The sequence below is a fragment of the Candidatus Nitrotoga fabula genome, from assembly GCF_905221025.1.
GTDB lineage: Bacteria > Pseudomonadota > Gammaproteobacteria > Burkholderiales > Gallionellaceae > Nitrotoga > Nitrotoga fabula.
Genome location: NZ_CAJNBL010000009.1, coordinates 1 through 53,879 on the forward strand (window position 1 = coordinate 1; position 53,879 = coordinate 53,879).

Sequence of the window (53,879 nt, forward strand, 5' to 3'; positions counted from 1 at the left end):
CCCTTTTGTGCAGCCGGATGACTTGCTTTCGCCTCTCGTGCAACTGTTCCAGCGTTTGGTATCGCGCGTCTTCTTTTTCCATGCCTGGTTGGAGATGCCGAATACTTAAAAGTTCAATCTTTATAAGGCCGGATCAATAGTGAGACACTATTCAGGCGGTCTTCCGGTTTTACGGACATGCCCTTCAAGTATGTAGAAAAGATCTCCAGTAATATCATTGCGTTCAACGATACAAAATGACCCCATTTTTTCTCCCCATGATTTATAAGTAACCTAATCCCACGCCAGCGCACCACCAGTCTGATATTCCGTCACTCTGGTTTCAAAGAAGTTTTTTTCTTTCTTCAGGCCGATCAACTCTGACATCTATGGAAATGGATATTCAGCACCTGGGAACAGTACCTCGATGCCGATCTGCTGACAGCGCCTGTTGGCCATAAACCGCAGGTATTCCTTATCCAGTAAGACGAACATTTAATTCAGGAAAACACGAATTGATTCCATGGCTCTGGCATGAATTCGTAAAACCATATCCATATGACTTGGAGATGACGAATCGTACCTTTAATGACACCACTTTATCAGTGTGCGGTAACGCACAGACAATATATAACCCGATCCTTATCCTGCAACCAGAGTCTGCCGATTTGGATGGTTAAGTAGGCTCAATAAAGGCCTGTAGGCGCAAAGGATATCTAGCCTACTCAGGTATATTGATTAATTTTAAATTAAGGGAGTTCATCATGAAAAAGACGGTGATTAATCTCGCGATAGTTTCTTGCTTTACATTAGGGGCATCAATGGTGCACTCTGCAGGGTGGTATATACCAGACTATGATATCCCTGAAACCAGCGATGCCACGGCTGCTCCCCCTGTCGCATCTGGAAAGCCGAATTATTACGCAACCACCCCGCCTGCCGGTAACAACCCTAATAAACGCCAATTGGCCGACATAATGCGTACGGATAGGGACAAAGAAGACAGGTTGTTCGATGCCATTGATATCAATGGCAGTGGCGGGATTACCAATGGCGAGTTTAACGCATACTTCATTAAGCGTTTCAAGGAAATGGATACTAACGGGACGGGTAAAATTGAACGAAAAGAAGCAAATCTCGGAAAACCGGAGAATTTTAGGATGTTCGATGATATTGATACCGACGATGACGGTATGATTTCTGAAAGTGAATCGTTTATCCATTTTGACAAGCTTTTCAAAGAAATGGACTTCGACAATGATCGTATTCTCACACGTGCCGAAATGAAATTCTATACGGCGGATCCGTATCGTAAGCAAGCTCCAGCGAGACCGGAAGCTGACATTCCGTCAAAGAATACGAACGAACCGGGCGGGGATCCAGGTGGCAGCTGATTTATAGCATTCATTTGGCGTATGCCAACTTGAATCGCGATAGGCTCGATAAAAGCCTATAAAAATAAAAACGCAGAGCCTTACTCCCTATTATTTGAACTAGTCTCAATCTGATATGACAATGCACTTGTATAAGTGAGCGTTACCGAGTTTGATATGGGTATCGAATCCATAACAAACTAATAAAAAGGTAACGCTCATGCTCCATACTGGCAACTCAGTTATTAAACATCAAAGCAGGTTAATCCCACGCCAATGCACCACCGGTCTGGTACTCCGTTACCCTAGTCTCGAAGAAATTCTTTTCCTTTTTGAGATCGATCAGTTCTGACATCCATGGAAATGGATTCTCAGCGCCGGGAAACAGGACCTCGATGCCGATCTGCTGGCAGCGGCGATTGGCCACAAAACGTAGGTATTCCTTGAACTGGTTGGCATTCATGCCCAGGATTCCGCGCGGCATGGTGTCCTCGGCATAGCGGTATTCCAGGTCCACGCCTTTCTGGATCAGGCCGCGAATTTCCGCGCGAAAGTCCGCCGTCCACAGGTGCGGGTTTTCCAGCTTGATCTGGTTGATCACGTCCACGCCGAAATTCAGGTGCATGGACTCATCGCGGAGGATGTACTGGTACTGCTCCGCCGCCCCGGTCATTTTGTTCTGCCTGCCCAGCGCGAGGATTTGCGTGAAGCCGACATAGAAGAACAGCCCTTCCATAATGCAGGCAAACACGATCAGGCTGCGCAGCAGCTGCCGGTCCGCCTCTGGCGTTCCGGTCTTGAATTCCGGATTGGTCAGGGTGTCGATGAACGGAATCAGGAATTCGTCCTTGTCACGGATGCTTGCCGCGTCTAAATGGATGCGGTTATCAGCTTATGATTCGCTGTAAAAATGGGTGGGTTCTGGCGTCGTCGCAGGTCAGAGGAAAGCAAAACAAAAAATGTGTCAACCTGAATGATAGTCTATGCGTTAATGATAGTGACATGAGTAATGTCATTGATTCTTATTTACTAACTAAAACTGGAGTTTCCTATGAAAACATTATCCGTACTGATCGCTGCCGTGTTCACCCTGGCTTCTTTTTCTGCCGCGGCTTCCGGCGCTCCTGCGCCTGCAGATAAGGGTAAGGCAGGCACCTCTGCGCCTGTTGACCAGGGCAAGAAGACCCACTAACCCTGTGGTCGTGGAAATGGCATCTTCACCCCTGCCATTTCCATAGTTTGCTGACCGGATCAATTTCCACTCTGAAATTTTCCAAAAATCCGGCTGGCAAAATATAGCTGTAATTCATGTTTACTAATTAAAACTGGAGTTTCCTATGAAAGCATTATCTGTACTGATCGCTGCCATGCTCACCCTGGCTTCTTTTTCTGCCGCGGCTTCCGGCGCCCCGGCTCCCGCAGACAAGGGCAAGGCAGGCACCTCTGCGCCTGTTGACCAGGGCAAGAAGACCCACTAATCCTGCGGTCGTGGAAATGGCAAGTTCACCCCTGCCATTTCCATTTTTCTGGTCAGATCAACCTTCTACCGTAAAAACTGGCCGGGAAATCTGGTCTGTACGCTACCGTTGTAATTCTTGCATTGTAGTTTTTCATTTTCGGCTTGCATGCCGGAAATTTCACCCTGCTCGTTGTTTTCTGCAGTCTATATGCAGGATCGGTTTGCAGAGGGAAAAGCGGCAACCTCTGGATTTTTCGTTCCGATAAACTATAGCCGTTTGAATAGGGCGTGAACAGGGCATGCCTGATGATCTGGATTCCCGGCCTGTGAGGCAAAAATGATAGGGATAGATTCTGCTGGTGTTTTCGTGCCCACCCTGCGCATATCTCCCGTTGCGGTTGTTAAAGTAAACGATTCGGGCGCTCACGCGTTAATGGCAGAGGGCATCTGCACTGTCCTTTTTCGAAATTCAATCCTCACTGAACTGGAGTCCACATGAAAGTCCTGCCGCTACTGGTTGCATCCCTGTTTGCCGTTGCCTCGGCTGTCGTAAGCGCTGAAGGCCCTGCAACCCCTGCAACCCCTGCAACCCCTGCAACCCCTGCAACCCCTGCAACCCCTGCTACTCCTGGCGGGGGAGCTGCTGTGAAAAAATCGAAAAAGGTCAAGAAGGAAAAAAAGGCCAAAAAGGAACACAAAGAGCACAAGCAGCACGAGGAATCTCATAAGCACAAGCAGCACGAGGAGTCTCATAAGGATAAGCAGAAAAAGGAATCGGAAGCCGGGGAGGACGATGCTCCTTCTGCCCCGGTTGCGGCTCCGGCCCAGTAACCCGGGTTATGGGAAATGGCAGGGGCAACCCTGCCGCTTGCCTGGCATTGCCGCTCTTTCTGCCTCGCCTTGCGCAGGCAGTTGCCTCCATGCAGGATGACAGCCGGGAAAAATCGGGCTAGCATCCTGCATTTCTTTTTGGAACCGATATCGGAAGGCATGCAGGCATTGCGAATTCTCCCCGGAACGGGAAACGCGATCCTGCGGATTTCCTGAACATGTATGGCTAAAGGGTATGTGATTGTTGGATTGTCCGGCGGAGTCGATTCTGCTGTTGCCGCGCTATTGCTGAAGCAGCAGGGCTATCAGGTCATGGGCGTGTTCATGAAGAACTGGGAGGATGAGGACAGCGACGAATACTGCTCTTCGCGCCAGGACCTGATCGATGCGGTTTCCATTGCGGATACCCTCGGCATCCCCATAGAGGCGGTGAACTTTTCCAGGGAATACAAGGATCGGGTCTTCAGCTATTTTTTGCGCGAATATTCAGCCGGGCGCACGCCCAATCCAGATATCCTGTGCAACTCTGAAATCAAATTCAAGGCATTTCTGGATTATGCTGTAGGCATGGGAGCGGATTTCATTGCCACCGGCCACTATGCGCAGATCGACAGAGCGGACGGGGTTTGCCAGTTACGCACGGCGGTGGACAGCAGCAAGGATCAGAGCTATTTTTTGTACCGGTTGAACCAGGCACAATTGTCCAGAGCAATTTTTCCGCTTGGCAAGCTGTTAAAATCGCAGGTGCGCGAAATGGCGCGCCAGAGCAATTTGTCCAATTATGCAAAAAAAGACAGCACCGGTATATGCTTCATTGGCGAACGTCCGTTCCGGGAGTTCCTCAACCGCTATTTGCCGGCTCAGCCCGGTCCGATGTGTACTCCGGACGGCAAGGTGGTCGGGAAGCATATGGGCCTTTCGTTTTATACGATCGGCCAGCGTCAGGGTCTGGGCATTGGCGGCCCGGGCGAGCCCTGGTTTGTGGCAGATAAAAGCGTTGCGGATAACCGCCTGATCGTCGTGCAGGGACACGATCATCCGGCCTTGCTGGCATCCAGGCTGGATGCGATGGAGCTGCACTGGATCAGTGGAACCCTGCCGGACAGCACGCGAGCTTACAGTGCCAGAATCCGTTATCGCCAGGCGGCGGCAGCCTGCCGTTTTGGCGAATTGTCGCAGGACCGTGCCAGCTTCGAGTTTAAGGAAGCACAGTGGGCGGTCACTCCGGGACAGTCGGTCGTGGTCTATGATGGCCAGACTTGTCTGGGTGGGGGAATTATCACCGGATAACTCCCCCCGGGCGCGGATTTCGCGCCGCAGCCTGCTGCCGCATGTTCAGCAGGGATTGATTGATATTTTTTGAAGATGATTTCCATGACACCGACCACGCTTACCGCACTTTCTCCACTGGATGGCCGCTATCACAGCCGGGTAACTTCCCTGCGCGCTTATTACAGTGAATTTGGCCTGATTCATCATCGTGTTCTGATTGAAATCGAATGGTTTAAAGCGCTCGGCCGCGAGGAAGCCATTTCCGGGGTCGGGCCGTTTTCCGCGGATACCATCGCCCGTCTGGACCAGCTTGTGGCGCAATTCAGTGAAGCCGATGCAGAGCAGATCAAACATATTGAAAAACGCACCAATCACGATGTGAAGGCAGTCGAATACTGGTTGCGCGAAAAACTGTCCGACATCCCGGAAACGGCGGACAAACTGGAATTTATCCATTTTTCCTGCACTTCCGAGGATATTAATAACCTGAGTCATGCATTGATGCTGCTGAACGGCCGCAATACGGTCATGCTGCCGATGCTGGACAAGCTGGCTGGCTGCCTGCGCGATCTTGCGCATCAGCTTGCAGACATGCCGATGCTGTGCCGTACCCATGGGCAGGCGGCTACGCCAAGCACGCTCGGCAAGGAAATGGCAAATGTGGTGTATCGCCTGCAACGCGCGCGTGATCGCCTGGCCGGCGTGGAAATGCTCGGCAAAATCAATGGCGCGGTGGGTAACTATAATGCCCATCTGGCGACCTATCCAGAAGTGGACTGGGAAGGTTTCGCCCGGCGTTTTGTGAGCGGCCTTGGCATTTCCTTCAACCCCTATACCATTCAGATCGAGCCGCACGATTATATGGCGGAATTATTTGATGCCTACGCGCGCATCAATTCCATCCTGATTGACCTGAACCGGGATATCTGGGGATATATCTCACTCGGATATTTCAAACAGAAAATGGTGGCAGGGGAGGTGGGTTCCTCCACCATGCCGCATAAAATCAATCCGATCGATTTCGAGAATTCCGAGGGCAACCTGGGCCTGGCGAATGCCCTGCTGCGCCACCTTTCGGAAAAACTTCCGGTTTCGCGCTGGCAGCGCGATCTGACGGACTCCACCGTGCTACGCAACATGGGGGTGGCGCTGGGATATACTCTGCTGGCTCACGAATCCTGCCTGAAGGGCTTGAACAAGCTGGAAGCCAACCCGGCATGCATGGCAGAAGATTTAAACCATACCTGGGAAGTGCTGGCGGAACCCATTCAGACCGTAATGCGGCGTTACCATATTGAAAATGCCTATGACAGGCTGAAAGATCTGACGCGTGGCAAAGGGGGAATCAACCGCGAAAGCCTGCATGCCTTCATTCATGCCCTGGAGATCCCGGACACGGAAAAGCAGCGGCTGTATGCATTGACTCCGGCCACCTATACAGGCAAGGCAGCCGAGCTTGCAAGACGTATCTGAATTGCTGGCCGGACGAACTGCTTTCGTTGCCCCGGACTTCCGGCACAGGCAAGACAGGGGGCATTGGTTGGGTACGGGGTTTGGATGCATGGAAAAAAGTTAAATTTAATCTTGGACAATATGATGAACAGACTGATTTTTTGTTTTGCGACATTGCTGGCGATGAGCAGTGGTCTGGCCGGGGCGCATCCGGAAGAGGGGGGTGCGGAAGAGAAATATGCGCATGTGGAAAAATCGCTGCATTCGGCTGCCGAGCAGGGAGATGCAACCGCACAGAACCATCTTGGCGAGAAGTTTCTTCATGGGGATGGCGCTCCCCAGGATTCCCGGGAAGCGGTAAAGTGGTTCCGTCTGGCTGCAGCGCAAGGGAACGCCAGCGCGCAGTATAACCTCGGCTTGTGTTATGGCAACGGTCAGGGCGTGGCACAGGAGGATCAGGAGGCGGTCAAGTGGTTCCGTTCTGCTGCTGAAAAGGGGCATGCAAGGGCGCAGTTCCTGCTGGGCATTGCTTATGCCAACGGGCAGGGAGCCAGCCAGAGCGACGAGGAGGCGATGAAATGGTTCCGCATGGCGGCAGAGCAGGGGGATGTCATTGCGCAATACAATCTGGCCATTCTCTATCTGGAAGGAAAATTGGTCGCGCAGAATTATCCGGAAGCGGCAAAGTGGTTTCAGCAGGCGGCCAGACAGGGGCACGTGCAGGCGCAGTTTAATCTTGGGGTGAGCTATGGCAATGGCCAGGGCGTTGCCAGGAATGATCAGGAGGCGGCAAAGTGGTTTTTGCAGGCAGCGGAACATGGCCATGCAAGAGCGCAGTATTATATGGGGTTGGGCTATGCCGGCGGCAAGGGCGTGGTACGGGATGACCGGGAGGCTGTGAAATGGTTTCGCCTTGCGGCAAAGCAGGGGGATGCAGCAGCCCAGGAAAGTCTTGGCCGGATGTATGATCAGGGCCAGGGGGTAGCACAGGACACGGTGCGGGCGCTGATGTGGCTGGATCTTGCTGTTGCCAACGGGCGCCGGAACGCGCAGGACGACTATGACACCGTGATTCGGCGTGTTACTGCCGCCCAGGTTGCCGAGGCGCAAAGGCTGTCGCAGGAATGCAGGAAGAGCCATTACAGCGATTGCAACTAGCGGACGGATGGAGAGCTATCCGCCGGTTCCGGTCATTAAAACCATTTTGACGGCTGGTGCCGTTTGTGTATAATGTGCGACTCTGTGAAATAGTATTCGAGCGAGGTTGTTATGTACGCAGTAATCAAGACCGGTGGTAAGCAATATCGCGTTGTTGAGGGCCAGACCCTGAAGGTTGAAACCGTAGCCGGGGAAATCGGCCATGCGATCGTTCTGGACAAGGTGCTCATGGTGGGCAATGGCGATACGGTGAGCGTAGGCCAGCCTCTGCTTGCGGGCGCGACTGTCAACGCAACGATTGTTTCAAACGGTCGCGGCGAAAAAATCAGGATATTCAAGATGCGGCGGCGCAAGCATTACCAGAAGCATCAGGGACATCGTCAAAATTTCACCGAGATCCGCATTGACCGAATTTCGGCATAATATCGAGGGAGAAAAAGCATGGCATCAAAAAAAGGCGGCGGGAGTACCAGTAACGGCCGCGACTCACACTCAAAACGGCTTGGCGTGAAAACCTATGGTGGAGAACTCATCAATCCAGGTGGCATTATCGTCCGCCAGCGGGGTACCCAGTTTCATGCCGGAGACAATGTTGGCATGGGCAAGGATCACACCTTGTACGCAAAAATTGCGGGCAAGGTAATGTTTGCTGTCAGGGGCGCGCAAAAACGTAAGACGATTTCCGTGGTTGCGGTTTAAGCACTCCCGGCAAAGCGGAATCAGCCCTATCGCAAGGTAGGGCTTTTTTATTTGCAGGGCCAGCGAATCATGAAATTCATTGACGAATCCAGAATCGAAGTCATTGCAGGGAACGGCGGCAATGGTTCGGCCAGCTTCCGGCGAGAAAAATATATCGAAAAGGGTGGGCCGGATGGCGGGGATGGCGGATGCGGCGGGAGCATCTATGCGCTTGCAGACCGTAATATCAATACCCTGGTGGATTACCGTTTTGCCCGCGTGCACCGCGCGCGGAATGGCGAGCCCGGGCGCGGGGCAGACTGCTATGGCAAGGGTGCGGACGATATCGTGCTGCGCATGCCGGTTGGTACGGTGATCACCGATCTCCATACCGGGGAACGGATTGCCGATCTGGACCATGACGGGCAAAAAATGCTGCTCGCCAGAGGGGGCAAGGGAGGACTGGGGAATCTGCACTTCAAATCCAGCACCAACCGTGCCCCGCGTCAGTGCACGCCGGGTGAGACAGGCGAGCGACGGGAACTGCAGCTGGAGTTAAAAGTGCTTGCCGATGTCGGCTTGCTGGGGATGCCCAATGCAGGCAAATCCACCTTTATCCGTGCCGTATCCGCTGCCCGCCCCAAGGTGGCGGATTATCCTTTTACCACGCTGCATCCGAACCTGGGTGTGGTGCGCGTGTCGGCGGAAAAAAGCTTTGTGATCGCGGATATTCCCGGATTGATTGAAGGCGCAGCGGAGGGTGCGGGCCTGGGGCACCAGTTCTTGCGCCATTTGATGCGTACGCGCCTGTTATTGCATCTGGTGGACATGGCCCCGATGCATGAAGGGGTGGACCCGGTGCGCGAAGCGCGTGCCATTCTGAACGAGCTTGAAAAATACGATCCAGAGTTATATAACAAGCCGCGCTGGCTGGTGCTCAACAAGATGGATCTGGTACAGGGAAAGGGTGAGAAGGTAGCTGCCTTTTTGCGTGAATTCGATGATTATGAGCGTTATTTCGTGATCTCCGCGATCAATGGTGAAGGTTGTAATGAACTGGTCTATGCCATCATGGAACATCTGGAGCAGGCCGTCAGGCGCGAAGAGGCGGCCAAGGCGGATGGAACCCTGAAATCTGAAACTCCAATACAGTAAGAATGCGTGATGAAATCCATTCTGGCCCAGTGTAAACGTATCGTTGTTAAAGTCGGAAGCAGCCTGGTGACCAATCAGGGTGAGGGGCTTGACATTCCGGCCATCCGGAATTGGGCCCGGCAAATTGCCGCGTTGCATAAGGATGGACACAAAGTTGTGCTGGTCTCATCCGGCGCGATTGCAGAAGGCATGCAGAGGTTGGGCTGGAAAAAACGTCCGAGCGCCGTGCATGAATTGCAGGCCGCTGCGGCAGTAGGCCAGATGGGCCTGATACAGGTTTATGAAAGTTGTTTTGGCGAACATGGGCTGCATACGGCGCAAATCCTGCTCACCCATGCCGATCTTGCCGATCGTGAACGTTACCTCAATGCTCGTTCCACCCTTTCCACCCTGCTTCATCTTGGCGTAATTCCGGTCATTAATGAAAATGACACGGTCGTAACCGATGAAATCAAATTTGGCGACAATGATACTCTGGGCGCGCTGGTTGCCAATCTGATCGAGGCGGATGCGCTGATTATCCTTACTGACCAGCAGGGTCTTTACACGGCGGATCCGCGCAAGGATCCGCATGCCACGCTGGTCAGTCTGGCGCAGGCCGGGGATGGGCAGCTGGAAGCCATGGCGGGGGGTGCAGGAAGCCACATCGGCAGGGGCGGCATGCTAACGAAGATTCTTGCTGCAAAGCGGGCTGCGCGCAGTGGAGCGCACACGGTGATTGCGTCCGGACATGAGGTGGATGTGTTACCGCGATTGATGTCCGGTGCCAGCATTGGTACATTGCTGGAAGCACAATGTTTGCCTTTGAAAGCCCGCAAGCAATGGCTGGCCGACCATCTTCAGATCAGCGGCAGAGTAACGGTGGATGCCGGTGCGGCACAAGCGTTACGCAATGAGGGCAAGAGTCTGCTGCCGGTTGGAATAACCAGTGTTTGCGGAGAATTCGAGCGGGGTACGGTGATTGCTGTTCTGGATGAAGACGGGCGGGATATCGCACGTGGCCTGATTAATTACAATGCTGCAGAAACTCGCCGCATTGCCGGTCATTCAAGCAGTGAAATCGAAAACCTGCTGGGCTATGTTGACGAGCCCGAGTTGATACATCGGGACAATCTGATCATATTACAGGCATGATTGCGGCCAGGGAAAGGTTGCAGGGATACGACAGGCAATTCTTCGCCAGTGACCGGATACAGCCTTTTCCGGATTGAGCCTGCTCTTCTTTTTATTTCCAGAAAGGAAATACGGGCGGACATGGTTTGATGTCCGTTCGATCATTTGCGGGGTTGTATTCGGATTGCAGCTGTTTGCTCTATCTCCGCCTGCGTTATACCCAATAGGCAGTCCGGGTCATTACCTTTGCGCTCATCTGCATGGCCAGTCTGACTGGCAGCGACAGTTCTGCCCCGCCCAGTTCTCTCGCGACATCTCCATGTTTTGCTTCATCGGAGATCATCTGGTGGATGACCGCCCGGCTTTTAGTATCTTTTTCGGGTAGTTTTTTCAGATGGCCTTGCAAATGTATGCCGACCTGGCGTTCGGTTTCTGCCATAAATCCGAGGTTCCATTTGTCACCCAGCAGTCCGGAAAATGCGCCGATAGCTAGAGAATGCGTATACCAGAATGGATTGAGGAGACTCAGGTGGCTTCCCAGTTCATGCACGCGCCGCGATGTCCACGCAAGATGCTCGGTTTCTTCGTCCGCTGCCTGCCGCAGTTTCTTCTGTAACCCGGAATCGCGTGCAGTCCACGCCTGGCCCTGGTACAAGGCCTGGGCGCAGATTTCGCCACTGTGATTGATTCGCATCAGTGCGGCCGCAAGTTTTTTCTCGCTTTCGTTCAATGCTGTATCCGGCAGACCGGAATCAGGAAACGGACGAATACTGCGGGCTTCACTGAACAGCGTACGCAGGCCCTTGTCGAAATGCACGATCAGGTTGTCGATATTCAGCATACATTGCTCCCTGGCAGGATAACGGTAAGATTAAGCATATTCCTCGGCCAAGCTGGTAGAAAGAAATTCTGGTACTGGAAAAGACAGGCGCAGCCAGCTCAGGCTGGAATAATCCGCGCACCCCATGAAAATAGTAACAATTGTGGAACAATCTATCAATGGATTCAAAGGCAGCACGGACCCTGTTTTCTGCGGAAATATTTTTGTAACATTTGTTGTAAAAATGCAACAGACGTCTTGTCTGACATTTGATGAGTCTGTCAGAATACGCCCTGACTTCTCATAAGTAGTTAAAATTTGAGAGGTTTTCCGGAAAGCCAATTTTAGTGAATCAAAAAGTAAATTAAGGAGAACTTTGATGATGAATAAAAGCTTAATTGCACTCGCAGTAGCGGGAGTGTTCGCATCTTCGGCTGCCATGGCTGCTGTGGATATTTATGGTCAGGCAAACGTTTCCTACGACGCTGTGGACAACGACGGCGGCAGGGATAGCCATGGTGTAGGCAGCAATGCCTCACGTATCGGCTTCAAGGGTTCGGAAGACCTGGGTGGCGGCCTGTCCGCAATCTGGCAAATCGAAAGTCAGATCGCAATCGGCAATGGCGCTGGCCCATACGATAACCCCGGTTCCCAGACTGGTCTTGGTTTCCGTGATACTTTCGCCGGTCTGAAAAGTGGTGGCTTGGGTTCGGTAAGACTGGGCCGTATGGATACACCATACAAACTGGCTACACGTGGCATGGACATGTTCCACAACACCATTGCGGATAACCGTTCCTTGATGGGTATTGGGCACGACATCCGTACGAACAATACGGTGAATATCACTACTGCTAATTTTTCCGGTTTCAGCGCATCGGCTTCTTACTATGGCGACCAGCAGGGTAACGCACCACAAAGCACAACTGGCTGGTATAACTCTGTAAACAATACCAATGAAGGTTTTTCTGTTGCCGGTATGTTTGACTCTGGTCCGTTCTATGCTACTGCCGCTTATCAAAGCAACAGCAATGGCCCAGCACCAGCGAACTTCTTCAGCAATTCCGATGCATGGAAAGCTGCTATTGGCTACTCCGTGGCTCAGTTTGCGATCAACGGTATTTATGAAAAAATCAGCCAAAAGAATGGCAACGGCGATACTAGATCCTGGCACCTATCCGGAAAGTGGAACCTGACTTCTGCTGATTCCATCAAGGCATCTTATACCGATATCAATAACAATATCTACGACGCTGCCAATTCTGGAGCGAAGCAATATGCTATTGGCTATGATCATAAGATGAGCGTTCGTACCACGCTGTATGCTTTGTGGTCCAAGCTGGATAATGACTCCGCAGCGGGCTATCAGCTTGGCTGGAACAGCAGCGGAACCTCCACAAGCCAGGCTTTGATTGGTAACTCCCCAAGTGTATTCTCACTGGGTATGAAGCACTCCTTCTAAGTCCTGCTCTTCGCAAGAAGATCAGTAGTTAGATGCTAAACGGACACCTCAGGGTGTCCGTTTTTTTTCAAGAGATTGGGGGTGTAGGGTACCGGATAATTTTTTTTTAAAGCATGAATATCTGCTTCAGAACAATCTATCGTTGCCTTCAACCGGACGCAAATTTATGATTTTGTAGATGTTCAGCCTTCTGCACTTCAGGCTGGGCTTGTGGTACGGTAACTGGTGTGTCTGCCATGTAGCAACGGCGCAGCCCCATGTGGGATTACGCTGACGGTGAAGGTTCTACCGGAAGACATGTAATGTACTGCATGCGTGTTTATGTTATAAACCAAACAGTTGGGCTAAAGCGGCGCCCGGATCGGCAGCACGCATGAATGCCTCGCCTACCAGAAATGCATGAACCTGATGGTTGCGCATCAATTGCACATCTTCAGTCCGCAGTATGCCGCTCTCGGTTACCACGATACGTTCCTTCGGAATCTGCGGCAGCAGGTCCAGCGTATTTTGCAGCGTGACTTCAAAAGTACGCAGATTGCGGTTGTTAATGCCGATTAGCGGGGTGGTCAACTGCAATGCGACATCCAGCTCTGCCTGGTTATGCACTTCGACCAGGACACTTAACCCCAGGCTGTGTGCCAAGGCTTCCAGCTCCTTCATCTGTGACAAATTCAATGCAGCTGCTATCAATAGGATGCAGTCCGCTCCCAGTGCGCGTGACTGGTAAATCTGGTACGCATCGATCATGAAATCCTTGCGCAACACCGGCAGGAGGCAGGCTGCCCGCGCTTCCTGCAAATACCGGGCGTTACCCTGAAAATATGGCTCATCCGTCAACACGGAGAGACAGGCGGCACCGTGATGCGCATAGCTGTTGGCTATTTCAGCCGGACGAAAATCTGCCCGGAGTACTCCTTTGCTGGGGCTGGCTTTTTTAATTTCGGCGATCACTGCGGGTCGGCCAGCCTGGATATGGTGGCGTATTGCATCGAAAAAATTTCTTGCAGGAGGGGTTTGTTCCGCCATTGCGCGCATGACTTCCATTGAGTATTTGGCTTTTGCGGCAGAAATTTCCTGTGCTTTGGTAGCTAATATTTTTTGCAGAATATCGGACATGGCAGACCCTAATAGACAAGGTGTGCATTTTAACTGAAGTGCAGTGGTAAAATGTGCTCTATGAAAAAGAAGCGCAGTGCCTTCCGTCATCTGGCAGTATGGCCGGGATTCAGCCGGGTTGTGCGGTTTTTTCAGAGGACGAAGGGTTACACCTGGATGATGAGGGGGTATCAATGGATGACATAAAAACATATATGCAGCAGGTTGGCAAGCAGGCAAGAGCCGCTTCACGCATCATGGCGCAAGCAGCTACGCTTGAGAAAAATCTCGGTCTGGAAAAAATGGCTGCTGCAATCCTAAGCGGGTCTTCCCGATTGATTGCTGCGAATGTCAAGGATATTTCTGTTGCGCACACGAATGGCATGGATGCTGCCTCAATTGATCGCCTTACCCTGACGGACAAGTCCATACGCAGCATGGCAGAAGGGATGTTGCAGATTGCTGCATTGCCTGATCCCATAGGTGAAATCAACGACCTGAAATTTCGTCCTTCGGGTATCCAGGTCGGGAAAATGCGAGTGCCGCTCGGTGTGATTGGCATCATATATGAATCGCGGCCCAATGTGACTGCGGATGCAGCGGGCTTATGCCTGAAATCCGGAAATGCAGCTATTTTGCGCGGAGGATCGGAGGCAATTCATACCAACCAGGCCATTGCGGCCTGTGTGCTGCAAGGCCTGCGTGAATCCGGGTTGCCAGAGAGTGCGGTGCAAGTGATCGACACCACGGACCGAGCCGCGGTCGGTGAACTCATCACCATGCAGGAATATGTGGATGTGATTGTGCCTCGTGGTGGCAAAAGTCTGATTGAGCGTATTTCGCAGGAAGCAAGGGTGCCGGTTATCAAGCACCTGGACGGTATCTGTCATGTATATATTGATGAAGAGGCGGATTTGCAGAAAGCCATTCGTATTGCAGATAACGCGAAGACCCAGCGTTATGGGGTGTGCAATGCGATGGAAACCCTGCTGGTCGCTGCCAGCGTGGCTGAGCAGGTATTGCCATCATTGGCGGATATTTATCGTGACAGGGGGGTGGAACTGCGCGGGGATGAGATGGCGCGTAGGCTGGTTCCACACATGGTTCAGGCGACCGAGGAAGACTGGCGCACCGAATATCTTGCGCCGGTTTTAAGCGTCAGGATTGTAGCTGGACTGGATGAAGCGATTGCTCATATCAACACATATGGCTCCAGCCATACGGACAGTATCGTAACGGAGAATTATTCCAGGGCGATGCGATTTTTACGCGAAGTGGATTCCAGTTCGGTGATGGTGAATGCATCCACGCGTTTTGCCGATGGTTTTGAATATGGGTTGGGGGCCGAGATCGGCATTTCCACTGACAAGATCCACGCGCGAGGACCGGTAGGGCTGGAAGGATTGACCTCGCAGAAATATATCGTGCTGGGGAGTGGGCAGATCAGAACCTAGCAGTATGGTTTTTCTCCAGTGGAAGGGGCATGGCTTTCGGCCTGTCATGATTACGGAAGAATAGGATGAAACAGACTACCGCAGTAAATGTGCCGGATATCGGGGATTTCAGGAATGTGCCGATCATCGAGGTGCTGGTCAAGCCGGGCGATAGCGTAGCGGCAGAGCAGCCACTGGTTACGCTGGAAACCGATAAGGCAACCGTGGAAATTCCTTCCCCGGTGGCCGGACGGGTGAAGGAAATTAAAGCCAGGATGGGTGACAAGGTCAGCCAGGGTGATCCGATTGTAATACTGGAAGCAGAGGTTGCAGAGGAACAGTCGGCTTCATTAGTATCCGACCGGAGCCTAGGGGCAGGCGCGGGCGGGCAGCCCACCCCGGAAAATTTTATTTCTTCCCCTGTAGTTCCTGAAAATGCGATTCCAACTGCCTTGAAAAAAGGTGACTTCCATGCGGAAGTTGTCGTACTGGGAGGAGGGCCTGGCGGCTATACTGCGGCTTTTCGCGCTGCAGATCTGGGCAAGCAGGTCCTACTGGTCGAACGCCATTCCAGATTGGGCGGGGTGTGCCTTAATGTAGGCTGCATTCCTTCCAAAGCGTTGCTGCATGTCGCGAATGTGATCAACGAGGCTGAGGAAGTCTCGTATCAAGGGCTCACTTTTGGCAAGCCGGCAATCGATATCGGTAAGATCCGTAGTTGGAAAGAGGGCATCGTTGCCAAGCTTTCCGGTGGTCTGACTTCCTTATCCAGGCAACGTAGGGTGCAGGTAGTGCATGGCGTTGCGAAATTCAGTTCGCCTAACCTGCTGGCTGTGGAAACGGAGGAGGGGGTAAAAACCATCACGTTTGATCATGCCATTGTTGCAGCGGGTTCGAGCGTAGCGCGTATTCCTGGTTTTCCGTACGATGATCCGCGCCTGATGGATTCAACTGGCGCATTGCAACTGCAAGATATTCCCGGGCGCATGCTGATAATCGGCGGCGGCATCATCGGTCTGGAGATGGCTACGGTTTATGATGCGCTTGGTTCCAGAGTTTCCATGGTCGAGCTGGCGGATGGCCTGATTCCCGGCGCAGATCGCGACCTTGTCCGGGTATTGCACAAGCGCATTGCAAAACGGTACGAAGCTATATATCTGAAGACCCGGGTCGCCAGGATCGAGACAAAGGAAGAGGGGCTGCATGTCGTTTTTGAAGGGGAAAATGCTCCGCAGCCACAGCTGTATGATCGCATTCTGCTTGCTGTAGGGCGCCGCCCGAATGGGCGGGAGATTAATGCGGAAGCAGCGGGGGTGGCGGTTGATGAGCGCGGCTTTATTCCGGTGGATCAACAGCAGCGTACGAATGTGCCGCATATCTATGCAGTTGGCGACATTGTGGGTGATCCGATGCTGGCGCACAAGGCAACGCATGAGGGTAGGGTGGCTGCGGAAGTGATTGCAGGGTATAAGGCCAGTTTTGATGCGCGCGCGATTCCATCGGTGGCGTACACCGATCCGGAAATTTCCTGGATGGGTCTGACGGAGACACAGGCCAATGTGCAGGGGATCGCCTACGAAAAAGCAGTGTTTCCATGGGCGGCGAGCGGTCGTGCGCTGTCGATGGGGCGCGAAGAAGGGTTGACTAAGCTATTGCATGACCCGCAAACCGGATCGATCCTGGGTGCCGGTATTGTGGGCCGTAATGCCGGTGACCTGATTGCCGAAACTGTGCTTGCACTGGAAATGGGGGCAAACATGGAAGACATTGGTCTGACGATTCATCCGCATCCGACGTTGTCTGAAACCGTCGGCTTCGCAGCAGAAATTGCCGAGGGCAGTATTACCGACTTGTATCTGCCGCGAAAAAAATAAGGCGGGACTGATCCTGCTGCGTGGAAGACGGATGTGAATATCCATGGATAGTAAACATTTCCCCGGGCAGGATGATCATGTCCTGTGTTCCCGGGTAAAGAGGGTTGTAAACGAGCCTGGCAGGGGGAATTAGCGCCTGTTGCCGAGGAGCGATCCAAGTACGCCTCGGATGATTTGCCTTCCGACGGATGAGCCTATGGCCCGGGCTGCGCTCTTGGCAAATGCTTCCCCGATTCCTTCACGGTTTCTGGAGGTGCGGCTTCCCAATAGTCCTTCCAGCATTCCTCCCAGCCCTGGCACGTTGCCTGTTCCAGTTTCTGTGGAATCTGCAGTATCAGGCAGGGTGTTTTTTTCCGTTAGAGTGGTTGTACGTTTTTTGATGTTTTCATAGGCCGATTCGCGATCAATGACTTTTTCATAGTGACCGAAAAGCAGGGAATGCTGGATGATGGTGGCTCGTTCAGCCTCATTGATCGGCCCGATTTGAGCCTGTGGTGGCACAATCAGAGCGCGTTCAACCATATTCGGACGTCCCTTCTCGTCCAGGCATGAAACAAGCGCTTCGCCAACGCCAAGTGTGGTAATAGCTGTTTCTTCATCCAGATATGGATTGTCATGCATGGTTTCAGCTGCTGCTTTAACTGCTTTTTGGTCTCGCGGGCTAAAGGCACGTAGTGCGTGCTGCACGCGGTTGCCAAGCTGGCCCAGTACCTTGTCCGGAACATCTGCCGGATTTTGTGTGACGAAATAAATACCTATTCCCTTTGAACGGATCAGGCGCACCACTTGTTCAATCTTGGTGAGCAGCGCATCCGGTGCATCGTCGAACAGCAAATGGGCTTCGTCAAAGAAAAATACCAGTCTGGGTTTGGAAAGATCCCCGGCCTCCGGCAGATTTTCGAATAACTCTGAAAGCAGCCACAGCAGCATGGTCGAATAAACCTTGGGAGCAGAGATCAAATGATCGGCAGCCAGAATATTAATCATTCCAAACCCATTTTCATCGGTCTGCATCAGGTCGGCAATGTCGAGCATCGGTTCCCCAAAAAAACGGTCGCCTCCCTGCGTTTCAATCTGTAGCAGGCCGCGTTGAATCGCTCCGATGCTGGCGGCGGAAATATTGCCGTATTCCGTTTTGAAACCGGCGGCGTTTTCTCCGACGTGTTGCAGCATTGCCCTTAAATCTTTCAAGTCAAGCAAAAGGAGTCCGTTGTCATCTGCGATTTTGAATACCAGTTCCAGAACACCCTGTTGTACCTCGTTCAGATTGAGCATGCGTCCGAGCAGCAATGGACCCATATCGGAAATGGTAGCACGCAGGGGATGGCCAAGTTTTCCGAATACATCCCAGAATGCAACCGGATAGGCGCGATGGGAAAAATTTTCCAGCTGAAGCAGGGTTACTCTTTCGGTAACCTTTGGGTTGTTTCCTCCCGTCTTGCTCAGGCCGGATAGATCCCCCTTGATATCGGAAACAAACACCGGCACTCCGATTCTGCTGAAAGATTCCGCCAGCGATTGCAGGGTGACTGTTTTGCCCGTTCCGGTCGCTCCGGTAATCAGTCCGTGGCGATTGGCCATTTGCGGCAACAGGAAAAGTTCTTGCTTGTCATTTTTAGCGATTAGTAGCGGTTCGCTCATATGGGCTCCAGATAAATTGGATGGTCCTGCACGGGATATGGCAGGTTTCGAAGGTTACAGGATGGCATTTTCCCAGGATGAAAAATAGAAAAAAGATACCGTTAATTGTATTGCACAAATCAATATGGAAAAACGACCTGTGATTACAAATATGTTTTTTACCATTTTGTCATGTTAGACTCGATAGGAAACGGCATTTTCACCAGATCAGATTTTATTGCATTGGATGGTGAATGCTAATCCTTCTTCTTCAGGAGAAACGTCCCAATGTTCAAACGTATGATTCAAGGTATTGCGGTTTGTGTGATCGCCTATTCTGCCGCTCCGGCACTCGCATTTGATTTCGGCGCGATTATCAATAAGGAACTCGGCATTCCGGTAGATCCCGTTTTGCCGGATACCAAGCAAGAGAATACGGGCAAACCTGTGGATAAATTATCCGGTTTCAGTACCGGAGAGCAAGTCGGTAGCTTGAAGCAGGCGCTGATTCAGGGGGCGGAAACGGCTGTCTCCAGCCTCGCCCGGGAGAATGGCTATCTTGGAAATGACAAGGTGCGCATTCCTCTGCCGGAAAACCTGCAAAAAGCAGATGGCTTGTTGCGTACATTTGGCATGGGTGCGTATGCTGACGATTTAACCGCTTCAATAAACCGCGCTGCCGAAAAAGCAGCCCCGGAAGCGAAGGATCTTCTGATCGGTGCCGTGAATAATATGAGCGTGGAAGATGCCAGTAAGATATTGACGGGAGAAAATGATGCGGCTACCAGATATTTTCGCGAGCATACGGAAACTGCGCTGGCTGGAAAATTCAAGCCGGTTATAGCTGCTTCCATGCAGAAAGTGAAACTTGCAGAAACCTATAATCAGTTTGCTGCAAAAGGCGCGATGCTCGGCATGATCAATCCGGGGGATGCCAACCTGGATGATTATATTACCCGTAAGGCGATGGATGGTTTGTATTTGATGATGGCGGAGCAGGAAAAGGCGATTCGTGCCAATCCGCTGGAAGCAACGGGCAACCTGGCAAAGAAAGTGTTCTCGGCGATCAGGTTTTGATTTCCGGTATTGAGTTTCACAGGGTAGGGATGTCCGGCAGAATTCACCGGTTTTCTGAGCATGGCTGAATCCGTCAGTCTGTTATCGTTTTTTATTGGGAGTTTTCTTGCTGCTACTTTGCTGCCCGGGGGGTCGGAAATAGCGCTGATCAGTGTGCTGAAATGGTATCCGGAGTCGTTCTGGACAGCGCTCTTGCTGGGTACTTTAGGAAATACTCTGGGTGGTATGGTTTCGTTCGGCATGGGCTGGGTGCTACCCCAAACGCAGAAACTCAGGCATGTGGAGAAATTACGGCGTTTTGGTTCGCCCGTGCTGCTGCTTGCCTGGGTACCCTTGCTAGGTGATGCAATGTGCCTGGCTGCCGGGTGGCTCAGGCTCAATTTATGGCATGCGGCTTTATTTATGGCAATAGGGAAATTCGCGCGTTACTGGGTTATTGGCATGACAGTCCAGATTTGAATTAGCCAGCCAAGGCAAAATGAGGTATTTCTAATGCCGTATCTGGCTGCCTGGTTTTGTGAGTGTTTTAAATTATCTTTGCTATATTTACAGAACACGTGTATAAGACAGTCTGGTGTTTGATTCAAAGTTTTTGCGATACTGGTTTTCCATGTGCAATCTTCGATTCAAATAGTTTTGCGGGGAAGTTCCCCCGTTTTTAGTTAAGGAAGTAATTCACATGGCAACTGGTACAGTTAAATGGTTTAACGATGCAAAAGGTTTTGGTTTTGTTACTCCAGATGATGGTAGCGAAGATTTATTTGCGCACTTTTCAGCAATCAATATGAACGGTTTTAAGTCACTTCAGGAAGGTCAAAGAGTTACCTTTGACGTGACTCAAGGTCCTAAAGGTAAGCAAGCTTCTAATATCCAGACTCCATAATCGGTTCTGGATGAGAAAAAGCCCGGCATTAAAATGCCGGGCTTTTTTTGTTTCAGGCTGGTTTTCTGACTGTAATCCCGAGTGTAATTGAACTGGGATGGTGCTTTCTTCCTGCGATGGAATCGCCCGCTTAACTGGCAGGAAGAGGCTTTTCCAGCATCTGCAGCCCCCATGCCACGCCAAATCCGTTTACTTCACCAGTCACGATGCCTAGTCCACCTTCGCAACGGCTGGAGGATAAATCAATATGGAGCCAGGGGATGTTATCGACAAAGCGTTTCAGGAACAGGGCGGCCAGTATGTGGTCGGCTTCGCCATCCAGTGTGCATTGTTTGATATCAGCAACTTTCGAGTCCAGTGCCGCTTCATAGTCTTCATCCAGCGGGAAGGAGCATAGCCGCTCTCCGCTGTCCTTGCCTGCCCTGATTGCACGCTGTAATAGTTCATCGCGGTTTCCGAGCACACCGCTGTAGCGCGCACCAAGGGCCATCGCCATGCTTCCGGTCAAAGTGGCAAAATCAATGATCAGGTCCGGCTTGGCGCGCGATGCCAGGGTGAGAGCATCTGCAAGCACCATGCGGCCCTCGGCATCGGTGTGAATAATTTCAATGGTCGTCCCGTTCAGGGCGGTTACGATGTCGTTTTGTTTGTAGGCTTTCGGACTGATGTGGTTTTGTGCGATCGCCAGCCAGCAGTCGATGTTCACCATCATTGCGTTTTTTGAAGCGGCCAGCAGGATGCCAAGTGCAACGGCTGAACCGTTCATATCCTCGTGCATGCCGTGCATGTAGCGCGCTGGCTTCAGGTTGTGTCCGCCAGTATCGAAGCAGATGCCCTTGCCAACCAGTCCTATTGTTTGCCTGGCCTCGGGATGGGTATATCGCAGATGTACGATTGCCGCGTCTTCATCTTCGCTGCCCTGAGCCACAGCCACAAAGGCTCCAGCACCAAGCTTGCGCAGTTTTTTCAGGTCATAGTCGTTCTGTTCCCATCCCTGTTCTTTTGCAAGTTTTTTTATTCTGGCCCGGTATTGGGTAGGCGTCAGCTCGTTAGGAGGAAGGATGGTCAGTTCCCGGCACAGCAGGCTGCCTTCTGCCTGTGCCTTCAGGGATACAAAGGCCAGTTTGTCGTCAAAGCCATAGAGCTCAATGTTCTGGAGTGGTTTTTGATCGCTTTTTTTCTTGTGATCCGGCAAAAGAGAGCCATTTACCCAAGAGGCATACACAGCGAGTTTTGCTGCCTGCCGGCGCTGGTCCGGTTCTCCGAGTACCACGATGGCCAGGTTTTTTGGTTTCTCTTCCAGCAGGAGTTGCAAGGCCTTGCGAACCTGGGTCTGAAGGCTAAAAATTTCTCTGGAAAAATCCAGCATGGCCCATGTAATCAGGCCCCCGCTGGGGGTATTCGCAGAAACGGGTGTGCTGGCAAGTTCATCCGGTTTGAGTCCGCGTCGTGCCAGTACAGCCTTGAGCAGGGTATCCTGCGGCAAGTTCCGGGGTAATTTTTTTTCTTTCGGCAGTAATATCAGCATGTGCTGGCTGACAGGGTCATGGGGGGTAGCTGGCGAGAGGCTGAGTTGTGCTAGCATTAGGGTCTCACTGGGTCATGGTTTGTTCGGCATTATACAAACAGTTGTTATTCATTCTCGCGGAATTTCTATGCGTCAGTATTTGTATTTGTTAAAGCATGTTTTGAATCATGGTGCAAAGAAGAGTGACCGCACCGGAACCGGCACGATCAGCATCTTCGGCTACCAGATGCGATTTGATCTGGGGCAGGGTTTCCCACTGGTCACGACCAAAAAATGTCACCTGAAATCCATTATTCATGAACTGCTCTGGTTTTTACAGGGCGATACCAACATCCGGTATCTTAAGGAACATGGTGTCCGGATCTGGGATGAATGGGCAGATGGAGAAGGCAACCTTGGGCCGGTATATGGCATGCAGTGGCGCTCATGGCCGGCGGGGGACGGGCTTGTCATTGACCAGATTGCGGCGGTGGTGGAGCAGATTAAAGATAACCCGGATTCACGCCGGTTGATTGTTTCGGCCTGGAATGTGGCCGAACTTGATCGGATGGCGCTGGCCCCCTGTCATATTCTGTTTCAGTTTTATGTGTCGGATGGCAGGCTTTCCTGTCAACTGTACCAGCGCAGCGCGGATATATTTCTGGGGGTGCCGTTCAATATCGCATCCTATGCACTGTTAACCCTGATGGTGGCGCAAGTATGTGGCCTGAAACCAGGTGATTTTGTCCATACTTTTGGGGATGCGCATCTGTACAGCAACCATCTGGAGCAGGCGCGGCTGCAACTGGCGCGTGAACCGCGTGCGCTCCCCGTGATGTGTCTTAACCCCGAGGTGAAAGATATTTTTGCTTTCAGGTATGAAGATTTTACGTTGACAGGTTACGATCCGCATCCTGCGATTCAGGCTAAAGTGGCAGTATGATGGGTAAGGAACGGGAGGAGAGGAAGAGTCGCCTCTCAATTATCGTAGCTATGGCCAGGAATCGGGTCATTGGGCTCAATAATGCCCTGCCCTGGCGTATTCCTGCAGACCTCAAGCATTTTAAATCACTTACCATGGGGCATCATATGATCATGGGGCGCAAGACATATGATTCCATCGGTAAGCCGCTGCCCGGACGGACTACTGTGGTCCTGTCGCGCAATCGTGCGTTAAAAATGGATGGGTGTGCCGTGGTGCATTCTTTGGAGGAAGCGTTTAAGGCTTGTGCCGGGGATGATGAAATTTTTATTGTCGGTGGCGCGGAGCTCTATGCATTGGCCATGCCGCTGGCGGACATAATCTACCTTACCGAGATTCAGCAGGACATGGCGGGGGATGCATATTTTCCGGAATTGGATAAAAATTCATGGCTGGAATCAGTGCGGGAGCGGTGCAGTCAGGAGACACCACAGAAACTGGAATTTCATTTTGTGACTTATCGCAGGAAGTAATCGATGAGATCGGAGATTGCCGACCTCATCGATTCCGGCATGATCCGGGAGTCTGGTTTTCCAGGAGCGCGAGCTTGGTTTTGGGGATAAACATGGAAAATATACCGTGACTCACTGGATAGATCGCACACACGTCTGTAATTCGCATTGCCCCAAAATCTGATGGGCTCTTGATCAAGGCGTATTATTTTTGCTCTAGTTGTTTAGTCTCACGCAATCCACATAGTAGCGGGGGCCTTCATTATTTTCGTTGGCCACCAGGCCGTGAATGTCGGTTTCAAATCCAGGAAACATCTGGTTAAAATCGCGTGCAAACTTAAGGTAATCAACGATGGTTTTATTGAATCGTTCGCCTGGGATGAGCAACGGGATGCCGGGTGGATAAGGTGTCAGTAGCACGCTGGTGACGCGTCCTTCCAGTTCGTCGATCGAAACGCGGTCGATTTCACCGTGCGCCATTTTGGCGAAGGCATCGGAAGGTTTCATGGCAGGTTCCATGTTGGAAACGTAAATCTCCGTTGTTAGCCGTGCTACGTCATTGATTTTGTATACGCCGTGAATATGGTCGCAAAGATCGCGCAGACCGATTTTCTCATAGCGTGGATATTGGGTGACAAATCCCGGCAGAACGCGCCATAATGGCTGATTTTTGTCGTAGTCATCCTTGAATTGCTGCAATTCGGTTACCATGGTGTTCCAGCGCCCTTTGGTAATCCCGATCGTAAACATGATGAAAAATGAATAGAGGCCGGTTTTTTCCACCACCACACCGTTTTCTGCAAGGTATTTAGTGACGATGGCAGCAGGGATGCCGGAGTCAGCAAAGTCTCCGTCTACATCCAGCCCGGGGGTGATAATTGTAGCCTTGATTGGATCAAGCATGTTGAATCCAGGGGCCAGATTGCCGAAGCCATGCCAGCGATCGTCAGTGTTCAGCATCCAGTCTTCGCGTGCGGCCATGCCCTCCTCGGAGAGATAGTCGGGCCCCCAGACCTTGAACCACCAGTCCGCCCCCCATTCTTCTCCAACTTTGCGCATGGCGCGACGAAAGTCTAGCGCTTCAGCAATCGATTCTTCAACCAGGGCTGTGCCGCCAGGAGGTTCCATCATGGCGGCAGCAACGTCACATGATGCGATAATGGCATACTGGGGACTGGTAGAAGTATGCATCAGGTAGGCTTCATTAAAACAGTCGCGGTCCAACTTATTTGCCTCGCTATCCTGTACCAGGATCTGTGATGCCTGGCTCAGTCCGGCCAGCATCTTGTGGGTTGACTGTGTAGAAAATACCATGGATTGCTTGCATGGCTGGCGGTTTTGGCCTATTGCGTGCATGTCCCTGTAGAAATCATGGAAAGCGGCGTGCGGGAGCCATGCTTCGTCAAAAAGCAGGGTATCAATTTGCCCGTCCAGCATTTGTTTGAGTGTTTCTACGTTGTATAGCACGCCATCGTAAGTGCTCTGGGTGATCGTCAGGATGCGTGGCTTTTGTTTTTTGTTTTTGATGAAATGATTGGCATCAATCTTGCGCTGGATTGTTTCCATCTTGAATTCGTCCAGTGAAATGGGTCCGATAATACCGAAATGGTTGCGTGTCGGCATCAGGAACACGGGGATGGCACCAGTCATGATGATGGAATGCAGAATGGATTTATGACAATTGCGGTCCACCACTACGATATCGTCCGGTGCGACTGTGGAATGCCATACAATTTTATTGGAAGTGGAAGTTCCATTCGTTACAAAGAAAAGATGATCGCAGTTGAAGATACGTGCTGCATTGCGCTCACTGGCCGCCACAGGCCCAGTATGGTCAAGCAGCTGGCCAAGTTCATCGACGGCATTGCATACATCTGCGCGCAGCATGTTTTCACCAAAAAATTGGTGGAACATCCGGCCTACCGGAGATTTCAGGAAGGCAACGCCCCCGGAGTGGCCGGGACAATGCCAGGAGTAGGAGCCATCCTGGGCGTAGTTGACCAGTGCGCGGAAAAACGGTGGCGCGAGCGAGTCCAGGTATAACCGGGCCTCGCGGATGATGTGGCGCGCTACAAATTCCGGGGTGTCTTCATGCATATGGATGAATCCGTGCAATTCGCGCAGGATGTCATTGGGTATGTGGCGTGATGTACGTGTTTCGCCGTAGAGATAAATTGGAATATCGGCATTTTTGAAGCGTATTTCTTCCACGAAGGCGCGTATGTTTTTTAACGCGATAGTCGTTTCTTCCAGACTGCCGCCGCCAAATTCCTCGTCGTCGATTGACAGCAGAAAGGCAGAAGCTCTGCTTTGCTGTTGAACGAACGACGTTAAATCCCCGTAGCTGGTTATGCCCAGCACTTCCATGCCCTCTTTCTGGATGGCGCTTGCCAATGCCCGTACACTCAGGCCACTGGAATTTTCTGAGCGAAAGTCTTCGTCGATAATGATAATGGGGAAATTAAATTTCATTACAGTGCTCCTTGCTGGAGAATTGTTCGGGGGTAACAGGATGGGGCCGGATCGGATAACGAGAAGCTGGCAACGATGGGTTGGAGTTACGTTAGCAGAAATAAGGGTGTTGGTTATATGCTTTAGAGGTGTTTAAGCCGGGCCAGATTATAATTCCTGCAGTCACAATGGGCTAGTCAGTTTTCGGGTAAATAGGGGTTAATCAAGGACTGGACCAAATCGATGAGCGCCGCGCGGAACTGCTGTTCGTCGCACCCCATGAGCACTGCGTCTTCCAGCGCATCTTGGCATATCTGGCGAATTTCTTCCATATTTTCGTTCAGTACCTTGATCTTTTCCACACATGCGACTACCTCGCCGGATGGGCTACGCCAGATGGTTTGAGGACAGGTTGCCATTGAATGAATGTCCCGGTAAGGTTCGTGAAAAATAACGGATGGAGGTTCTGCCATCCACCCTGCTTTATATTTTATCTACGCGTTGGTGTCAAAGAGACGGGCTTTAAATTCCAGCTGGAATTTATATTTTGGGCAGGGTTACTCCAGTCTGGTTCTGGTATTTTCCACTCCTGTCATGGTAAGAGGTTTCACATACTTCGTCAGATTCCAGGAAAATTACCTGGGCTACGCCTTCATTGGCGTAGATTTTTGCCGGTAATGGTGTGGTATTGGAAAATTCCAGGGTAACATAGCCTTGCCACTCAGGTTCCAGTGGGGTGACGTTGACAATGATGCCACATCGCGCATAGGTGGATTTACCAAGGCAAATCGTCAGAACGTTGCGCGGGATGCGAAAATGTTCCACGGTCCGTGCTAGCGCAAAAGAGTTTGGTGGAATAATGCAGTAGTCGCTCTTCAGCTCGATGAAAGAGTTGGCGTCAAAATTCTTCGGATCGACGATCGTGCTGTTGATATTGGTGAAAAGTTTGAATTCGTCCGAGCAGCGGATGTCATATCCGTAGCTTGATGTGCCATAGGATACGATACGCTGCCCCCCCATTTCTTTCACCTGCCCAGGTTCGAAAGGTTCGATCATGCCATGCCGTTCGGCCATGTGACGTATCCACTTGTCTGATTTAATACTCATGTCTATTTTTTTCAGGTGAGGAGGGGGCAGTTTAGGAATAAGAACGTGTGATCGTGCGGTGCATTTTTTTGGTCATGTATTTTGTATCACGATCTTGGGGAATGCCGAGCTGTAGTCCTGGGCCATTTCAGCAATTTTTACCGCGAGGCGACGTGCAATCTGCTTGTACACTCTGGCAGCTGCGTTGTCCGGGTCGGCCACTACAGTTGGGTTGCCGGAATCCGCCTGCTCGCGGATATGGATATCCAGAGGCAAGGAACCCAGAAGTTCTATATTATAGTCATGGCACATTTTTTCAGCGCCACCGCTGCCAAAGATATGTTCTTCGTGGCCGCATTTTGAACAGATGTGCGTGCTCATGTTTTCTATAATGCCCAGAGTTTTGATGTTCACTTTGTCGAACATTTTCAGCCCCTTGCGTGCATCCATCAGTGCGATGTCCTGTGGCGTGGTTACGATGACCGCGCCGGTGACCGGGACTTTTTGCGATAAGGTAAGCTGAATGTCTCCGGTGCCGGGTGGCATATCCACGACCAGGTAATCCAGTTCGTTCCAGCGAGTCTGATGGAGCAGCTGATCCAGTGCCTGGGTAACCATCGGGCCGCGCCATACCATGGGTACATCCTCGCCCTGGATCATGAAGCCAATGGACATGACTTGCAGCCCGTGTCCCAGCATGGGTTCAACCGATTTTCCGTCGCGTGAAACCGGTTGTCCTTTGATGCCCATCATGGCGGGCTGAGAGGGGCCATAAATATCTGCATCCAGAATTCCGACCCGCGCACCTTCTGCTGCCAGTGCCAGCGCCAGGTTCACGGCGGTAGTGGATTTCCCCACGCCCCCCTTGCCGCTTGCCACGGCAATAATGTTTTTTACTCCGTCCACCAGCTTGATCCCTCGCTGAACGGCATGGGGCACTACCTTGCTGCTTACATGCACGGAAATGGATTCGGCATCGGGCAATGCACTGCGCAAATGGCTTTCAACCATCGTGCGAATTTCATTCCATACACTTTTTGCAGGATAGCCAAGCTGGATGTCAAGCGACAGGTGATTGCCGCTGATCTGGATATTTTTTGCCGACTTGCTGGAAAAAAAGTCCTTTTTTGTATTAGGGTCAGTTAATTTCTCCAGTGCGGCCTGTACATCTGAATCGGTAAAGCTCATGTGCTATTCCTGCAATCGAATCCTTGGGGCGAACATTCTACCCAAGATTCCACGCCACGCCTATAGTGCAATTTTGCTACAATTACATTAATTTACACTGGGTTTTACATTCATGTCGCGCACGATATTGGTTACCTCCGCATTGCCTTATGCCAATGGCAGTATTCATCTGGGTCACCTGGTTGAATATATTCAGACAGATATATGGGTACGTTTTCAGAAAATGCAAGGCAATACCTGTTTCTATATTTGTGCTGATGATACGCATGGTACGCCCGTCATGCTTCGCGCAGAAACGGAAGGCATCACTCCTGAACAACTGATTGATCGCGTATGGCATGAGCACAAATCTGCTTTCGAAGGCTTTCATGTTGAGTTTGACCACTATGGCAGCACCAACAGCGACGAAACCAGAGGGTTTGCAGAGGAGATTTACCGCAGGCTGAAAGCTGCAAGCCTGATTGAAGTGCGTTCTGTCGAGCAGTTTTATGACCCCGTCAAGAAGATGTTCCTGCCTGACCGCTTTATCAAGGGTGAATGCCCCAGGTGCCATGCCAAAGATCAATATGGCGACAATTGCGAAGTCTGCGGTTCTACATATTCGCCTACCGAATTGATCAACCCCTACTCTTCTGTATCGGGTGCGCAACCGGAGCAACGCAGTTCGGAGCATTATTTTTTTAAATTGTCTGATGCGCGTTGCCATGATTTTCTGAACAGCTGGACGCAGGGCAGGTTGGATAAGCAGAAAGTTGCACCGCTGCAGGCAGAAGCAGCCAACAAGATGCGCGAATGGTTTGCTGCTGGCCTGTCCGACTGGGATATCTCTCGTGATGCGCCGTATTTTGGCTTTGAAATTCCGGATGCTCCTGGTAAGTATTTTTATGTCTGGCTGGATGCCCCGGTTGGCTACATGGGGAGCTTCAGGAGACTGTGTGCGGATAAAGGGATCAATTTTAATGAATACTGGCGTGCAGATTCCAATGTCGAGCTATATCATTTCATTGGCAAGGACATCCTCTATTTTCACGCATTGTTCTGGCCTGCGATGCTTGAGTTTTCGGATTTTCGCACCCCAACGCAGATATTTGCGCACGGTTTCCTTACGGTTAACGGAGAAAAAATGAGCAAGTCGCGCGGGACTTTTATTACCGCCGATAGCTACCTCCGTCAGGGGCTGAATCCGGAATACCTTCGGTATTATTATGCCGCAAAACTGAATGGAACCATGGAAGACATCGACCTGAATCTGGAAGATTTTGCAGTCAAGGTGAACAGTGATCTGATCGGTAAGTTCATCAACCTGGCCTCGCGTGCGGCGGGTTTTATTGCCAAGCGTTTTGGCGGAAAACTTGCAAAAAAAGGTATTAGGTCAGAGTGCGCCGAATTAACAATGTTTATGCTAAAAACTCAGAATTTAGAGGATATTGGTTTTTTATGGGAGGGTGAATCCATTCATACCCAAAACATTGCCAAACTATATGAGCAGCGTAATTACGCCCATGCGTTGCGTCAAATCATGTATCTGGCCGATATTGTGAACAAATACGTCGATTGCTATAAACCATGGGAGCTGGCCAAGGAGGAAGAAAACCATGACAGATTGCATGAAGTCTGTACGGTTATTCTGAATGCATTCAAGAGGCTGACGGTTTACCTGAAGCCAGTACTGCCAAAGCTGGCTCAGGATGTTGAAATTTTTTTCAATATTCAACAGCTTGTATGGAGTGATGCGGATGAGATGTTGCCTGATCACCATGCAATTAATCCTTATTCACACCTGATGGCCCGTATTGAGCCAGAAATGATTAAAGCCATGATTGCTGCCAATCAGCAAAGCCTAAAGCCCCTGCCTGAATCGCACTCTCCTGCGCGGCATGCAGAAGCACAGCTGCATGATTCTGTGCAGCAGAAAGCTGCCGGAGGGGAGGTATCTTCGGTGATCTCGATAGAGGATTTCAGCAAAGTAGACTTGCGTGTGGCGAAAATTGTCAAGGCAGAGCATGTTGAAGGGGCGGAGAAGTTGTTAAAGCTGACGCTGGATATCGGTGAAGAAAGGTCGCGCACGGTATTTGCCGGAATCAAGTCGGTGTACGATCCTGAAAAACTGCAGGGAAGAATGACAGTCATGGTCGCCAATCTTGCGCCGCGCAAGATGAAATTTGGTTTGTCGGAAGGGATGGTTCTGGCAGCTTCCGGTGAGGCTCCTGGCCTGTTCATTCTCAGTCCGGACGACGGCGCTCAGCCCGGTATGCGAATCAAGTAGACATGACATGATGCGTATCCGGGTAGATATGCCTAAGGTTCCTTAAAGTATCTCGCTCATCCGGTTTTCTTTTACCATTGGCCTTTTCTAGTGGCCTGGATTGAAATTGCCTGCTGATTGCAGGATTGTCAATGTCCGGGGCGAATTCTGCAGGCTTTTCAAATCAGGTTGCCTTGTGGTCAGGGCAGTGGTGGGAAATGACCCGGCTGGGTAGCAGGCGATGCTGTGGGTAAAAGTAGAGTGTTATTGGACAGATGCGTTATGGGTAGATTATTTGAACGTTCTGCTCGCCCAGCAGTTTTTTTAATTGGGCCAGTAAGTCGTTGTGCAGGGTCACATTCCAGTTTTCTCCCAGCTTGAGTTGTGTGCTCGCGTAGGTGTTGCAGTAGTGCATGATCGTCATGCATTTGCCATCACGGTAAGGCGTGAGGAGTTCCTTTAGTTGGGATACGCTGATCTGCATATCGGATGAAATGTTTAGCTCCAGGCATTTCGCGAAAGCAGCGCGTGCTGAGGATAGGTCGAAGAGTTCCTCGCAGTTTACGCGCATGTTGTTGGAATATTCATCAAAACTGGCTTTCCCGCGTACCACCAGCAGCTCATCTTCTTTTATCCATGGGCGGCTGGCTTCGTATAGCTCATTGAATACCGTTGTTTCCAGCTGCCCGCTACCGTCATCCAGCGTGACTATTGCCATTCGCCCGCGCCGTGTTTGCTGTATCTTTATGGCAGATATGATACCCGCCAGGATAACCTGCATTCCACTACGTCGGTTATTGCCGTTTTGTGGCAGCATCTGAGGGGAGAGATCGTTCAGGCGAGTTTTGACAAAGAATTGCAGTTCGTTTGCATATTCCTGGAAGGGATGGCCGCTCAGATAAAAACCCAGGCTGGATTTTTCATGTTTTAATTGCTCGCGCAGTGTCCAGCGCGGGACGGTTTTCATCTCTGCCGGCATGGCACATCCTTCGTCTGCGCCGAACAGGTTGTTCTGATGGATGGATCGTGCCTGCTGTTCTGCGGCATTCATTGCGGTATCCAGTGATGCCAGCAACTGGTGACGATGGGCCGAGATTGAGTCAAATGCTCCGCTACGGATCAGTGCCTCAGTGGCACGCCGATTTACTATGCGTTTGTCTACCCGGCGGCAAAAATCAAAAAGATCACGGAATGGCCCCCCGGTTTTGCGAGCGTTCGTGATATTGTCTATAGCAGTCTTTCCTGTACCCTTGACCGCTTCCAGCCCGTATGCGATGGTTTTTTCGTTGATTGGCGTAAACCGGCTGGCAGATAAATTAATGTCGGGCGGTAAGATGTCAATTCCCTGCGCCAGGGTATCCAGGAAGAAGACATGTACTTTGTCGGTATTGTCCATGTCCGATGACAGTGTGGCGGCCATGAAAGCTGCCGGGTAGTGCGCCTTAAGATAGGCAGTCTGGTAGGACAGCAGTGCATAAGCTGCAGAGTGTGATTTATTGAAACCGTAGCCTGCGAATTTTTCCATCAGGTCGAACAGTTGCGCTGCCAGTCGCTCGCAGATGCCGCGCGCCACAGCCCCGTTCACAAAGGTGTCGCGCTGGAGTGCCATTTCTTCAGCGTTTTTCTTCCCCATTGCTCTGCGCAGCAGGTCCGCCGCTCCCAGAGAGTACCCGCCGATAATCTGCGCGATCTGCATGACCTGTTCCTGATAAACGATTACTCCATATGTGGGTTTGAGCGAGATTTCCAGATCCGGATGGAAATAATCTGCTTTGGCTCTCCCATGTTTGCGGTTGATGAAATCTTCCACCATGCCCGATTCGAGCGGGCCTGGGCGATATAATGCGACTAGCGCTACGATATCTTCAAAAGTGTCAGGCTGTAGCTTGACAATCAGCTTTTTCATGCCTGGGGATTCAAGCTGAAAAATCGCGGTAGTATTGGCTGCTTTGAGCAGATCGTAGGTTGGTTTGTCCTCTAGTGGCAGGTTGTCGATGGAGAATCTGGAGTTTCCAGGCATACCGTTTATATATTTCACTGCCCAGTCAAGAATGGTGAGCGTGCGCAGTCCCAGGAAATCAAATTTCACCAAGCCCACTTTTTCGACATCATCCTTATCAAACTGGCTGATGCCCTTGTCGCTACCTTCGGCATAATAAAGCGGGCAAAAATCGGTCAGTTTTCCCGGTGCAATCAGCACTCCACCTGCGTGCATGCCTACATTGCGTGTCAGGTCCTCCAGCCGCTCCCCAAGTTCGAGCAATTCTTCCACGCCTTCTTCGCTGTCGATGATTGTGTTGAACTCGGGTTCCTGTTCTCGCGCTTTTTTCAGTGATACCGGCTTTACTCCCTCCAGTGGGACAAGTTTGGAAAGGCGGTCGCACAGACCGTAGGGAAGATCCAGCACCCGCCCGACGTCACGAATCACCGCCTTAGATGCCATGGTGCCAAAAGTGGCTATTTGTGAAACGCTTGCTTCACCGTATTTTTGTTTCACGTAATCGATGACCCGCTCGCGCCCATCCTGGCAGAAATCTATGTCAAAATCGGGCATGGATACCCGCTCTGGATTCAGGAATCGTTCAAACAGCAGAGCATAGCGAAGCGGATCCAGGTCTGTAATGCCCAGGCTGTAAGCCACGAGTGAACCTGCTCCCGAGCCACGGCCGGGGCCGACCGGTACGTCATTACGCTTTGCCCAGCGGATAAAGTCAGCAACAATCAGAAAATAGCCGGAGAACCCCATTTTTATAATGGTTTCAATTTCGAATGCCAGGCGTACGGAATACTCCTCCGATTTAGCTGTGCGGGTGTCCAGGTCAGGGTATAACTGCAGCATGCGCTGTTGCAAGCCTTGCTCGGATTCAGTACGCAGAAAATCGTCCAGACTTTGACCGTTCGGGGTGGGGAAATCCGGCAGGTGAGACTTGCCCAGCTTCAGGGTAAGATTGCAACGCTTGGCAATTTCCACGCTGTTCTGTATTGCCTCGGGAAAATCAGCGAACAATGTGGTCATTTCGGCTTGGGTCTTGAAATATTGCTGCGGGGTAAATCTGGATATGCGTCGTTTGTCGTTCAGTACATATCCTTCGGCGATGCAGACCCGCGTTTCGTGCGCCTTATGCTCATCCTTGCCCAGAAATTGGACCGGATGAGTGGCGACCACGGGTAACGCCAGTTTTGCTGCGAGTCTGGCTGTTTCCTGTACATGCAGTTCTTCTTGCGTTATGCCGATACGCTGTATTTCCAGATAAAACCGGTCAGGGAAAAGTTCTGCCCATTCCAGGGCCAGCTGATGTGCCATTCCCTGATTGCCGTTCAATAGTGCTGTTCCAACGTCACCAAGGTGTGCACCTGATAATGCAATGAGCCCTTCCGTGCCTTCATACAACCATTTCTTGTGGATTTCCACGCGTCCACTATTGAGTCTTAAGAGATAGGCTCGAGTCACCAGATCACATAATCGCAGGTAGCCGGTATTGGATTGGCACAGCAATAGCAGACGGAACGGCTTTTCCGGCTCGGCCGGGTTGTGGATGGATACGTCGCAGCCTACGACGGGCTTGATTCCATGGGTGCGTGCTGCCTGGAAAAACTTGATCTGACCGAACAGGTTATTGAGATCGGTGAGTGCCAGCGCGGGCATGGCATCCTGTCGTGCCATAGCAATTGCATCGGGGATGCGGACTATGCCATCGGTTATGGAATATTCGCTGTGCAGGCGCAGATGGATGAAAAGGGGTTGTTGGGGCATGACAATGAATAATGACTACACCCTGAATTTTACCATCAGTTACCCGGCGGAAAAGTCGAATGATGGGTGTCTCTGGATAGGGTGATACGGTCTAAAAAACCTTGAACTAAGCCTTAATGTTTTAAGGGAAAGTTTGCGAACTGCAATGCCGGGTAGGTTCACCGCTGTTTTGGCATGAGTGTGCGACTGGCTGTCAGGATTCGGCGCGGATGCTTGCAGTAACTTCCTTGCCAACTCCGCGGTATCCAGTAAATTTTCCGGTCGAGTCGAACATTGGTTCGCCGCTGATCATGAAATATTGCTGTGAACCGTTCGGGTTATGTCTCCGGTAGATAAAATCCAGGAACGGCTGTCTTGCTGAAATGTAATTTTTCAGCATAGTCTGCTCACTCTGGTCCCAATGAGCTGCCTGCGGTGTGTTAGACTCGTCGAGCAGGTCGTTCACCTGGATGCCGAGCATTTCAAGAACCGGACCGTAAATGTTGGTAAAGTGTCCTGATGCGTCCTGCTCCCAATGCCAGTCGGAAGACAGCTCGGTTAGCCTGCGAAAACGAGCTTCGCTTGCTTTCAGTTCCGCGGTACGAGCTTGTACCGTTTGCTCCAGTATCTTATTGTAATTCTGCAGTTGTTTATATAACAGGCGTATTTCCAGCATGTTATGAATTCGGGTCTGCACCTCGGTCAGATCAAAAGGCTTGCTGATAAAATCTTTTGCGCCGGCTTGCAATGCGCGCAGCTTCTGGTTCGGCTGGGCGGTAATGACGAGGACAGGAAGGTAGCTATCTTTTTCAAATACCTTTAATTGCTCCATTACCTGATATCCATCCATTTCAGGCATTTGCAAGTCAAGCAAGATCAGGTCATACTCATTTTTACGGTAAAGTTCGCAGGCTTCAAATGGATTCTGTGTTGATGTAATACGCGTATAGCCGGCGCTCTTAAGGATTTCCTCTAGCAGGTTTACATTAGTTTTCTGATCATCAACGATCAAAAGACTGGCGTTAAGAATGTCGTTGCGGCTAAGCATAATTTTTTAGGGATGACTATAATTATTAGAAATGAATGGAATCAACAGGAAAATTGAAATTCCTTATGCCTTGAGTTCTGAGTTGAAATGAGCCCCGCATGTTGCATGCGGCATGTTATTTTTTTCTGTTATTTCAGTCTATTAAGCGCAGGTTCGCCATTGTAAGGGATTTGTCCATCAATTGCATCTAAATACACGCTTTTTCATGCGTTTCAAATCTGGTATCTGCGAGGCTCATTACATTGAGTGAGCATTGTGTATTCATTTTGCGTATACATAATATGTCCAATGCAGAGACTTGTTTGGCACTTCCTGGACTCTATTTTTAACACATTCAGATGCGAAAAATATAATATAAAAAATGCAGGTGTTTTTGTAAAGTAGTATGGCAGTGGTGAATCCAGAGTCGCTTGGCCAGGTTTTTGAAGTGAGAAGCTATAAAAATCAAAAATGCATGGTTTGATCTTCGGGTTGCATCACATTGTTTTTGCCAAATTGTGACATTCCTTGAATTATTATTCAGCCGCCCCTGCAAATTTGCATTGACGCCAGGCTTCGAATACTGCTACTGCTACGGTGTTGGATAAATTCAGGCTGCGGCTGTGAGGCAGCATGGGTATATATAGGCGCTGTTCGGGGAGCAGGGATGCCAGTATTTCTGCAGGCAACCCCCGGGTTTCTGGCCCGAACAGCAGCGAGTCTCCAGCCTGAAACTCTACTTTGTGATAAGGATGTTTGCCCTTGGTGCTGAAGGCAAGTAGCCGCGAGCCGGGCAAGGACTGTATGCAGGATGTGAGGCTATCGTGTATGCGTATATTGGCATGTTCGTGATAATCCAGTCCGGCACGTCGTAGTTGTTTGTCTTCCAGAGTAAATCCGAGGGGTTGAATCAGGTGTAACTGTGCCCCGGTATTTGCGCAGAGGCGAATGATATTTCCCGTGTTGGGAGGGATTTCGGGCTGGAAAAGGATCACATTCATCATGACCGGGCCTCGTGCTAAAAATTAAAGATGAATTTCCGGTGCCTGTTGCGGGTCATTCTTGAGTTTTTGTACAGGATCGGCCGACATTCGACAGGCAATCCCCGGATCGTAACCTGCGGAGGCATTGTGCGGCAAGGTTCGTGCTATGACCCAAGCGCTGATTTCAATGGCTCCTGCTTTGCGTAAGGATTGTGCCAGTTCATCCAACGAGGCACCGCTGGTCATTACGTCATCGATTATGGCGACATGCTTTCCCTGGAAATTCTGCGTGCAGTTGAATGCCTGTCGAACATTCTGATTTCTTTCTTTCCGTGTTAACGCAGCTTGAGGTGGGGTATCGCGGTTGCGTTCGCAGGCATCCGGCAGCAAGGGAATGTTCAAATGCCTCCCGAGGTGTCTAGCGAGTTCCAGTGACTGGTTAAATCCACGGCTGCGCAAGCGTTTGGGGTGGTGAGGCATCGCAACAAGATGGTCGGGATGTTGAGTGATACGCTGCGCGAGTTTTTCTGCAAGGCAGTGTGCCAGCATCAGTTTTTCTTTATGTTTCAGTGCCTGCACCAGCCGGTTGATCGGAAATGCATAAGCAAATACCGCCACGGTGCGGTCGAAATGGAGTTTCTCTTGCAGGCATTGGCCACAGGTTGTGCCATCATGGGTGGGTAGAGCGCATATTGGGCAGCAGGTTGCAGGCAGATAAGGCAAATCAGCGTCACAGGCAGCGCACCAGCCGCCAACCCGGCTGAGGGTGCCACATAGAACACATGGTTGTGCGGGTAGGTGTTGCCATAATTTTGTGCAGATGTTCAAAAATTGGCGGGTTAAAATTGACAAGTTTGCATCCTTTCGCGGATCATGTCGTACCGTTTAAATCATCAGAATTGCATGTTATGGATATTCAAGCTGAGCAATATAACCTTTCTGCCAAAATGAAATCTCCAGGTCAAATATCTACCCGGACGCTGCCTTGGAGCAGGGAGGAGGTTGATGAACTGTTCAAGCTGCCTTTCGCTGATCTGCTTTATCGTGCGCAGCAGGTACACCGTGAATATTTTGATGCCAATGCGATACAGTTGTCCACGCTATTGTCTATCAAAACGGGCGGGTGTCCGGAAGATTGCAGCTATTGCCCACAGTCTGCGCGCTATGATACCAGCGTGGGTGAAAAGTCATTGCTGGATATAGAGAATGTAATGGCTGCAGCCCGTACTGCGAAGGATGCGGGAGCAACGCGTTTTTGTATGGGTGCAGCCTGGCGCGGGCCGAAACAGCGTGATCTGGAGCCTGTTCTGGAAATGGTGCGCAAAGTAAAAGCGTTAGGTCTTGAGACCTGCGCTACGCTGGGTCTGCTGAAAGACGGTCAGGCCGAGCAGCTTCAGGAAGCTGGGCTGGATTATTATAATCATAATCTGGATACGGCTCCAGAATTTTACGGCAAGATTATTTCCACTCGCGATTATCAGGATCGGCTGGATACCCTGGAGCGAGTGCGCAAGGCTGGTTTGAACGTATGCTGCGGAGGAATTGTCGGGTTGGGGGAAACCCTGGAACAGCGTGCTGGCTTGATCGTTCAGCTGGCGAACCTGGATCCCTATCCTGAAAGCGTACCCATTAATCTGTTGGTGCAGGTTGAGGGTACTCCGCTCGCTGGTACCAAGGCATTGGATCCGCTGGAGTTTGTGCGCACCATAGCGGTAGCGCGTATTACCATGCCCCGTGCGCGCGTGCGATTATCTGCCGGGAGGCAACTGATGAGCGAAGCGGTCCAGGCTTTGTGCTTTCTTGCCGGCGCGAACTCGGTATTCTATGGAGAGCAGTTATTGACTACGGGGAATCCCGATGTGGAGAGAGACCGGGCGCTGTTCGATAAGCTGGGTATGTATCCGGCTTAAAAGCCTAATGTATATTTTCAAGCGGTAGCCTGAAGTGGAGATATCGCGGTTTATTGGATCCAGCCGGATATCATTTGACGCCACCATGGCAGGTAACCATGATGTATGAAGGCCTGAGTTTGCCCATGTTTGGAAATTCATATGCCGTTTGAGGTTTTACAGAATGCACTGGAGAGTCGGGCTGCAAAGGGGCTCATGCGCCATCATCGTGTTGTGAAGGGATCACAGGGCACACGCGTAGAGGTAGATGGAAAACCGGTTCTGTCTTTTTCCAGTAATGATTATCTCGGATTGGCATGCCACCCCTATGTGCTTGCCGCGTTGCAGGAAGGTGCACGGGATTATGGGGTCGGCGCAGGGGCGTCTCATCTGATCAGTGGCCATTTCAGCGTTCATCAGCAACTGGAACAGGCATTGGCTGCGTTCACTGGCAAACCTGCAGCCATTTTGTTTTCTTCGGGTTACCTGGCGAACCTTGGCGCGGTACAGGCGCTGGTTGGAAGAAATGACCGGATTTTTGCCGACAGACTGAATCACGCGTCACTCAATGATGCAATGTTGCTGTCGCGTGCCCGGATTCATCGCTATCGTCACAACGATATAGCGCATTTGGAACAGCTATTGAGACAGCCGCACAGTGGGCGCAGGCTTGTGATTACCGATGCGGTTTTTAGTATGGATGGCGATCTTGCACCGTTGCCGGAGCTGCTGGTGCTATGCGATCAATATGATGCCTGGTTGCTGGTGGATGATGCGCATGGCTTCGGTATACTGGGGAAGGAAGGGCGGGGATCCTTGTTTCATTCTTGTGATCTTGTGAAAAAAACTTCTGCAGCCAGCCTTGAAGATTATCCGGTAGCTCCAGTGGACAGGCAAGCATCCAGGTTATTTTCGCCGCGCATCATTTACATGGCTACACTGGGCAAGGCGGCAGGCGTAGCAGGAGCCTTCATAGCTGCGGAAAAGATCGTGATTGATACCCTGATCCAGAATGCGCGCAGCTATATTTATACAACCGCCAGTCCTCCTGCGTTGTCCAGCGCATTGCTGACCAGCATACGCCTGGTGCAGAAGGATCACTGGCGGCGTATTCATTTAAGGAAACTGATTGAGCAGTTGCGGGCAGGGCTGGAAAAGTTGCCATGGAAACTTCTGTATTCAGACACGCCCATTCAGCCGCTGTTGGTAGGGAACAGTGATTCGGCGGTAGCCTTGAGTGATAGCTTGTACAGGCGTGGTATCTGGGTTCCTGCCATCCGACCGCCAACTGTACCCCAAGGCACTGCACGGTTACGCATTTCTTTGTCCGCTGCCCATAGTGAGCAGGACGTGGCTCAATTCATTTCAGTACTGCATGAACTTGCATCCTGAAAGTTCTGGAGCCACCCCCCCGTTATTGCTGATACCTGGTTGGGGCATGCACTGCGGTATCTGGGGGAGAATGGCGGAACAGCTTGCCTTGCGTTTTCGTGTTCATTGTGTAGATTTTCCTGGGTACAGTAATGACCATGTTGTCTGCCCATACGATCTGGATGGTTTGGTACACTGGTTTTCTGATCGTTGGGATTCCGAATACCCGGGAGAACCGCTGGCTTTATGTGGCTGGTCGCTAGGAGGGTTGGTTGCACTGCGCTGGGCGCACCTTGTGCCGCACCAGATCAGTAAGCTCGTACTGATTGCCACTACCCCCAGCTTTGTTCAGCGCTGTGGGTGGGAATATGCAATGCCGGTAGCCACACTGGATGAATTTTCTGTTTCTTTTCTGAAGAACCACGAACAGACATTGAAGCGGTTTATTGCTATGCAGGCTCTTGGTAGCGAGAATGAGCGCAGGGTGCTGAAAGATTTGCGTGACCACCTCTGTGGCAGCAGGCAACCGAATATTGCGGCATTGCGTGAAGGGTTAAACATCTTGCGTGATACGGATTTGCGGATGTTTTTACCACAGATTACGCATTCATCCCTGGTGATCGCAGGCGAGAGCGATGTACTGGCCGTACCTGCCGCTTCAGTATTTTTAGCGCAGCAACTGCCGAATGCACAGCTGTTTAATATTGACGGGGCTTCCCATGCCCCGTTTTTATCTCATCCAGACAGCGTTATACAGCGGATGGAGGTGTTTTTAAATGGATGATTATCTGCTTGACAAGCGCCGGGTGAGGAAAGCGTTCAATCGTGCAGCGAATCAATATGACGATTTTGCCGTTTTGCAGCATGAAATTTGCAGCCGGATGTTGGAACGTTTGGACTATATCAAGCAAAAACCTGTATCCGTGCTGGATGCAGGCAGTGGAACCGGCTTTGGGATGCGAGAATTGTCGCAGCGATACCCCGAGGCTCACCTGATTTCTCTCGATATGGCAATTTGCATGCTACAGGTATCGCGAAGCCGTGTAGGCTGGTGGCATAAGTTATTCGACAGGAAAAGATACAGTTATGTTTGTGCTGACGTAGAGGATTTGCCGTTAGTCAAAAACTGCATTGAATTGGTATGGTCGAACCTTGCCTTGCAATGGTGCAATGACTTATCGGCCACTTTCAGAGAGTTACATCGCGTATTGAAAGTGGACGGACTGATCATGTTCAGCACGTTCGGGCCGGACACGCTTAAGGAATTGCGGAGTGCTTTTCAGGGAATAGATGGATACAGGCATGTCAATCGTTTCGCCGACATGCATGACATCGGCGACATGCTGAAATCCGCGGGGTTTGCCGCACCGGTGATGGACATGGAGATGATTACGCTGACTTACCATGACCTGAAAGGCGTCATGCACGATTTGCGCAGCATAGGCGCACATAATGCCACTGCCGGTCGCGGGCTGGGTATGATGGGCAAGGATTCCTGGTTGGCATTGCAGACCAATTACGAGAAATTCCGGCAAAATGGCAAGCTTCCCGCTACTTTCGAAGTGGTCTACGGACATGCTTGGAAGCCTGAACGAAAACCGCAGGTCACTGCAGAAGGTGCGCATATTATCCGAACCCCTTTTAAACTATGAAACCTAGATGATCTGTTTACTGAGATCGGATAGTAAAAAGACACATCTCCGACGCTGGGCAAAAAAACCTGCAATACTTCGGTTGCTTCGTGTGAATGGATCATGATATTTGGTCTATATGGTTCGTACATTTCGTGCAGTTCAAGAGAGTTTCCCTGGTATTGTTTTTACGGAAGCTGACCCTACGGAGTAGGATCAGCTTTGGTAAAAATAATATTGAAAATAAAATTCGCATATGATTGCTGAGGATGGATTTTCAACCGGTTGTGTGCGGTAATCCGGTGAGATGTTCCGGCTGGATTTGCTTTGATTTTTCTGAAAGGCGGTGTACTGTAGTATCGGGTTGTTGGTCATTCCGGTCAGTCAATGGATAGGAGGCAGAAAGCAACATGAGAATCAGGAATGCTTTTTATGCGCAGTCTGGAGGTGTAACCGCGGTGATCAATGCCTCGGCTTGTGGTGTGATCGAGACGGCGCGTGCCAACAAGGACAAAATCGGTAAAGTCTATGCAGGCCGCAACGGTATTGTTGGAGCACTCGCGGAAGATTTGATAGATACCGGAAAGGATACTGCCAAATCCATTGCCTCACTGCGTTATGCACCGTCCGGGGCATTTGGCTCCTGCCGCTTCAAGCTGAAGGGGCTGGAGGAAAACAGGTTGCAGTACGAGAGACTGGTTGAGGTTTTCAAGGCGCACAATATTGGTTATTTTTTCTATAACGGCGGAGGTGATTCTGCCGATACCTGCCTGAAAATTTCCCAGTTGGCCAATAAAATGGGCTACCCCGTTCAGGCCATTCATATACCCAAAACGGTGGATAATGATTTGCCGGTTACGGACTGTTGCCCGGGGTTTGGTTCTGTTGCCAAATATGTTGCAGTATCGGTTCGCGAAGCCAGTTTTGATGTGGCTTCCATGGCACAGACTTCAACCCGGGTTTTCGTGATGGAAGTCATGGGCAGGCATGCGGGCTGGATTGCCGCTGCCGGTGGTCTAGCTTCGGACAAGAATTGCGAGTTGCCGATTGTGATTCTGTTTCCCGAAATTCCCTTCAGCAAAGAAAAATTTCTGGCCAAAGTGGATGCCATGGTGCAGCAGTATGGTTATTGTTCTGTTGTGGTATCCGAGGGGGTGCGGGGGGAGGATGGAAAATTTCTCTCTGACCAGGGTTTGAGGGATGCTTTTGGCCACACCCAACTTGGTGGGGTGGCGCCCGTGATAGCGAACATGATCAAGGATGCGCTGGGTTACAAGTTTCATTGGGCGGTGGCGGATTACCTGCAACGAGCCGCGAGGCATATTGCTTCCAGGACGGATGTGGAACAGGCCTATGCGCTCGGTAAGGCTGCCGTACAGCTGGCACTGAAGGGCGAGAATGCAGTTATGCCCGCGATTGTTCGTCTCGCGGACAAGCCTTATCAATGGAGTATTGAGGTTGCGCCACTGCAAAAGGTGGCAAATGTCGAAAAAACTATGCCGCGCAATTTTATTACCAAAGACGGGTTTGGTATTTCCGAAAAATGTCGTGGCTATATGCTTCCCCTTATCATGGGTGAGGACTATCCGCCGTATAAAGACGGTTTGCCACAGTATGTCCGGCTTAAGAATGTGGCAGTGCCCAAAAAACTGGCTGATTTTGAAATATAACGAAACAGGGGGACGTCGATACTTCCCCGGGCATCATGACCAAGGAGCATGGGAGCAACAATTTTGCTTTTTCGTGTGCATCCTGTTTGCGAGTCCAGCGGTTGATATGTCGCATATAAAATCCGGAAATGAATTCAAACCACCCCGAAATCGGGTTGTTTTTCGGCATGGAAAGAAGGAGAAATCCCCATTCCATACTGGTTTGGGGATTTTTTGTTTGTAAATGGCTGTCCGCGTAAAAGTCTTAAAGTTGTGTAAAATCATATATTTGTTATGAAATTCCAGAATGTCAGGAAGAAACAAGGTCGAAAAATAGATGAGTTCTATTCTTATCGGTCTGTAGGGTAGAAATGGACAAGGTATAGATAAAAATAAAGCCAACTGGTTAGGTTGGCTCATTGTTGCTGTTTGTAAGGCTGAATTGTTCGTTGTAGAAGATTGTTTTGAAATCCAAGGGGGCTTGGGCCAGTCGCAAGGTCTTGACCGCCAAGGTGTTTGTCGATGCCGTAAAAAATCAGGGTTGCCAGTTGAGTATGGGTGGAAGGGGTGCTTGGCGAGATAATATTTTCGTCGAGCTCAAGTACGGCGGGTTTATCTACAAGCGTATAATTCCGTTGCACAAGCCAGAGCCTCGATTCTGGATTACTTCGACTGGTATAACCACGATCGATCCTATTCCAGCTTGAACCGATAAAAGTCTCATCAAATTTATACCGATTTGTTACCATCAGTCAAAAAGGCATGGATGCTATCGCATCCTACCCTCCTGACCAGCATTACTCAAAATTGCACTTCATTCCTGAATTCGCCTAGCAAATTCTCTAGCAAATTTCTCTAGAAATTCAGAAAATGCTGCTTTATCGTAAATATTAGACTGATTTTTATTGCCCGAGGAGTGTCCATTTTTGTGAAAATGAGCTAAGGCAAATGCCCTATAGATTGGATCAGAGAAAGAGTACAACCCTGAAGTCTGATCAAACCGTGTAATAGCTCCATACTCGTCAGTCGTTAATTTTTGAAGTGTACCTTTTAGGCTATTTTCAGGGTAATTCGATACTTTTTTTCTAATTTTTGTTAAAAGACTTGTTCTGGCGGACCCTCGTTCCCCAAATGAGCATAACGCTTCTAATGCTAAACTGACATGATTATGTTTTGTTTTTCTGCGCTCTTTGAGTGCTTTATCAAAAGCACTTCTAATACTATCCGAGGCATCTGCAACATAATGATTGAGTGCTGTTTCAAAGTGCGTTTTGTTTAGCTCTAGCTTTTTGTCAGAGGTTTCATTTATTTCTGCTGCTTGGCACATGTAAAAGCAAATGTGATGACACATAGATGCCAACCCATTAGAGTATCGAGCAATAAGTGATTTTAAATCTTCTCCAAAGGAAATGTTTAGAGCTTCTTCACCTTTGCTTACAATATTTTCTATTTCTTTTTCCGACATTAAGTCCACATGAATTTCTGCAACGCGATTTCGCATTTCAGGGTCATACTCAATTACTTGTCTTGCGGTATCTACTGCCCCAAGCGCGACAATTTTCAAGGCGTCATATTCATCAGACATATCCATGAAAACTTTCATTAGTTGAGCTAACTGTGGTTTTTCTGAATTATCAACCTTATGGAAATCTTCTATGATCCAGCAGCAATTTGCTGCTCCCAATAAGCGGCCAAGAAATTGGGGGGTTAATTGTGGAGGAAGTATTCGTTGTTCTTTGCTTGTATGTTCAGTTGTTTCAGACGATTTTAGTTTGCTACTAATGGCCAAATATGTTGCCGCCAAGTCAGTGGATACAGCCGTCTGAGAAGCTATTGTGCGCTCTGATATATAGTACGTAGCTAATTGATCAAATGCATTAAGAATAATTTGATTAAATGTCATACCCTTCATGCAGTGGGACGTAATATGTGCCTCATAAAGCTGGTTAAGCTTATTGAGCAATAAAGTGGTTTTCGCAGAGCCAGAATGGCCATAAACAATTATCTGTTTTCCTGGCATCTGAAGAGCATTTACTAACCTATCGTTAATCAATTCCCTATCTATAAATGTAATTCGAGCGGGTTTTGTTGGTGTAAAAACATCTTTAACTAGGTAATTATTCATTTGGTTACTTATTTTTATCATGAGAAAGTTTTTTACTTTCCCCGTTCAAGTAATACGGGGGCTGTAAATGTATCAATTGTTAAATGTAGCACCTGTTCGACGGTTCAAGGGGCTCGTTGCATTTTCTCCCGCTTTGGCAGGATTGATGTCGTATTCCTTCTCTTGATTTATTTCGCGCTTGTCTTTGAAGCGCTTAAATTGTGTAAACCGGCCCTGGCCAAAATCATGAATAACGTGGCGTTGATGATTGTGTCATGGTTAGGATTTTAGTCGGGACAGGAGAATCTCCAGGAAATTTTTTCTGTGTATGAAATGTTACAATGTCTTCGGTCTGTAAAATCAATTTTTTTCAAACACCATGACGGGGCTGCTGCTAATGCAAACGCAGGGGCGCCCGTGATCAATCTCAAGGAAGATACATGACAGCCCGCATCATTGATGGAAAAGCGATTTCCCAGGAACTGCGTGCCGCGTGGAAGGTGCGTGTGAACGAAATCAAGGCGCGTGGCGTTACCCCGGGTCTTGCGGTCATCATTGTCGGTGAGGACCCCGCGTCCAGGGTATATGTGGGCAACAAGGTGAAAGCCTGTGCCGAAGCCGGGATATATTCAGAGCATATCGCATTGCCTGCTGATACTCCGGAATCAGTCCTGTTGGCAAGAATTGCGGATTTAAATGCAAACCCTGCGATCCATGGGGTGCTGGTTCAGCTTCCGCTGCCTCGTCACATCGATAGCAACCAGGTGCTGGAAGCCATCCGCCCGGACAAGGATGTGGATGGTTTTCACCCGATGAATGTCGGGGCGCTGGTTACGGGTAATACTGCATTTCCGCCCTGTACCCCATCTGGTACAATGAAACTGCTGGAGAAAATGGGTATTGAAATCGAAGGCAGGCATGCGGTAGTGGTTGGTCGCAGCAATATCGTCGGAAAGCCCATGGCGCTGATGTTGCTGCACAAAAATGCAACGGTTACGATTTGCACATCCAGAACCGTTAATCTCGCCAAATATACCCGGGATGCAGATATTCTGGTGGTTGCTACCGGAAAACCCGGGATGATTACAGGCGATATGATCAAGCCCGGTGCAACGGTGATAGACATTGGAATTAACCGGATGCCGGACGGGAAGTTGACGGGTGACGTTGAATTTGAAAGTGTAAAAGAAGTGGCGGGCTACATTACTCCGGTGCCTGGCGGTGTTGGGCCAATGACGATTACCATGCTGATTGAAAATACCATACAGGCTGCAGAACGGGCAATAATTCGAAATTAATCGTCATCCCGAACCAATGGAAATGACAATTTATAAATCAACTCTCAAGGAATGAAATGACTACAGTTACTACCCCTTCCGGATTGCAATACGAAGACTTAGTTGTTGGCACCGGGGGCGCCGTCGCACAAAGCGGGCACACGGTTACCGTACATTACACCGGCTGGCTTACTGATGGGACAAAATTCGATTCCAGTAAAGACAGAAACAATCCATTTCAATTTACTCTGGGCGCGAGAGAAGTCATCGCCGGCTGGGATGAGGGTGTGCAGGGTATGCAGGTAGGTGGCGTGCGCAAACTGACGATTCCTTCATCGCTGGGTTATGGACCGCGTGGCGCAGGTCGCGTTATTCCGCCAAATGCAACGCTGGTTTTTGAGGTTGAATTGCTGGAAGCGTTGTATGCCCGTGGTTAAGGGCGTGGGGCAGTTTACCGGGCGGACACAGCGTGGCTCGCCGGGATTTGGAATTTAGAAGTAACCCTGCTGTACGGTTGGGCGGATTTTTTGTTTAAGCATGTGTCCTTGGGATTGAAGCCCTGGTGGAGGGGGTAGCTTGTGTACCTTCATCAGGCCTTTGCCTGCGTAATGGGGTGTAATGGGTTTATCAGCTGCACCCTGTAAATCAGTAATGGGTGCCTGTATGTTACCCATCGGCTTGCATTGCGGATTGTATTGAATGTTCCCTGTTCCCGGCATTGCTGTAATGCAGGCAGGTCGGGGGGCTTTTGGCCTGTTCACTTGGTCTTAGCGGTACAACTGGAATGCGTTCAATGATTCCTGCCTTTCCGGATCAAAAAATATGTGCCAGTTTTCAAGTGCTGCTGTGATCGCCCTTCACGATGATTATCTGAAGAATCTGTCCGGACATATATCACAGGACCCGGATATCAGCCTTCAATCCGGACTGTGGCAATGTGTGACCAGAAACCATCGTAATAATTGCCTTTTGTGGGAACAGGAAGATTTGGCTCGCCGCACCTTGTCCAGCGACCCGGAAATTGCTGCCAATAAGCGTGCGATTGATCGGTACAATCAGGCACGGAATGATGCCATTGAAAGTATCGATGAGCACTTGTTAATTTTTTTGGGGCTGGTGAATGCAGATTCTGCACGTCAGGATGCACCTGTTATCCAGATCGGGCAAAAAGCACGCTTGAACAGTGAGACCGCTGGCAGCATGGTGGATCGGTTGTCGATTCTTGCATTGAAGATACGTGCGATGGGTCAGCAGGTGGTGCGTGCGGATGTGGAGGAAGCGCATCGGGTAACTTGCCATGGGAAACTGCAACGTTTGAATGAGCAGCGTCATGATTTGGCTGCCTGCCTTGACGAGTTGATGGCGGACACCCGGGAGGGTCGTGCATATTTCAAGATTTATCGCCAGTTCAAGATGTACAACGATCCAGAGTTGAACCCTGTACTGGTGGCAGAGAAGAATTTGCGGCGTTTCCAGGCCAAGTAGAGGGACTTAAAAGATCCTGGAGTGTGCCTGTTCCGCTAAGCTGTCCAAAGCCACCTTCACTCGCGAGATTACTTCTTCCCAGTTGCCGATCTCCCTTTGCCGGAACAATCTATGGGTTGGATACCAGGGACTGTCATCTCTGCCGAGTAACCAGCGCCAGTCGGGTGCAAAAGGTAACATTACCCAGGCAGGTTTGCCAATTGCCCCTGCAAGATGTGCTACCGATGTATCAACGGAAATCACAAGATCCAGATTGGCAATCAGGGCTGCGGTGCTGGCGAAATCTCCAATATCTTCTTTCAGGTCGATGAAATATAGATTGGCAAGGGGCTGCTTCGCCTGATCTGTGCCATCGCCTTTTTGCAGGTTATAAAATACTACATTTTTTACCGTTCCAAGCAGATCAAGCTTGCTTAAGGGCAAGGAGCGATTCTGGTTGTTCGGGTTTTCTGGGCTTCCGGCCCACATTAATCCCACCTTGAATGCGCGTCCGGTATCCGGCATTTTTTTTCGCCATGCATCTATCCGGTTTTTATCGGGGAAGAGATAGGGGATGGGTGTGGGAATTGCATTGCTTGCCGTATGTAGCCTTGAAGGCAGGCTGAGTAATGGGCAATGGAAATCGTACCGGGGGGCGGGTTCGCCTGGTGAGACAATTTGTTTTATTCCCTGCACTGTCTGAAACAGTTGTTTTAGTGCTGGCTTGCACTCAAGCAGGACATGTACATTGAGAGAGGCTAGTTGAGGAATATATCGGATGAATTGTATTGCATCGCCAAGCCCTTGCTCTGTGTGTATAAATATGGTTTTGCCAAAGATGTCCTGTTCCTCCCACAGTGGATGCGAGAAACGCTTTTGTTCTCCGGCCAGTTCTGGCGTTTTCAAGCGCCATTCATACTCTTTCCACCCGCGTGAAAAATTAGCGGTTATGAGTAACGACAAGGACAGGTTCCAGTGCGCCTGGGCAAAATCGGGCATTATGGAAATGGATTTTTCGAAACAATGAATTGCATCGTATGAATGGCCTGTGGCTTCCAGGAGCAGTCCTAGATTGTTATAGGCTTCTGCATAGTTGGGATTGAGTTTAATCGCCTGACGAAAACATTGCTCAGCTCGTGAGGGATTGCCTAAGGCTTGTAGCGCTAACCCCAGGTTATTATGGAAGTCTGGAATGGCAGGCTGGATTTGAATGGCTTGTTCAATGAGCTGTGCTGCTTTTTCTGAGTCTCCCGACTGATAGGCAATGACCCCGGAATATTGCAATGCAATCGCATTCTGCGGGGATTCATGTAAAACCAACCCATACATGGCATTGGCATGCACAATATGGCCCAGCTGGTGGTGCTTCAATGCTGCGGATAACATCCAATGAATGTCTTTTTCGCGCTCGCGCGGTTGCAATGGCGTGTAGGAGACGGCACCAAGTTTTCCGCAACAATTCTTGTAGCGTTCCCCACTCCCGCAGGGGCATTTTTCGTTTCGACCCGGCGTGTGGGGAATGGCAGGCGCTTCCAGGGCTGTCATCTGCCTGCGGGCGTCTGCGTGTCCAGTATTGTTCGCAAGGATGCGTTGAAAAACTGCCTTGGCAAATGAATATTGGCGCATATCCAGGTAGTTGACTCCTAGCTGGAAAAACTGGACGGAATTGGTGATATGAGCGGGCAGGCGGTTGACAAACTTTTCTATTTCATTCGGGGCAAGTGCCATCCACAGGTTGAATAATCCGTGAAAGCCGAAAGGCTGTTGGGTCGGGTAGGTGGTTTCGAAGGAAAATTTTTCTGCTGTGTGATCTGGTGCGAATCGTATAGCGTATTTTTCTTCCAGAAACGGACGGTATTGGCGGCAAATCAGTACATCTTCCTCCAGCGTTCCATTAAAGGGGATTTCTTTTGTTGCGAGCAATAATTTTCGTGACCGAAGGGAAAATCCACCGTTGCCAACCCTGTGGTTGTCTTTATATTGACCCCATACCGCGCCGATATAGTCATAGTTTAAAAATTCATTTGTCCATGCATTGGGATGAATAACGTAGCCATCCCATTGGATAAGCAGGACAAACTCGGTTTCGATATGGTGGTGCAACTGGTGCAGTATGAATTTTGAATATTCCTGCCGCGAACGGATCGGTGGTATTTTTATTGTATCGATATCCGGAAGGTTATAGTCCCGGTCTGTCAGTAAGAGTGTGCGGCTAAAAATGCATTTTTCGCTGGATTTTCGTAATGCGTCAATGGCAAATGGATAATTAATGCAGTCGACACAGCAAAGCGTGACAGGAATATTAGGTTTCATTGCAAGACAGGTAATGGGTAATTTTGGGGTGGCCGTGGGTTTGACGGGCTATCCTATTACATACATGGTAAAGATAGAATAAAGCACAGTTTTGTATCGGCCTTGAGCTGAAATCGGATCAATTAAGAATGAATTCTGATGGTTGCGCTGTTGCCCGGTTTTTTGGAGCAGGTTGTTCATTGGTCTGTGTTTGGGTTTGCGGGCTTACGCTTGTTTTGCCTCATTGTTTTTAAATAAGCGACGATTTCTTTTGATATTCTAGCCCGGTTCGGGATCTTCTGCGTAAGTGCTGGCATTCGTGTGTTCAATCGAATGCCGGATGGATTTTCTATCCAGCGTATCAGATATTCTGGCCGGATATATTCAACTACGCTTATAGGGTAGTTCAGCTCAGGGCCCTTGTTCCCGCCCGCACCATTGATTGTATGGCAAGGCATGCAATACTTGCGAAAGTGCAGAAATCCGCGTCGGACGGCAGCGGATGAATTGACGGGGGGGGAAAGCCCCGGAAACTGGGATGCGAATGTCGCAAGCTCGATGCTCTTTATTTGATATGGCATATCGGAAGCGCCTTCCTGGAGCAGTATTTTTGATTTCATGTTGTCCCAGATCAGGTATAACGGTCCCAGCGGTACAATTTCATTACCCTGTAGCCGGTTGGTCAGGGTAAAGGGTGAGTGGTCATCGTGAGCAAAAGCAAAATAGGCATCATGGGAGAGAAATTTAGCAACCGGGATGCTCGCCTGGTACCCATCCAGGGAAAGGAACACGATTTCCTCTGCAGCTTCCCATTTTTTGCCAAATGTTTTATCAAGCAAGTTGCGGGCAGGGAAAGCCTTGTAAGTTTGCTGGCTTTGTTCGTGGACTTCGACAATTTTTATGGACTGGATAGGGGTAAGCGTAGCCAGGTCACGAAAATCCAGTTTTTTGACAAGTTTTCCCTGATCCTTGAATTCAATTCCCATCTCATCTTGTGAAAAAGCAGCCCCTGGAATGCAGATATTGCAGCAGATTGCCCAGAGAACCAGAAAGATGTTCTGTAAATTTGCAGAAAAAAATGGATGGTTCATTCGGTACCTTTGAAGCTGGGGTTTAGTAATTGACGAAACCATGGCGTTATGACGCCCGTAATTCCGTGCTGTTTCCATGGCAAAACGCTGATGTTCCATAAGGATGGTTGGATGGTATTGGCGTTGCTGCAATAATTTTATATGATCTTGAAAGCTTGCGTCTGAAAGACAGTATGTCTGAATCTGAAGGTATCGCATGCCCATGGGGGATGGCCGGAGGAATGGTCCCATACTGGAAAGATGGGGGGATGTGTGATGTGTGGAGAGGCGTTCTGTAGCAAGGGAAGCAGGTTTGATTTAAAGCTATGCAGGAAAATGTGGAGGTTGTTGGTTGTTCTGGTATCGTTGTCGTTTCCGGTAGCCGTATCGGCTGAATGTATCAGCTCACAAATCTGCGATGATTTTGGACAAAATTGCCGGGTTCGGGATTTATGTTCCAGTATTACGGATCTTCCGTCTACTAACATACCACCCATTCAGCCCCTGCCATCCACGGAGTTAAAACCATTGCCCGCATTGACACTGCCTCCGCTGGGAACATCGAACTGTCAATATATGCAAGTGAATGGAAAGTGGCAGAATGTATGTCATTAAATAAGGATGCGGGTGCGATGACAGGCGTCTTTCGGCCATATTTATGTAATGGTAGGGCGAGAACCATCTAGTGGAGAATGGGTCTAATTAATGTTGTGATCCGGTATCAGGCCTTAAAGCGATGCGCTTGTGTTATTTTGATCATTAAACGATAGAGCAGACGACCAATGAAACAAAAATTGTTTTTTATGATGGCGGCAATGTTGCTTATGGCTGACATGAGCTGGGCGAATACATCGAAAAGCAGCCATGCTTCGTTAGCAAAGGAACAATACATAGAAACGGCGCAGGCGGCAGCGAATGGGAATGCGGGAGCGCAATTCAAGCTTGGGCTGATGTATCACGAAGGGGATGGAATTGAACAGGATTTTGCAGAAGCACTGAAATGGTATCGTCTGGCAGCGGCCAGAGGGCATGCGGGTGCCCATACCAATATTGGAGTAATTTACAAATATGGCCAGGGGGTTCCACAAAATAATGCGGAGGCGTTGAAATGGTTCCGGCTTGCAGCAAACAAGGGAGATGCAAGCGCCCAGTCCAGATTGGGTTATATGTATCACCGTGGGGAAGGGGTGACGCAAAATACAGCGGAGGCGCTGAAGTGGTATCGTTTGGCCGCTGTGCAGGGCAATGCAAGCGCCCAGAACAATATCGGATCCATGTATCACAATGGTGAAGGTGTTGCAAAGGATTATGCTGAAGCCTTGAAATGGTATCGTCTGGCCGCAGCACAGGGATATGCGGCTGCGCAAAATAATTTAGGAATAATGTATGCAACCGGGCAGGGAGTTGATAAAGATTTTGTGCATGTGCATATGTGGCTTAGCATGAGTGCGTTGGCAGGCGATGCAGATGGTTTGAAATACCGTGATATGGTTGCGACGCTGATGACCCCGCAACAATTATCCGAGGCGCAGAAAATGGCGCGTGAATGCAGGCAAAAAAAATTCAAGGGATGTGATTGATGCCTGGATAGTGACCTACAACAGCGACCGCACCCATCAAGGCAAGATGTGTTGCGGACGCACCCCGATGCAAACTTTTGTGGCACGATAAAATCACCACATTGAACCGCTAGATTTGAGTTGACAGTCACTTTCGTCAAATTTGGTTGCGACTGCTACCTATCAGGTGTAGTAGTCCAGACTTCAACTGCCAGACATTGTCCGTTGTTCGGCCATTGCTGCCGGTGGCATCTAGATGAAACTGCGACCGGTATGGAGTTATTACCGGACATAGGCGCTGAAATTATTCAGAACGGCTGCTTTCTCGATACGAGACTGCGTACTATCGACGCACAGCGGACAACTGACATTCCGGAAAGCAGACCTTCAACGTTAAGTTGAGGGGCGCCGCGCTTTTGCGGCGTCGCTCTTGAATGACGGGTTGGGCATCTGCGCTCGCACCTATGAGATGGGACCACCACACTTTGGACACTTGGCTTCACCGCCGACACAGCTGAACAACCCAGCACTGAAGTCGCACTTATTGCACTTGGCTTTGGCAATGACGGTAGTCCGAGGACCGCCGCTCGCTGCGACTAGCGGGCCGCCGCAGCCCGGACATGACGCGGTGCCACCTATCGAAGCATACGTTGCTATTGTGGTTACGCATTTAGGACAGTGGTGGCCGATAAACACATTGGACTCCATGCTTGTCTCCCTAAACAATCTTGACGCCTGTGACTTTTTGCATGCCCGTGGCCACAGTTCTTACATGTGTGCCGGGTTGCAGCGTGACCGGGCCGCTTTTTGCGCCGATGCTCAAGCCAGTCAGCGATTCGCCACCGTGCGCAATAGTTTCAATCAGGCCACCGAGATTGATGCCCTGCTGCTCGGACTTGGCGGCTGCTTGGGACAGCGACTCGTCGATTTTGCACAGCAACTCAAGAATTACATCTTGAGCGATACGCTGCTTCTCGTGGTCGATTGCGTCACTGCGTCCGAGAAAGACCTGGCCTAGTGCGCCGATGGGGTCGTCAAATGCGCCAAAAAGCGCACCGATAGCGTTGCGATTTAAGACCGATTTCTTTCGCTCGCTCAGTCGCGTTTTGAATCGCCCCGGGTTTCGTGGAGGCTATTTGGTTTAAGTTCATGCCACCGTAGCGGCCTGTTTAGCGAGTTGCCGAT

46 protein-coding genes and 3 pseudogenes are annotated in these 53,879 nt (G+C 50.3%); 32 read left to right on the forward strand and 17 right to left on the reverse strand.

Translation table 11 applies throughout. The annotated features are described in order from the left end of the window. Positions 1–273: 273 nt before the first annotated feature. A pseudogene (locus KJA68_RS10830) lies at positions 274–456 on the reverse strand (ribonucleotide-diphosphate reductase subunit beta); the annotation flags it as partial. Positions 457–743: 287 nt separating this feature from the next. On the opposite strand from KJA68_RS10830, the gene KJA68_RS03680 reads away from it, so the two are divergent. After that, positions 744–1,373: an EF-hand domain-containing protein gene (locus KJA68_RS03680; RefSeq protein ID WP_213035590.1), complete on the forward strand. Its 630-nt coding sequence runs from the start codon at positions 744–746 to the stop codon at positions 1,371–1,373. 241 nt (positions 1,374–1,614) lie between these two features. Here the strand turns inward: KJA68_RS03680 and KJA68_RS03685 are convergent. After that, positions 1,615–2,223 (reverse strand): annotated as a pseudogene (locus KJA68_RS03685) (ribonucleotide-diphosphate reductase subunit beta); the annotation flags it as partial. A gap of 180 nt (positions 2,224–2,403) precedes the next feature. On the opposite strand from KJA68_RS03685, the gene KJA68_RS03690 reads away from it, so the two are divergent. From KJA68_RS03690 to proB, 11 genes are all read left to right on the forward strand, one after another. Then, positions 2,404–2,544 (forward strand): hypothetical protein, encoded by a 141-nt coding sequence (locus tag KJA68_RS03690; protein ID WP_213035591.1) that lies wholly within the window; start codon positions 2,404–2,406, stop codon positions 2,542–2,544. Between the two features lie 145 nt (positions 2,545–2,689). Continuing rightward, positions 2,690–2,830 carry a hypothetical protein gene (locus KJA68_RS03695; RefSeq protein ID WP_213035592.1) on the forward strand — a complete coding sequence of 47 codons (141 nt, stop codon included), beginning with the start codon at positions 2,690–2,692 and terminating at the stop codon, positions 2,828–2,830. Positions 2,831–3,306: 476 nt separating this feature from the next. Continuing rightward, positions 3,307–3,642 carry a hypothetical protein gene (locus KJA68_RS03700; protein WP_213035593.1) on the forward strand — a complete coding sequence of 112 codons (336 nt, stop codon included), beginning with the start codon at positions 3,307–3,309 and terminating at the stop codon, positions 3,640–3,642. A gap of 15 nt (positions 3,643–3,657) precedes the next feature. Next, positions 3,658–3,858 (forward strand): hypothetical protein, encoded by a 201-nt coding sequence (locus tag KJA68_RS03705; RefSeq protein ID WP_213035594.1) that lies wholly within the window; start codon positions 3,658–3,660, stop codon positions 3,856–3,858. A gap of 6 nt (positions 3,859–3,864) precedes the next feature. After that, positions 3,865–4,932, forward strand: a complete 1,068-nt coding sequence (gene mnmA / locus KJA68_RS03710) for a tRNA 2-thiouridine(34) synthase MnmA (RefSeq protein ID WP_213035595.1) — start codon at positions 3,865–3,867, stop codon at positions 4,930–4,932. A gap of 84 nt (positions 4,933–5,016) precedes the next feature. Beyond that, entirely contained in the window at positions 5,017–6,387 is a 1,371-nt protein-coding gene (gene purB / locus KJA68_RS03715; RefSeq protein ID WP_213035596.1) for an adenylosuccinate lyase, read from the forward strand. A 120-nt stretch (positions 6,388–6,507) separates the two neighbouring features. After that, a complete protein-coding gene (locus tag KJA68_RS03720; RefSeq protein ID WP_213035597.1) occupies positions 6,508–7,524 on the forward strand; it encodes an SEL1-like repeat protein in 1,017 nt (338 codons plus the stop codon). 111 nt (positions 7,525–7,635) lie between these two features. Continuing rightward, the gene (rplU, locus tag KJA68_RS03725) at positions 7,636–7,947 is read left to right on the forward strand and encodes a 50S ribosomal protein L21 (RefSeq protein WP_213035598.1); all 312 of its coding nucleotides are present in this window, start codon (positions 7,636–7,638) and stop codon (positions 7,945–7,947) included. A gap of 18 nt (positions 7,948–7,965) precedes the next feature. Next, positions 7,966–8,223, forward strand: a complete 258-nt coding sequence (rpmA, locus tag KJA68_RS03730) for a 50S ribosomal protein L27 (RefSeq protein ID WP_213035599.1) — start codon at positions 7,966–7,968, stop codon at positions 8,221–8,223. Between the two features lie 69 nt (positions 8,224–8,292). Beyond that, on the forward strand, positions 8,293–9,357 hold the full coding sequence (gene obgE / locus KJA68_RS03735; RefSeq protein ID WP_213035600.1) for a GTPase ObgE: 1,065 nt from the start codon (positions 8,293–8,295) through the stop codon (positions 9,355–9,357). Between the two features lie 9 nt (positions 9,358–9,366). Next, positions 9,367–10,491, forward strand: a complete 1,125-nt coding sequence (gene proB, locus KJA68_RS03740; protein WP_213035601.1) for a glutamate 5-kinase — start codon at positions 9,367–9,369, stop codon at positions 10,489–10,491. A 193-nt stretch (positions 10,492–10,684) separates the two neighbouring features. On the opposite strand, the gene coq7 is transcribed toward proB, so the two are convergent. Next, the gene (coq7, locus tag KJA68_RS03745) at positions 10,685–11,311 is read right to left on the reverse strand and encodes a 2-polyprenyl-3-methyl-6-methoxy-1,4-benzoquinone monooxygenase (RefSeq protein WP_213035602.1); all 627 of its coding nucleotides are present in this window, start codon (positions 11,309–11,311) and stop codon (positions 10,685–10,687) included. A 358-nt stretch (positions 11,312–11,669) separates the two neighbouring features. Between coq7 and KJA68_RS03750 the strand changes: the two genes are divergently transcribed. Next, positions 11,670–12,752, forward strand: a complete 1,083-nt coding sequence (locus tag KJA68_RS03750) for a porin (RefSeq protein WP_213035603.1) — start codon at positions 11,670–11,672, stop codon at positions 12,750–12,752. Positions 12,753–13,076: 324 nt separating this feature from the next. On the opposite strand, the gene trpC is transcribed toward KJA68_RS03750, so the two are convergent. Continuing rightward, positions 13,077–13,868: an indole-3-glycerol phosphate synthase TrpC gene (gene trpC / locus KJA68_RS03755; protein WP_213035604.1), complete on the reverse strand. Its 792-nt coding sequence runs from the start codon at positions 13,866–13,868 to the stop codon at positions 13,077–13,079. Between the two features lie 173 nt (positions 13,869–14,041). Between trpC and KJA68_RS03760 the strand changes: the two genes are divergently transcribed. Continuing rightward, entirely contained in the window at positions 14,042–15,301 is a 1,260-nt protein-coding gene (locus KJA68_RS03760; protein ID WP_213035605.1) for a glutamate-5-semialdehyde dehydrogenase, read from the forward strand. A 65-nt stretch (positions 15,302–15,366) separates the two neighbouring features. After that, positions 15,367–17,154 (forward strand): dihydrolipoyl dehydrogenase, encoded by a 1,788-nt coding sequence (gene lpdA, locus KJA68_RS03765; RefSeq protein WP_213035606.1) that lies wholly within the window; start codon positions 15,367–15,369, stop codon positions 17,152–17,154. A gap of 129 nt (positions 17,155–17,283) precedes the next feature. On the opposite strand, the gene KJA68_RS03770 is transcribed toward lpdA, so the two are convergent. Further along, entirely contained in the window at positions 17,284–18,795 is a 1,512-nt protein-coding gene (locus KJA68_RS03770) for a helicase HerA-like domain-containing protein (protein WP_213035607.1), read from the reverse strand. A gap of 267 nt (positions 18,796–19,062) precedes the next feature. Between KJA68_RS03770 and KJA68_RS03775 the strand changes: the two genes are divergently transcribed. The 3 genes from KJA68_RS03775 (at position 19,063) to KJA68_RS03785 (ending at position 20,734) form a co-directional block, all read left to right on the forward strand. Continuing rightward, positions 19,063–19,851, forward strand: a complete 789-nt coding sequence (locus tag KJA68_RS03775; protein ID WP_246487049.1) for a DUF4197 domain-containing protein — start codon at positions 19,063–19,065, stop codon at positions 19,849–19,851. Between the two features lie 60 nt (positions 19,852–19,911). Beyond that, complete coding sequence (locus tag KJA68_RS03780; protein ID WP_213035608.1) at positions 19,912–20,310, forward strand: YqaA family protein; 399 nt, start codon at positions 19,912–19,914, stop codon at positions 20,308–20,310. A 220-nt stretch (positions 20,311–20,530) separates the two neighbouring features. After that, positions 20,531–20,734, forward strand: coding sequence for a cold-shock protein (locus tag KJA68_RS03785; RefSeq protein WP_213035609.1), 204 nt, complete (start codon positions 20,531–20,533; stop codon positions 20,732–20,734). A gap of 130 nt (positions 20,735–20,864) precedes the next feature. Here KJA68_RS03785 and KJA68_RS03790 read toward each other — a convergent pair whose 3' ends face one another. After that, positions 20,865–22,319, reverse strand: coding sequence for a M17 family metallopeptidase (locus KJA68_RS03790; protein ID WP_213035610.1), 1,455 nt, complete (start codon positions 22,317–22,319; stop codon positions 20,865–20,867). Positions 22,320–22,389: 70 nt separating this feature from the next. On the opposite strand from KJA68_RS03790, the gene KJA68_RS03795 reads away from it, so the two are divergent. Together KJA68_RS03795 and KJA68_RS03800 are read left to right on the forward strand one after the other, a co-directional pair. Further along, entirely contained in the window at positions 22,390–23,184 is a 795-nt protein-coding gene (locus KJA68_RS03795) for a thymidylate synthase (protein ID WP_213035611.1), read from the forward strand. Beyond that, positions 23,181–23,696, forward strand: coding sequence for a dihydrofolate reductase (locus tag KJA68_RS03800; protein WP_246487050.1), 516 nt, complete (start codon positions 23,181–23,183; stop codon positions 23,694–23,696). Before KJA68_RS03795 ends, KJA68_RS03800 begins: the two co-directional genes overlap by 4 nt. A 195-nt stretch (positions 23,697–23,891) precedes the next feature. On the opposite strand, the gene KJA68_RS03805 is transcribed toward KJA68_RS03800, so the two are convergent. The 4 genes from KJA68_RS03805 to apbC form a co-directional block, all read right to left on the reverse strand. Further along, complete coding sequence (locus KJA68_RS03805) at positions 23,892–26,147, reverse strand: arginine/lysine/ornithine decarboxylase (protein WP_213035612.1); 2,256 nt, start codon at positions 26,145–26,147, stop codon at positions 23,892–23,894. 176 nt (positions 26,148–26,323) lie between these two features. Continuing rightward, a complete protein-coding gene (locus KJA68_RS03810; protein WP_420887625.1) occupies positions 26,324–26,599 on the reverse strand; it encodes a hypothetical protein in 276 nt (91 codons plus the stop codon). A 67-nt stretch (positions 26,600–26,666) separates the two neighbouring features. Continuing rightward, positions 26,667–27,233 carry a dCTP deaminase gene (dcd, locus tag KJA68_RS03815; RefSeq protein WP_213035613.1) on the reverse strand — a complete coding sequence of 189 codons (567 nt, stop codon included), beginning with the start codon at positions 27,231–27,233 and terminating at the stop codon, positions 26,667–26,669. Positions 27,234–27,305: 72 nt separating this feature from the next. Continuing rightward, positions 27,306–28,400, reverse strand: a complete 1,095-nt coding sequence (gene apbC, locus KJA68_RS03820) for an iron-sulfur cluster carrier protein ApbC (RefSeq protein WP_213035614.1) — start codon at positions 28,398–28,400, stop codon at positions 27,306–27,308. A gap of 112 nt (positions 28,401–28,512) precedes the next feature. On the opposite strand from apbC, the gene metG reads away from it, so the two are divergent. Then, entirely contained in the window at positions 28,513–30,666 is a 2,154-nt protein-coding gene (metG, locus tag KJA68_RS03825; protein ID WP_213035615.1) for a methionine--tRNA ligase, read from the forward strand. 259 nt (positions 30,667–30,925) lie between these two features. Here metG and dnaE read toward each other — a convergent pair whose 3' ends face one another. From dnaE to KJA68_RS03845, 4 genes are all read right to left on the reverse strand, one after another. After that, positions 30,926–34,399: a DNA polymerase III subunit alpha gene (gene dnaE, locus KJA68_RS03830; RefSeq protein WP_213035616.1), complete on the reverse strand. Its 3,474-nt coding sequence runs from the start codon at positions 34,397–34,399 to the stop codon at positions 30,926–30,928. A 193-nt stretch (positions 34,400–34,592) separates the two neighbouring features. After that, positions 34,593–35,426, reverse strand: coding sequence for a response regulator (locus KJA68_RS03835; protein ID WP_213035617.1), 834 nt, complete (start codon positions 35,424–35,426; stop codon positions 34,593–34,595). Positions 35,427–35,941: 515 nt separating this feature from the next. Beyond that, on the reverse strand, positions 35,942–36,409 hold the full coding sequence (trmL, locus tag KJA68_RS03840) for a tRNA (uridine(34)/cytosine(34)/5-carboxymethylaminomethyluridine(34)-2'-O)-methyltransferase TrmL (protein WP_213035618.1): 468 nt from the start codon (positions 36,407–36,409) through the stop codon (positions 35,942–35,944). Between the two features lie 21 nt (positions 36,410–36,430). After that, positions 36,431–37,240, reverse strand: a complete 810-nt coding sequence (locus KJA68_RS03845; RefSeq protein WP_213035619.1) for a ComF family protein — start codon at positions 37,238–37,240, stop codon at positions 36,431–36,433. 95 nt (positions 37,241–37,335) lie between these two features. Between KJA68_RS03845 and bioB the strand changes: the two genes are divergently transcribed. The 6 genes and pseudogenes from bioB to KJA68_RS11090 form a co-directional block, all read left to right on the forward strand. Beyond that, entirely contained in the window at positions 37,336–38,298 is a 963-nt protein-coding gene (gene bioB / locus KJA68_RS03850) for a biotin synthase BioB (RefSeq protein WP_213035635.1), read from the forward strand. 141 nt (positions 38,299–38,439) lie between these two features. Continuing rightward, a complete protein-coding gene (locus tag KJA68_RS03855) occupies positions 38,440–39,669 on the forward strand; it encodes an aminotransferase class I/II-fold pyridoxal phosphate-dependent enzyme (RefSeq protein ID WP_213035620.1) in 1,230 nt (409 codons plus the stop codon). Continuing rightward, a complete protein-coding gene (locus tag KJA68_RS03860; RefSeq protein WP_213035621.1) occupies positions 39,653–40,432 on the forward strand; it encodes an alpha/beta fold hydrolase in 780 nt (259 codons plus the stop codon). The genes KJA68_RS03855 and KJA68_RS03860 overlap by 17 nt, the downstream gene beginning before the upstream one ends. Next, positions 40,425–41,300 carry a malonyl-ACP O-methyltransferase BioC gene (bioC, locus tag KJA68_RS03865; RefSeq protein WP_213035622.1) on the forward strand — a complete coding sequence of 292 codons (876 nt, stop codon included), beginning with the start codon at positions 40,425–40,427 and terminating at the stop codon, positions 41,298–41,300. Before KJA68_RS03860 ends, bioC begins: the two co-directional genes overlap by 8 nt. A 389-nt stretch (positions 41,301–41,689) precedes the next feature. Continuing rightward, positions 41,690–42,949: a 6-phosphofructokinase gene (locus KJA68_RS03870; protein ID WP_213035623.1), complete on the forward strand. Its 1,260-nt coding sequence runs from the start codon at positions 41,690–41,692 to the stop codon at positions 42,947–42,949. Positions 42,950–43,547: 598 nt separating this feature from the next. Next, positions 43,548–43,643: pseudogene (locus KJA68_RS11090) on the forward strand (IS3 family transposase); the annotation flags it as partial. 99 nt (positions 43,644–43,742) lie between these two features. Here the strand turns inward: KJA68_RS11090 and KJA68_RS03880 are convergent. Continuing rightward, on the reverse strand, positions 43,743–45,053 hold the full coding sequence (locus KJA68_RS03880; protein WP_213035624.1) for a P-loop NTPase family protein: 1,311 nt from the start codon (positions 45,051–45,053) through the stop codon (positions 43,743–43,745). A gap of 419 nt (positions 45,054–45,472) precedes the next feature. Here KJA68_RS03880 and folD point away from each other — a divergent pair, with 419 nt between their 5' ends. The 3 genes from folD (at position 45,473) to KJA68_RS03895 (ending at position 47,794) form a co-directional block, all read left to right on the forward strand. Next, positions 45,473–46,330, forward strand: a complete 858-nt coding sequence (folD, locus tag KJA68_RS03885) for a bifunctional methylenetetrahydrofolate dehydrogenase/methenyltetrahydrofolate cyclohydrolase FolD (RefSeq protein WP_213035625.1) — start codon at positions 45,473–45,475, stop codon at positions 46,328–46,330. 56 nt (positions 46,331–46,386) lie between these two features. After that, positions 46,387–46,746: an FKBP-type peptidyl-prolyl cis-trans isomerase gene (locus tag KJA68_RS03890; protein ID WP_213035626.1), complete on the forward strand. Its 360-nt coding sequence runs from the start codon at positions 46,387–46,389 to the stop codon at positions 46,744–46,746. A 385-nt stretch (positions 46,747–47,131) separates the two neighbouring features. Next, positions 47,132–47,794, forward strand: coding sequence for a DUF4254 domain-containing protein (locus KJA68_RS03895; RefSeq protein ID WP_213035627.1), 663 nt, complete (start codon positions 47,132–47,134; stop codon positions 47,792–47,794). 6 nt (positions 47,795–47,800) lie between these two features. On the opposite strand, the gene KJA68_RS03900 is transcribed toward KJA68_RS03895, so the two are convergent. Both KJA68_RS03900 and KJA68_RS03905 read right to left on the reverse strand, forming a co-directional pair. Further along, positions 47,801–50,086 (reverse strand): DUF5672 family protein, encoded by a 2,286-nt coding sequence (locus tag KJA68_RS03900; RefSeq protein WP_213035628.1) that lies wholly within the window; start codon positions 50,084–50,086, stop codon positions 47,801–47,803. Positions 50,087–50,262: 176 nt separating this feature from the next. After that, positions 50,263–51,156, reverse strand: coding sequence for a c-type cytochrome (locus KJA68_RS03905; protein WP_213035629.1), 894 nt, complete (start codon positions 51,154–51,156; stop codon positions 50,263–50,265). Between the two features lie 812 nt (positions 51,157–51,968). On the opposite strand from KJA68_RS03905, the gene KJA68_RS03910 reads away from it, so the two are divergent. Both KJA68_RS03910 and KJA68_RS03915 read left to right on the forward strand, forming a co-directional pair. Beyond that, entirely contained in the window at positions 51,969–52,715 is a 747-nt protein-coding gene (locus KJA68_RS03910; protein WP_281412130.1) for a tetratricopeptide repeat protein, read from the forward strand. A 685-nt stretch (positions 52,716–53,400) separates the two neighbouring features. After that, positions 53,401–53,712, forward strand: coding sequence for a hypothetical protein (locus KJA68_RS03915; RefSeq protein ID WP_213035631.1), 312 nt, complete (start codon positions 53,401–53,403; stop codon positions 53,710–53,712). The last annotated feature ends 167 nt before the right edge of the window (positions 53,713–53,879 follow it).

Coding starts and splice junctions, on each gene's coding strand:
- KJA68_RS03680 (WP_213035590.1), top strand. CDS start 744: ATGAAAAAGACGGTGATTAATCTCGCGATAGTTTCTTGCTTTACATTA.
- KJA68_RS03690 (WP_213035591.1), top strand. CDS start 2,404: ATGAAAACATTATCCGTACTGATCGCTGCCGTGTTCACCCTGGCTTCT.
- KJA68_RS03695 (WP_213035592.1), top strand. CDS start 2,690: ATGAAAGCATTATCTGTACTGATCGCTGCCATGCTCACCCTGGCTTCT.
- KJA68_RS03700 (WP_213035593.1), top strand. CDS start 3,307: ATGAAAGTCCTGCCGCTACTGGTTGCATCCCTGTTTGCCGTTGCCTCG.
- KJA68_RS03705 (WP_213035594.1), top strand. CDS start 3,658: ATGGCAGGGGCAACCCTGCCGCTTGCCTGGCATTGCCGCTCTTTCTGC.
- mnmA (WP_213035595.1), top strand. CDS start 3,865: ATGGCTAAAGGGTATGTGATTGTTGGATTGTCCGGCGGAGTCGATTCT.
- purB (WP_213035596.1), top strand. CDS start 5,017: ATGACACCGACCACGCTTACCGCACTTTCTCCACTGGATGGCCGCTAT.
- KJA68_RS03720 (WP_213035597.1), top strand. CDS start 6,508: ATGATGAACAGACTGATTTTTTGTTTTGCGACATTGCTGGCGATGAGC.
- rplU (WP_213035598.1), top strand. CDS start 7,636: ATGTACGCAGTAATCAAGACCGGTGGTAAGCAATATCGCGTTGTTGAG.
- rpmA (WP_213035599.1), top strand. CDS start 7,966: ATGGCATCAAAAAAAGGCGGCGGGAGTACCAGTAACGGCCGCGACTCA.
- obgE (WP_213035600.1), top strand. CDS start 8,293: ATGAAATTCATTGACGAATCCAGAATCGAAGTCATTGCAGGGAACGGC.
- proB (WP_213035601.1), top strand. CDS start 9,367: ATGAAATCCATTCTGGCCCAGTGTAAACGTATCGTTGTTAAAGTCGGA.
- coq7 (WP_213035602.1), bottom strand. CDS start 11,311: ATGCTGAATATCGACAACCTGATCGTGCATTTCGACAAGGGCCTGCGT.
- KJA68_RS03750 (WP_213035603.1), top strand. CDS start 11,670: ATGATGAATAAAAGCTTAATTGCACTCGCAGTAGCGGGAGTGTTCGCA.
- trpC (WP_213035604.1), bottom strand. CDS start 13,868: ATGTCCGATATTCTGCAAAAAATATTAGCTACCAAAGCACAGGAAATT.
- KJA68_RS03760 (WP_213035605.1), top strand. CDS start 14,042: ATGGATGACATAAAAACATATATGCAGCAGGTTGGCAAGCAGGCAAGA.
- lpdA (WP_213035606.1), top strand. CDS start 15,367: ATGAAACAGACTACCGCAGTAAATGTGCCGGATATCGGGGATTTCAGG.
- KJA68_RS03770 (WP_213035607.1), bottom strand. CDS start 18,795: ATGAGCGAACCGCTACTAATCGCTAAAAATGACAAGCAAGAACTTTTC.
- KJA68_RS03775 (WP_246487049.1), top strand. CDS start 19,063: ATGTTCAAACGTATGATTCAAGGTATTGCGGTTTGTGTGATCGCCTAT.
- KJA68_RS03780 (WP_213035608.1), top strand. CDS start 19,912: ATGGCTGAATCCGTCAGTCTGTTATCGTTTTTTATTGGGAGTTTTCTT.
- KJA68_RS03785 (WP_213035609.1), top strand. CDS start 20,531: ATGGCAACTGGTACAGTTAAATGGTTTAACGATGCAAAAGGTTTTGGT.
- KJA68_RS03790 (WP_213035610.1), bottom strand. CDS start 22,319: ATGCTAGCACAACTCAGCCTCTCGCCAGCTACCCCCCATGACCCTGTC.
- KJA68_RS03795 (WP_213035611.1), top strand. CDS start 22,390: ATGCGTCAGTATTTGTATTTGTTAAAGCATGTTTTGAATCATGGTGCA.
- KJA68_RS03800 (WP_246487050.1), top strand. CDS start 23,181: ATGATGGGTAAGGAACGGGAGGAGAGGAAGAGTCGCCTCTCAATTATC.
- KJA68_RS03805 (WP_213035612.1), bottom strand. CDS start 26,147: ATGAAATTTAATTTCCCCATTATCATTATCGACGAAGACTTTCGCTCA.
- KJA68_RS03810 (WP_420887625.1), bottom strand. CDS start 26,599: ATGGCAGAACCTCCATCCGTTATTTTTCACGAACCTTACCGGGACATT.
- dcd (WP_213035613.1), bottom strand. CDS start 27,233: ATGAGTATTAAATCAGACAAGTGGATACGTCACATGGCCGAACGGCAT.
- apbC (WP_213035614.1), bottom strand. CDS start 28,400: ATGAGCTTTACCGATTCAGATGTACAGGCCGCACTGGAGAAATTAACT.
- metG (WP_213035615.1), top strand. CDS start 28,513: ATGTCGCGCACGATATTGGTTACCTCCGCATTGCCTTATGCCAATGGC.
- dnaE (WP_213035616.1), bottom strand. CDS start 34,399: ATGCCCCAACAACCCCTTTTCATCCATCTGCGCCTGCACAGCGAATAT.
- KJA68_RS03835 (WP_213035617.1), bottom strand. CDS start 35,426: ATGCTTAGCCGCAACGACATTCTTAACGCCAGTCTTTTGATCGTTGAT.
- trmL (WP_213035618.1), bottom strand. CDS start 36,409: ATGATGAATGTGATCCTTTTCCAGCCCGAAATCCCTCCCAACACGGGA.
- bioB (WP_213035635.1), top strand. CDS start 37,336: ATGAAATCTCCAGGTCAAATATCTACCCGGACGCTGCCTTGGAGCAGG.
- KJA68_RS03855 (WP_213035620.1), top strand. CDS start 38,440: ATGCCGTTTGAGGTTTTACAGAATGCACTGGAGAGTCGGGCTGCAAAG.
- KJA68_RS03860 (WP_213035621.1), top strand. CDS start 39,653: ATGAACTTGCATCCTGAAAGTTCTGGAGCCACCCCCCCGTTATTGCTG.
- bioC (WP_213035622.1), top strand. CDS start 40,425: ATGGATGATTATCTGCTTGACAAGCGCCGGGTGAGGAAAGCGTTCAAT.
- KJA68_RS03870 (WP_213035623.1), top strand. CDS start 41,690: ATGAGAATCAGGAATGCTTTTTATGCGCAGTCTGGAGGTGTAACCGCG.
- KJA68_RS03880 (WP_213035624.1), bottom strand. CDS start 45,053: ATGAATAATTACCTAGTTAAAGATGTTTTTACACCAACAAAACCCGCT.
- folD (WP_213035625.1), top strand. CDS start 45,473: ATGACAGCCCGCATCATTGATGGAAAAGCGATTTCCCAGGAACTGCGT.
- KJA68_RS03890 (WP_213035626.1), top strand. CDS start 46,387: ATGACTACAGTTACTACCCCTTCCGGATTGCAATACGAAGACTTAGTT.
- KJA68_RS03895 (WP_213035627.1), top strand. CDS start 47,132: ATGTGCCAGTTTTCAAGTGCTGCTGTGATCGCCCTTCACGATGATTAT.
- KJA68_RS03900 (WP_213035628.1), bottom strand. CDS start 50,086: ATGAAACCTAATATTCCTGTCACGCTTTGCTGTGTCGACTGCATTAAT.
- KJA68_RS03905 (WP_213035629.1), bottom strand. CDS start 51,156: ATGAACCATCCATTTTTTTCTGCAAATTTACAGAACATCTTTCTGGTT.
- KJA68_RS03910 (WP_281412130.1), top strand. CDS start 51,969: ATGAGCTGGGCGAATACATCGAAAAGCAGCCATGCTTCGTTAGCAAAG.
- KJA68_RS03915 (WP_213035631.1), top strand. CDS start 53,401: ATGCTTGTCTCCCTAAACAATCTTGACGCCTGTGACTTTTTGCATGCC.